The organism is Nocardiopsis sp. NPDC058631, assembly GCF_042716955.1.
Taxonomy (GTDB): domain Bacteria; phylum Actinomycetota; class Actinomycetes; order Streptosporangiales; family Streptosporangiaceae; genus Nocardiopsis.
The window spans coordinates 1-41,758 of sequence record NZ_JBHXQY010000058.1; the positions used below are offsets into that span (position 1 = coordinate 1).

General features: G+C 70.0%; 31 protein-coding genes. 16 read left to right on the forward strand and 15 right to left on the reverse strand.

Going from position 1 to position 41,758, the window contains the following annotated elements:
- Window positions 1–89: 89 nt before the first annotated feature.
- Complete coding sequence (locus tag ACFWTE_RS19100; RefSeq protein WP_378780888.1) at window positions 90–848, reverse strand: SDR family oxidoreductase; 759 nt, start codon at window positions 846–848, stop codon at window positions 90–92.
- A 324-nt stretch (window positions 849–1,172) separates the two neighbouring features.
- Here ACFWTE_RS19100 and ACFWTE_RS19105 point away from each other — a divergent pair, with 324 nt between their 5' ends.
- Together ACFWTE_RS19105 and ACFWTE_RS19110 are read left to right on the forward strand one after the other, a co-directional pair.
- Window positions 1,173–1,670, forward strand: a complete 498-nt coding sequence (locus tag ACFWTE_RS19105; protein ID WP_378780925.1) for an ATP-binding protein — start codon at window positions 1,173–1,175, stop codon at window positions 1,668–1,670.
- 312 nt (window positions 1,671–1,982) lie between these two features.
- Entirely contained in the window at window positions 1,983–2,819 is an 837-nt protein-coding gene (locus ACFWTE_RS19110) for a helix-turn-helix domain-containing protein (protein ID WP_378780889.1), read from the forward strand.
- 247 nt (window positions 2,820–3,066) lie between these two features.
- Here ACFWTE_RS19110 and ACFWTE_RS19115 read toward each other — a convergent pair whose 3' ends face one another.
- From ACFWTE_RS19115 to ACFWTE_RS19135, 5 genes are all read right to left on the reverse strand, one after another.
- The gene (locus ACFWTE_RS19115; protein WP_378780890.1) at window positions 3,067–3,300 is read right to left on the reverse strand and encodes a DUF397 domain-containing protein; all 234 of its coding nucleotides are present in this window, start codon (window positions 3,298–3,300) and stop codon (window positions 3,067–3,069) included.
- A gap of 395 nt (window positions 3,301–3,695) precedes the next feature.
- Window positions 3,696–4,727, reverse strand: coding sequence for a metal ABC transporter substrate-binding protein (locus ACFWTE_RS19120; RefSeq protein ID WP_378780892.1), 1,032 nt, complete (start codon window positions 4,725–4,727; stop codon window positions 3,696–3,698).
- An 88-nt stretch (window positions 4,728–4,815) separates the two neighbouring features.
- Window positions 4,816–5,484 (reverse strand): potassium channel family protein, encoded by a 669-nt coding sequence (locus ACFWTE_RS19125; RefSeq protein ID WP_378780893.1) that lies wholly within the window; start codon window positions 5,482–5,484, stop codon window positions 4,816–4,818.
- Between the two features lie 22 nt (window positions 5,485–5,506).
- Entirely contained in the window at window positions 5,507–6,859 is a 1,353-nt protein-coding gene (locus tag ACFWTE_RS19130) for a TrkH family potassium uptake protein (protein ID WP_378780926.1), read from the reverse strand.
- A gap of 255 nt (window positions 6,860–7,114) precedes the next feature.
- Entirely contained in the window at window positions 7,115–8,035 is a 921-nt protein-coding gene (locus ACFWTE_RS19135; RefSeq protein ID WP_378780894.1) for a cation diffusion facilitator family transporter, read from the reverse strand.
- A gap of 129 nt (window positions 8,036–8,164) precedes the next feature.
- On the opposite strand from ACFWTE_RS19135, the gene ACFWTE_RS19140 reads away from it, so the two are divergent.
- The 3 genes from ACFWTE_RS19140 to ACFWTE_RS19150 all read left to right on the forward strand — a co-directional run bounded on the left by ACFWTE_RS19140 (window position 8,165) and on the right by ACFWTE_RS19150 (window position 12,961).
- Window positions 8,165–8,494: an ArsR/SmtB family transcription factor gene (locus ACFWTE_RS19140; protein ID WP_378780895.1), complete on the forward strand. Its 330-nt coding sequence runs from the start codon at window positions 8,165–8,167 to the stop codon at window positions 8,492–8,494.
- A 589-nt stretch (window positions 8,495–9,083) separates the two neighbouring features.
- Window positions 9,084–12,314: an efflux RND transporter permease subunit gene (locus ACFWTE_RS19145; protein ID WP_378780896.1), complete on the forward strand. Its 3,231-nt coding sequence runs from the start codon at window positions 9,084–9,086 to the stop codon at window positions 12,312–12,314.
- Between the two features lie 476 nt (window positions 12,315–12,790).
- The gene (locus ACFWTE_RS19150) at window positions 12,791–12,961 is read left to right on the forward strand and encodes a hypothetical protein (protein WP_378780897.1); all 171 of its coding nucleotides are present in this window, start codon (window positions 12,791–12,793) and stop codon (window positions 12,959–12,961) included.
- Between the two features lie 78 nt (window positions 12,962–13,039).
- Here the strand turns inward: ACFWTE_RS19150 and ACFWTE_RS19155 are convergent, their stop codons facing one another.
- Window positions 13,040–13,504: an ATP-binding protein gene (locus tag ACFWTE_RS19155; RefSeq protein WP_378780898.1), complete on the reverse strand. Its 465-nt coding sequence runs from the start codon at window positions 13,502–13,504 to the stop codon at window positions 13,040–13,042.
- Window positions 13,505–14,191: 687 nt separating this feature from the next.
- Between ACFWTE_RS19155 and ACFWTE_RS19160 the strand changes: the two genes are divergently transcribed.
- The 6 genes from ACFWTE_RS19160 to ACFWTE_RS19185 all read left to right on the forward strand — a co-directional run bounded on the left by ACFWTE_RS19160 (window position 14,192) and on the right by ACFWTE_RS19185 (window position 23,733).
- Window positions 14,192–15,787: a family 2 glycosyl transferase gene (locus ACFWTE_RS19160; RefSeq protein WP_378780900.1), complete on the forward strand. Its 1,596-nt coding sequence runs from the start codon at window positions 14,192–14,194 to the stop codon at window positions 15,785–15,787.
- 585 nt (window positions 15,788–16,372) lie between these two features.
- Window positions 16,373–17,353 (forward strand): ABC transporter permease, encoded by a 981-nt coding sequence (locus ACFWTE_RS19165; protein ID WP_378780901.1) that lies wholly within the window; start codon window positions 16,373–16,375, stop codon window positions 17,351–17,353.
- Between the two features lie 109 nt (window positions 17,354–17,462).
- Window positions 17,463–18,374, forward strand: a complete 912-nt coding sequence (locus tag ACFWTE_RS19170) for an ABC transporter permease (protein WP_378780903.1) — start codon at window positions 17,463–17,465, stop codon at window positions 18,372–18,374.
- 14 nt (window positions 18,375–18,388) lie between these two features.
- On the forward strand, window positions 18,389–20,593 hold the full coding sequence (locus tag ACFWTE_RS19175; RefSeq protein ID WP_378780905.1) for a dipeptide ABC transporter ATP-binding protein: 2,205 nt from the start codon (window positions 18,389–18,391) through the stop codon (window positions 20,591–20,593).
- Window positions 20,594–20,666: 73 nt separating this feature from the next.
- A complete protein-coding gene (locus tag ACFWTE_RS19180) occupies window positions 20,667–22,376 on the forward strand; it encodes an ABC transporter family substrate-binding protein (protein ID WP_378780906.1) in 1,710 nt (569 codons plus the stop codon).
- Between the two features lie 301 nt (window positions 22,377–22,677).
- Window positions 22,678–23,733, forward strand: coding sequence for a polysaccharide lyase family 1 protein (locus ACFWTE_RS19185; RefSeq protein ID WP_378780908.1), 1,056 nt, complete (start codon window positions 22,678–22,680; stop codon window positions 23,731–23,733).
- A gap of 71 nt (window positions 23,734–23,804) precedes the next feature.
- Here the strand turns inward: ACFWTE_RS19185 and ACFWTE_RS19190 are convergent, their stop codons facing one another.
- Together ACFWTE_RS19190 and ACFWTE_RS19195 are read right to left on the reverse strand one after the other, a co-directional pair.
- Window positions 23,805–24,830, reverse strand: coding sequence for a hypothetical protein (locus ACFWTE_RS19190; RefSeq protein ID WP_378780909.1), 1,026 nt, complete (start codon window positions 24,828–24,830; stop codon window positions 23,805–23,807).
- A 1,428-nt stretch (window positions 24,831–26,258) separates the two neighbouring features.
- Entirely contained in the window at window positions 26,259–27,353 is a 1,095-nt protein-coding gene (locus ACFWTE_RS19195) for a pilus assembly protein TadG-related protein (protein WP_378780910.1), read from the reverse strand.
- A gap of 544 nt (window positions 27,354–27,897) precedes the next feature.
- Between ACFWTE_RS19195 and ACFWTE_RS19200 the strand changes: the two genes are divergently transcribed.
- Window positions 27,898–28,872: a hypothetical protein gene (locus tag ACFWTE_RS19200; RefSeq protein ID WP_378780911.1), complete on the forward strand. Its 975-nt coding sequence runs from the start codon at window positions 27,898–27,900 to the stop codon at window positions 28,870–28,872.
- Window positions 28,873–28,932: 60 nt separating this feature from the next.
- Here the strand turns inward: ACFWTE_RS19200 and ACFWTE_RS19205 are convergent, their stop codons facing one another.
- The 5 genes from ACFWTE_RS19205 to ACFWTE_RS19225 all read right to left on the reverse strand — a co-directional run bounded on the left by ACFWTE_RS19205 (window position 28,933) and on the right by ACFWTE_RS19225 (window position 34,405).
- A complete protein-coding gene (locus ACFWTE_RS19205; RefSeq protein ID WP_378780912.1) occupies window positions 28,933–31,401 on the reverse strand; it encodes a glycosyltransferase family 4 protein in 2,469 nt (822 codons plus the stop codon).
- Between the two features lie 410 nt (window positions 31,402–31,811).
- Window positions 31,812–32,315 (reverse strand): hypothetical protein, encoded by a 504-nt coding sequence (locus tag ACFWTE_RS19210; RefSeq protein ID WP_378780913.1) that lies wholly within the window; start codon window positions 32,313–32,315, stop codon window positions 31,812–31,814.
- Between the two features lie 218 nt (window positions 32,316–32,533).
- Window positions 32,534–33,058 (reverse strand): hypothetical protein, encoded by a 525-nt coding sequence (locus ACFWTE_RS19215; protein ID WP_378780914.1) that lies wholly within the window; start codon window positions 33,056–33,058, stop codon window positions 32,534–32,536.
- 13 nt (window positions 33,059–33,071) lie between these two features.
- Complete coding sequence (locus tag ACFWTE_RS19220; RefSeq protein WP_378780916.1) at window positions 33,072–34,154, reverse strand: OmpA family protein; 1,083 nt, start codon at window positions 34,152–34,154, stop codon at window positions 33,072–33,074.
- A 35-nt stretch (window positions 34,155–34,189) separates the two neighbouring features.
- On the reverse strand, window positions 34,190–34,405 hold the full coding sequence (locus ACFWTE_RS19225; RefSeq protein WP_378780917.1) for a hypothetical protein: 216 nt from the start codon (window positions 34,403–34,405) through the stop codon (window positions 34,190–34,192).
- A 476-nt stretch (window positions 34,406–34,881) separates the two neighbouring features.
- Here ACFWTE_RS19225 and ACFWTE_RS19230 point away from each other — a divergent pair, with 476 nt between their 5' ends.
- The gene (locus ACFWTE_RS19230; protein ID WP_378780919.1) at window positions 34,882–36,045 is read left to right on the forward strand and encodes a TIGR04222 domain-containing membrane protein; all 1,164 of its coding nucleotides are present in this window, start codon (window positions 34,882–34,884) and stop codon (window positions 36,043–36,045) included.
- Window positions 36,046–36,244: 199 nt separating this feature from the next.
- Here ACFWTE_RS19230 and ACFWTE_RS19235 read toward each other — a convergent pair whose 3' ends face one another.
- Entirely contained in the window at window positions 36,245–37,252 is a 1,008-nt protein-coding gene (locus ACFWTE_RS19235) for an LLM class flavin-dependent oxidoreductase (protein WP_378780920.1), read from the reverse strand.
- Between the two features lie 184 nt (window positions 37,253–37,436).
- On the opposite strand from ACFWTE_RS19235, the gene ACFWTE_RS19240 reads away from it, so the two are divergent.
- The 3 genes from ACFWTE_RS19240 (at window position 37,437) to ACFWTE_RS19250 (ending at window position 41,638) form a co-directional block, all read left to right on the forward strand.
- The gene (locus ACFWTE_RS19240; protein ID WP_378780921.1) at window positions 37,437–37,832 is read left to right on the forward strand and encodes an ArsR/SmtB family transcription factor; all 396 of its coding nucleotides are present in this window, start codon (window positions 37,437–37,439) and stop codon (window positions 37,830–37,832) included.
- Between the two features lie 399 nt (window positions 37,833–38,231).
- A complete protein-coding gene (locus ACFWTE_RS19245) occupies window positions 38,232–40,268 on the forward strand; it encodes a serine/threonine protein kinase (protein ID WP_378780923.1) in 2,037 nt (678 codons plus the stop codon).
- A gap of 443 nt (window positions 40,269–40,711) precedes the next feature.
- Window positions 40,712–41,638, forward strand: a complete 927-nt coding sequence (locus ACFWTE_RS19250) for a nitroreductase/quinone reductase family protein (RefSeq protein WP_378780924.1) — start codon at window positions 40,712–40,714, stop codon at window positions 41,636–41,638.
- The last annotated feature ends 120 nt before the right edge of the window (window positions 41,639–41,758 follow it).

A 41,758-nucleotide genomic window follows, 5' to 3' on the forward strand; every position in this document is an offset into this window, starting at 1 on the left:
GCTACTCGTCTTGCGAGAGATTGCCTGGAGGCCGCTCGCGGCGATCGGCGCAAGCGCCGAATCAACCGAAAGCATCCACGGAACACGCCCTAGTCCAGCGGCCCCCCGGCCACGTAGATGACCTGACCGGACACGAACCCGGCGTCCTCCCCGGTGAGGAACGCGACCGTGTTGGCGATGTCCTCGGGGACGCCCACCCGGCGGACCGGGATCTCGGCCTCCTTGAACGCCTTCATGTCCTCGTACTTGACGCCGATGCGCTCGGCGGTGGCCCGGGTCATGGCGGTCTCGATGAACCCGGGAGCGACGGCGTTGCAGGTCACGCCGAACTTGCCCAGCTCGATCGCGAGGGTCTTGGTGAACCCCTGCAGACCCGCCTTGGCGGCCGAGTAGTTGGCCTGGCCGCGGTTGCCCAGCGCGGAGGAGCTGGACAGGTTGACGATGCGGCCCCAGCCGTTCGCGGTCATGTGGGCCTGGGCGGCCTTGCTCACCAGGAACGAGCCCCGCAGGTGCACGTTCAGCACGGTGTCCCAGTCGTCCACCGACATCTTGAACAGGAGGTTGTCGCGCAGGACGCCCGCGTTGTTCACCAGGATGGCGGGCGGGCCGAGGCGTTCGGCGACGGTCGCGACGGCGGCGTCCACCTGCTCGGCGTCGGACACGTCGCAGCCGACGGCGAGGGCGGTGCCCCCCTCCGCGGTGATACGGTCCACGACCTCCTGGGCGTCGGCCTCCTTCAGGTCAAGGACGGCGACGGCCCGGCCTTCGCGCGCCAGGCGCTCAGCAGTGGCGGCACCGATCCCACGGGCCGCTCCGGTCACGATGGCCACACGAGGCGTTGGGGACATGTGTTACCTCCAGAATTCACGTGGTGGGCGCGACAGAATCCTATCCACATCCCTACCGGTCGGTAAGCGGGCGGGGGTCGGCGGCGGGCCTTCGGAAGGGGCCCGTGGGGGTGTCCCGGGAGGAGACGCGATCCGTCGAAGTTGGTCCCCCGGTTTCCCTGCACTTTGTCGGGGCTTGGCCTACGATTGCCACCAAGACCGAGATGCACGTGCATACGAGATGTGCAGCGGCACAGGCCTGAAGGTGTCACCCGCGGGATCGCGGAGGTTGTCGGGACGTGTCGTCGCTGCTCGCCACGGCGCGTCAGGGAGGAAGTGGAAGGCATGGAGTGTGCGGAGGCGGTGGCGGAGCCTGCCGGCGGATGGTGGCTCAAGGTCCTGACGCACGGTTCCCGGCGCTGGAACACCCCTGTCTGCGGCGACCGGCACGACGCGGTCACGTGGAGCTTCGAGCCGAGGCCGCGCGCGGTGGGCGCCGCGCGCGAGATTTCCGAGGCGCTTCTCCACGAATGGGAGATGCAGTACTTGTCCGGTGATGTCGCGGTGGTCGTTTCCGAATTGGTCACGAATGCGGTCCGCCACGGCGGGCCCCTGCCCTTGACCAGGCAGAGCGAGGGCGGTATTCAGCTCTCGCTCATGCGCAGCGGCAGCGAATTCATCTGCGCCGTCCGGGACGGCGGGGATCGGCTGCCCCGCAGAAGGGAAGTGGATCTGACCATGGAGGGCGGGCGCGGACTTGCCCTGGTCGGTGCTTTCGCGCGAGAGTGGGGCGTGATTCCCACGCCCCCCGGTGGAAAGTTCGTGTGGGCGCAATTCGTGTGATCCGGCGGAGGGGTTCCGCGCAGGCCGACCCCGCCGCCTCTGGAGGCCCCTTCGACCCGTCGGGGGCTCCGGTCGTGAGACCCGCCGCCCCCAGGGGCGGCTGACGGCGGTCTCCTCCGGGGCCGCCGGAGGGATCGGCGGCGGAGTACCCGGGCGCGGGGGGACTCCGGCCATATCGTGTACATGTAGTGTCTTGACTTCAAGGCAAAGGTGTCCCGCCACCCCGGATACCCTTGTCCGGAGAATGACAGAGAGGCGGCGAACGTGGATATCGCTCGATTGCGCAAGGGGAGCGGCCCCACCGTGCGTCGCATGCTACTCGGGCACGAGCTTCGTAAGCGTCGCGAACAGCGTGGTATCACCCGGGAGGACGCCGGGAACCGGATTCGGGCCTCCGCGTCGAAGATCAGCCGGATGGAACTCGGCCGGGTCGGTTTCAAGCTGCGCGATATCGAGGACCTCCTCAAGATGTACGGGGTCTCCGACCGTAAGACGATCAAGGAATTACTCGAAGTCGCCCGCGAATCCAACAAGCCCGGGTGGTGGAAGGAGTACGGCGACTCGCTCCACAAGTGGTTCATCCGCTATGTGGGCTTCGAGGAGGCCGCCGACCACATCCGCATCTACGAGTCCCAGTTCGTACCGGGGCTGCTCCAGACGGAGGAGTACGCGCGGGAGATCATCTCCGGCGGTGTGGAGACCGACATGGTCACCGAGCAGCGCATCGAGGCGAGACTGCGCAGACAGAAGCGCGTCGAGAACGACACCAACATGCGCATGTGGGTGATCCTCGACGAGGCCGCGGTGCGCCGCCCCATCGGGGTCATCAGCCGTGGCCCGGAGATCATGCGCCGCCAGATCGAACACCTGATCCACCTCAGCAGCGGCCACGACAACATCACGCTGCAGATCATCCCCTTCTCCGTGGGCGCGCACGCGGCAGAGGCGGGCTCCTTCACCCTGCTGCGCTACTCCGAGTTCGAGCTCGCGGACATGGTGTACCTCGAACAGCTTCACGACGGCGAGCTCATCGACCGCCGCAACGTGGTGGAGGCCTACACCAAGGCGATGACCCGGCTCAGCGTTGCCGCGGCCACCCCGGACGAGACGCTGGACATGCTCAAGGAGATCCTGGAAGACCTCAAGTAGCCGTTCGCCGTCGACCGCGGAGGGGCGGACCGATGGTGACGGGAGCAGCAGAAGGCGAGGCCCGCCGAGTCGGGCCTTTCGAGATGTTGAAGGGCCCTGTCCAAGTGGACAGGGCCCTTCTGTCCGTTCCCTCTGTCGACCCGGCTGAGGGCGTGGCATCCGGGCCGGCGAGTGCGGAGGGTGCCGCGTCGCGGAACTCCTCCAGGTGCTCCGAAGCCCCCGGCGGTGCCGCCGGCGGGGCCCGGTGCTAGCTGAGCAGGTTGTCGAAGTCGCCGTCCTTGGCGCCCAGGATCATGCAGTCGATCTCCTCCTGGGTGTAGACCAGCGCGGGGCCGGACGGGAAACGGGAGTTGCGCATGGCGATCGAGCCGTCGCTGAGGCGGGCCATCTCGACGCAGGCGCCCTGGGAATTGCTGCGCTCGGCCTTCTGCCAGGCGACGTCGGTCAGCTCGGTCGCGGTGATGCCGTTGTGTGCGGTCATGCTGTGCTCCTTCGGATCTGCGAGGGGAACGTCCGTGCTGATGCACCGCCAAATGCACGTGCATCGGCACCGACTCGGCCCAAGCATAGCGTGACCCCCGCCACTTGTCCGTGGTTTTGACTCTATGTAAGCGCGGTGTAACCCGACCGCCGAGGGTCGGTGGTCAGAGCCGCGCCGAGGGGGTGGACGGGGCGGTGGGCCGGTCGGTGGCGGCGCACGAACACGGGCCCCACCGGTCCGGCGCGTGCCGGACGGGTGGGGCCCGTGGGGGGAGTGGGGGTCGACCGGAGCGGAGATCGGAACGGGATCCGGTGCCGGAAGGCGGGGGTGGGGCGCGGAGCCGGACCGCTCCGGCCGCGCGCCGTGGTCGGGCGCCCGTGGTCGGGCGCCCGGGGTCAGGAGCAGACCAGCGCGGTGGTCAGCGCAGCCAGGTTGCCGCGCATGATCGACGGGTAGTCGTCGCCGGGAGAGTCGTCGGTGACGCCCTCCAGGGGGTCGAGCACCTCCACCTGGGCGCCGGTCTCGGCGGCGATGGTCTCGGCCGTCTCGGGCGGCATGAGCGGTTCGGTGAAGACCGTGGTGATGTCGCGCTCCCGAACGATGTCGGTGATCGCGGCGATCTGCGAGGGGGAGGGCTCGGTGTCGGGGTCGACCCCGCTGACGCCGACCTGCTCCAGGCCGTGGGCCTCGGTCAGGTACGTGAACGCGGTGTGCCCCACGACGACGTCGTGGTGCTCGCAGGAGGCCAGGCCCTCCTCGTACTCCTGGCCGATCGCCTCCAGCTCCGCCGTCACGGACTCGACGCCCTGCTCGTAGGTGTCGGCCCCCTCGGGGTCGGCCTCGCTCATACGGTCACCGAGCGCGGCGGCGGTCTCCGCCATCAGGTCCACGTCAAGCCAGAAGTGGGGGTCGTGCTCGCCGTGGTCGTGCTCCTCCTCCTCCTCCTCGGCGTGCTCCTCCTCTTCTGCGTGCTCCTCCTCCTCGTGGGCGTGCTCGTCCTCGTGGGAGTGCTCCTCGTCCCCGTGCTCGTCCTCCTCCCCGCCGGCGGGGCGCAGCTGCACCACGTCGCCCACGTCGAGGGCGCTGTCCGAGGCCTCCTGGGCGATCGCGTCGTCCACGGCGGGCTGGAGGCCCTCGACATAGAACGCGATGTCGGCCTCGCTGACCTCGCCGACCTGGCGGCCGGTGAGCTCCAGGTCGTGGGGTTCGGTGCCGGGCTCCGTGAGCTGGGTGACGGCCACCCGGTCTCCGCCGATCTCCCCGGCCAGCCACTCCAGGGGGTAGACGCCGGTGACGACGGTGAGGTCGGCGTCGGCGGGGGAGACACCCGAGTCGTCGGTCCCGCCTTCGCCGCTTCCGCAGGCGGTGATCATCATGAGTGTCGCGGCGCCGAGGGCGGCGGCCCGCACGGTTGTCCCTGTTCGCATGGGTCAATCATCGGGATAATGAAAACGGTTGTCAATTTGTCTGGTTGTGGATGATGTCTCCTGGATGCCGGAAACCTCTGTTTTCGCGCTAGACGATCTCGGAGAACCGCTCGACGTCGTCGGTCCGGCCCGCCACCACGATCACGTCGCCCTTGTTCAGGACCGTGTCCTGGGTCGCGTACGTGAACTCCGCGCCCATACGCTTGATCGAGACCACCGTGATCCCGTACTCCTGCCGCACGCCCGTCTCGCGCAGCGACCTGCCCAGTAGTTCCTTGGGGGCCTTGGTCTTGCCGAGGGAGAACCCCTCCTCCAGTTCCACGTAGTCGAGCATCTGACCCGACAGCAGGTGGGCCACCCGCTCGCCCATGTCGTGCTCGGGCAGCACCACGTGGTGGGCGCCCACCTGTTCCAGGATGCGGCCGTGCCGACGGCTCGTCGCCTTCGCCCAGATGTTCGACACCCCCATGTCCACCAGCTGCGAGGTGGCCAGGATGCTCTCCTCCAGGTGGGTGCCGATGGCCACCACCGCCCGGTTGAAGTTGCCCGCACCGACCTGGCGCAGTGCCTCCTCGTCCGTGGCGTCCGCGATCACCGTGTGGGTGAGGGCGTCGGCGTAGGTCTGCACCATGCGCGGGTTGGAGTCCACGCCGAGCACGTCCCAGTCGCGGTTGACCAGTTCGAGCGCGAGGGAGCTGCCGAACCGGCCGAGGCCGATGACCAGGACGCTCTTGTCGTTCTTGTTGCGGTGTGGCATCGATGGCTCCTGTCTGTGCGGCTCAGCCGACGATCGGCCTGGCCTCGGCGAGATCGTAGCGCCGACGGCGGTCCCGGAAGGCCAGGGCGGTCGCGACCGTGATGGGGCCGATGCGCCCGGCGACCATGAGTGCGACGAGCAGGCACTGGGCCCACGGGGGCAGGTCGGGGGTGATGCCGGTGGAGAGCCCCACCACGCCGAAGGCGGAGACCACCTCGAACACCACCGGGAGGAAGTGGAAGGAGGTCGTGTGCATGAGCAGCAGCGAACTGAAGGCGACGACCGTCGCGGACAGGAACACCAGGCTCAGGGCCTGGCGGATCACCCCGGGCGGGAGCTGGCGGTCGAAGACGTGCACCTTGTCGTGGGCCCGGATCTCCGCGAGCACCACGAGGAAGATCACGGCGAGGGTCGCGACCTTGATGCCGCCGGCCGTTCCGGCGCTGCCGTTGCCGACGAACATGAGCATGATCGTCAGCAGGAGCGTGGAGTCCTGCATGTCACCGACAGGGACGGAGTTCAGCCCCCCGCTGCGCGGCATCACGCTGTGGAAGAAGCCGTCGGTGAGCTTGTCCGTCCAGTGCATCGCACCGAGTGTCGCGGGGTTGCCCCACTCCATCGCGGTGATGAGCGGGAAGCTCCCCAGGAAGAGGATCGCCGTGGTCGTGATGGTGATCTTGGCGTGCAGGCTCCACGTGCGGGGCTCGCCGATGTTGCGGCGCAGTTCGAGCAGGATCGGGAAGCCGATACCGCCGAGGATCACGGCGAAGGCCACCGGCAGGAGGATGAACGCGTCCCCGGAGAAGCGGGTCAGGCTGTCGTCGTACAGGGAGATACCGGCGTTGTTGAACGCCGAGACCGAGTGGAACATCCCGGAGTACAGGGCCTCGCCCGGGGACATGTCGTAGCCCAGCCACATGCGCGGGGTGATGAGCACGAACGTCAGCCCCTGGAGCACCAGGAAGACGACGGCGACGCGGCGGACGACGCCGGACACGTCCCCGATCCACAGGCTCCGCGTCTCGGCCTGCACGTTGAGCTGGGACCGCAGCCGGAAGCGGTGGATCATGGCCGTTCCGAGCACGGACGCCAAGGTCATGATCCCGATGCCGCCGACCTGCATCAGGACGAGTATGACGATCTGCCCGAAGAGGTTGAGGTCGCTGCCGACCGAGATCACGCCGAGTCCGCACACGGCCAGGGCGGAGGTGGCCGAGAACAGGGCGGCCACGAAGTCCAGCCCCTCGTTGCCGGGGGTGGCGAGCGGGGTCATCAGCAGGCCGGTGCCGACCAGGTCCACGAGAAGGAAGACGAGGAGGAAGACGCGGGCGGGTTTGCGCCAGGCGAGGAGTTCACGTGAGGGACGCCATGTCAGGCGGGGGCGGAGGAAGGACTTCCGTGACCGGTGGAGGGGGGAGACCCCACGGGCCAGTGCGCCGAGCCTGCCTCCGCGGGGGCGGGGGCTTTCGTTCACCGGGTGCGCAGCCCGAGGTCGTGTGTGGTTTCCACCTGTTTTCTCCTTCTTCGACGAAGCGCGAACGATTCTGTCAAAGGTTGCGGGCTTGGGCACGTCGACTGTCCGCATCGGAGGGGAACGGAGGCTCCCCGGGGGCCCGGGGAGGGAGCCCGGTCAGGGGTGTCTGCCGCCCTCGTGGTCGGCGTGGCCCGGCGGTTCCAGCTGCAGGGTGGAGTGCTCGACGTCGAAGTGGCCGGTGAGGCAGGCGCGGAGCTCGTCCAGCATCCGCCCGCTGTCCCGGAGGTGTTCCTCGCCGACCACCACGTGCGCCGACATCACGGGCACCCCGGAGGTGATGGTCCAGGCGTGCAGGTCGTGGACGTCCAGGACGGCGGGGTGCCCCAGGAGGTGGTCGCGCACCTCTGTGAGGTCCATGCCCTCGGGGGTGGCCTCCAGCAGGATGTGCACGGCCTCGCGCAGCAGGGCCCAGGCGCGGGGGACGATGATTGCGGCGATCCCCAGGGACACGAGGGTGTCGACCCGGCCCCAGCCGGTCGACCAGACGACGACGCCGCCGACGATGACGCCGACGGAGGCCAGGGCGTCGCTCATGACCTCCAGGTAGGCGCCCTTGACGTTGAGGCTCTCCTTGGCGCCCGAGCGCAGGACGAACAGCGCTGCGATGTTGGCGACCAGACCGAACGCGGCGACGGCGACCATGCCGGGGCCCGAGACCTCGGAGGGGGACCGCAGGCGGTCGACCGCCTCCATCACGATGAACCCGCACAGCAGGAACAGCACCAGTGCGTTGACCGCGGCGGCCAGGATCTCGGCACGCTGGTAGCCGAAGGTCCGCTTGCTGGTGGCGGGCCGGGAGGCGATCCAGACGGCGGCCAGGGCGAGGGCGACGCCGAAGGAGTCGGTGACGGTGTGTCCGGCGTCGGCGAGCAGCGCCAGGCTGTCGCTGTACGCGGCGCCCACGACCTGGACCACGGCGACGGTGAGCATCATCGCGAGGACCAGCGCGAGCCGTCCGCTGTTGGCCGCGCCGGCGGTGATCCCGTGCCCGTGTCCGTGCCCGTGTCCCGCTCCCATGGGCGCCTCCTTCGTTCCTCGTCGTCACACCGTGCGCTCGGCCGGCGTGCGCGATGGCAAGAACAGTTCAGTCTTCACTGTTTATACAGTCTCGGCTGTCTATACAGCAAGCTATGTACAATGGTTTTCATGTTGACCTCCGAGCAGCGCCTGTCCGCCATCCACCGGCTCGGACGCGCGCTGTCCGATCCGACCCGGTCCCGCCTCCTCCTGGCCCTCCTCGAAGGTCCGAACTACCCGGCAGGGCTGGCCGAACAGCTCGGGCTGACCCGGCAGAACGTCTCCAACCACCTCGCCTGCCTCCGCGACTGCGGACTGGTGCGCACCCAGGCCCGCGGCCGCCAGGTCAGCTACGAGCTGGTGGACGAATCCCTGGCGCACGCGCTGGAGGACCTCCTGCGCGTCGTGTGGGGGACCGCCCAGCCGCACGAGCCCCTGGAGGGGCACCGGGTGGGTTGAGCCCCACTCCTCCAGGATGCCCCGGGCGGCCCCGCTCCCGCGGTTGTCCACAGGCCGTTTTCCGGGAGGTGCCACGGCTGGGGTCGCGTGCCCCGTTCTGGTGGACCGAAACGGGTGGCTGTGATGTCCGTTACAGGGGCAGGCCGCTTCCGGCCGGAGAAAGACCCTTCTCACCCCTGGAAACTCCGACTTACGGCGGGTGTCCCTAACTTTGGTCAGGGCTCGACCCTGACAGAAGGCTGACGCACCCCTGAAAGTCCCCTGAACCGGGCTGGATTGGCAGAACTCCCGATATAACTCGACGTATTCTGAATCGTGCGCCAGACGGATGCTCCCTCTGTGCCGCACACAGCGGACGGACAACCTGCGTCCCCCCATCACCACACGTTCGAGGACCGGTCACCAGGCCGCAGTGACGGCGTGCCCGCCCCACGGCCGCCGGAAAGCGCCGGCGACCACACCACGGCCTGCTCCCGTGGTCCGCAGCGAACTAGGAGCGAAAACCTCTCATGTCCAGATCGGCCACATGGGCCCGTGGTACGGGCCGTCCCCCAGGGACCGCCGCCCGCCGCTCGGAAGGGGCCACGGTATGAACCGCCTCGCGGTCATGTCGCTCAAGAACCGGGCGCTGGTCCTGCTCGTCACCCTGGCCGTCCTCTTCTTCGGTGTCCTCGCGGCCGCCTCGGCCAAGCGCGAGCTGTTCCCGGAGATGTCCCTGCCGATGGTGATGGTCTCCGGCACCTACCAGGGCGCCTCGCCCCAGGTCGTGGAGAACCAGGTCACCGAACCCCTCGAACAGGCCGTTCAGGGAGTGGCGGGCGCCACCACGGTCACCTCCACCTCCAGCACAGGGTCCTCCCAGGTCACGGTCGAGTTCGACTACGGCTCCGACCAGGACGACCTGGTCCGCCAGACGCAGATCGCGGTCGACCAGATCTCCGGGATGCTTCCCGAGGACGTCAGCACCAGCGTCATGTCCTTCAGCACGGACATGATGCCGGTCGTGATGCTCGCCGCGGGTGCCGAGGACGGTGACGACCAGTCCATGGTCGAACCACTGGAGACCCACCTCGTCCCCGAGATCGAGTCCCTCCCGGGCGTGCGCTCGGCGACGGTCACCGGCGCCGTCGGGTCCGACGTCGTCATCAGCCCCGACGCGGACGAGCTCTCCTCGGCCGGGCTGTCCGCCCAGGACCTCACCCAGGCACTCCAGTCCAGCGGCCTGCTCCAGCCGGGCGGCGACATCGACGCCGACGGTCGCACCCTGAGCGTGACCACCGGTGAGCAGTTCACCTCCGTCGAGCAGATCGAGGACGTCTGGGTCCAGCCCTCCGCCGCGGCCGGCGACATGTCCGCCGCAGCGCCCGGCGCGCCCCCCGCGACCCCGCCCGGTCCCGTCCAGATCTCCGAGATCGCCGACGTCGAACTCGTCCAGGACGAGGCCACCACGCTGGCCCGCGTCAACGGGGACCCGAGCATCGGCCTCATGGTCATGGCGACGCCCGACGGCAACACCGTCGAGGTGTCCGAGGGGGTCCAGGAGGTCCTCGACGACCAGGCCGACGTCCTCGGCTCGAACATCGACGTCAGCGTGGTCTTCGACCAGGCCCCCTACATCAACGAGTCGATCCTCGCGATGGTCGAGGAGGGCGGCATGGGCCTGGTGGCCGCGGTCGTCGTCATCCTCGTCTTCCTCCTGTCGATCCGCTCCACCCTGGTCACCGCGGTGTCCATCCCCGTGTCGGTCCTGATCGGGTTCCTGGGGATGCAGGCGTTCGGCTTCAGCCTCAACATGCTGACCCTCGCCGCCATCACGATCTCCATCGGGCGCGTGGTCGACGACTCCATCGTGGTGCTGGAGAACATCCGCCGGCACCTCGACTACGGCAAGGAGCGGATGGAGGCCGTCAAAACCGGTGTGCGCGAGGTCGCCACCGCCGTGGTCTCCTCCACCCTCGCCACCATCGCCGTGTTCCTTCCGCTGGCCTTCGTCGGCGGCATGGTCGGCGAACTGTTCATGCCGTTCGCGGTCACCGCCAGCCTCGCCCTGGCCGCCTCGCTGATCGTGTCCATCACCCTCATCCCGGTGCTCTGCTACTGGTTCATGAGCCCCAAGGACATCGGGGACGCCACCCAGGACCAGATCGAGCACGAGGAGAACGAGCGCGAGCGCAAGGGCGCCATCCAGCGCGCCTACCTGCCGGTCATCCGCTGGATCACCACCAAGCGCAGGACCGCGACGATCACGACCGCGGTCGCCTCGCTCGTCATCCTCGGCGGCACCGTCGTCATGGCCACCAACCTTGAGACCGACTGGATGGGCCAGTCCGAGGAGAACTCCTACTCGATCGTCCAGGAGCTTCCCCCGGGCACGTCCCTGGAGGAGGCCGACGCCGAGGCCGTCAAGGTCGAGGAAGCCCTGGCCGGGTTCGCCTGGGTGGACTCCTACCAGACCAACGTCGGCGGCAGCGGTATGGCCGCGATGATGGGCGGCGGAGGCAGCAACCAGGTCGACTACACGGTCACCGCCGACCCCGACACCGACCAGACCCGCAACCGCGACGTACTCCGCGACACCCTCGCGGACCTGGACACCGAGTACGAGCCCTCCCTCAGCAGCACCGAAGCCATGGGCGGATCCGGCATCGAGGTGCAGGTCAGCGCCGACGACCAGGAGGTCCTCACCGAGGCCACCGGTCTGGTCGAGGACGAGCTGGGCGCCATCGACGGTGCCGCCGACATCACCAACAGCATCGCTGCCGAGCAGTCCTCGCTGGAGGTCAGCGTCGACGGTGAGGAGGCCGCGGAGGTCGGTCTCACCGAGTCGGCGGTCGGCCAGCAGGTCAGTGCGGCCTTCAACGGCCAGGGCGTCGGCACCGTCACCCTCGACGACACCCGCCGTGACCTGGTGGTCCGCTTCGACGAGGCCCCGCAGACCGTGGCCGACCTGGAGGACCTGCCCCTCACCGGCGCCACCGGGACGGTTCCGCTGTCCGACGTCGCCACGGTGGAGGAGGTGCTCCAGCCGCCGGAGCTCACCCGCATCGACGGCGTCACCAGCGCCACCGTGTCGGCGAGTGTCACCGCCTCCGACCTGGGAGCCGTGAGCGCCTCCATCACCGAGGCCCTCAACGGGCTGGACCTGCCGGAGGGCGCCACGGCGACCCTGGGCGGTGTCAGCCAGGACCAGTCCGAGGGCTTCGCCTCGATGATGCTGGCGATGCTCGCGGCGGTCGTGATCTGCTACCTGATCATGGTCGCGACCTTCAAGAGCCTGCTCCAGCCGCTCATGCTGCTGATCTCGATTCCGTTCGCGGTCACCGGCTCGCTGGGCCTGCTCCTGATCACCGGCAACCCGCTGGGCATCGCCGGCATGGTCGGCATGCTGATGCTCATCGGCGTGGTCATCACCAACGCCATCGTCCTGATGGACCTGATCAACCAGAACCAGAACAACGGGATGCCGCTGAGCGAGGCGATCGTTGAGGGTGCCCGCCACCGTCTGCGGCCGATCCTCATGACGGCGATCGCCACCATCGCGGCGCTGACCCCGATGGCCCTGGGGATCACCGGCGGCGGGGCGTTCATCTCCGCGCCGCTGGCGATCGTGGTGATCGGCGGTCTGGTGACCTCGACCGTGCTGACGCTGATCCTGGTCCCGGTGCTCTACCAGCTGGTGGAGTGGTCCAAGCAGCGCCGTGCGGCACGGAGCGCACAGCGCGCCGAACGGCGCCGCGCCCGCAAGCGGGCGGCCAAGGGCGGTGCGCCCGAGGGCGACACGTCCGGGTCCGAGCGGACCGAGGAGAAGGTCGGCTCATAGCCACAGGCTCCACGGGGGCACTTCGCGCGACGCGCGAAGTGCCCCTCGCCGTTTCCGCGTCCCCGCCGTCCACGCCGTGAACCGGGTGGAACTCCGTTCCCGGCACGGGCCGCGGAAGCAGAAGTGACCATGCCCAGGCAACCCCGTCCCCTGGCCCGGTGGGTAGGGGACCCGGCCGGAGCGGTGGGCATCACCCGCCGCGGACGCCCGCGGGCGGTTCCCGACCGGGAAGACGTCTCGGAGCTCCACATGATCCGCTCACCAGGGCTCCCTCCCCGTGCACACCAGGAAAGGCGCAACGCTCGAAGAACCCGCGTCCCAGCAGGTGTCCGCAGCGACGGAAATCCGCGAACAGGCCGGAACCGGTCACTTCCGTGGTGGCGGTCGCGCTCGAACAGGCTTCCCGGCGGCCTGTAGCGCTGCGTCAGCGGAGCGGCGATTTGTGCAATCCGCGCACTACAGGCAGGCTGCGACACATGACAGAAGAGAACAAGAGCCTTGACGACCTGGTCCGTGACGAGCTGGGCGACGAACCCTCGCAGGAGGCGAAGGACTACGCGCACGAACTCTACGAGCGCTACCGGCTCCCCGACCCCACCGAGGGCGGTGGTACGCAGGGATCGGCGGAGGCCCGGACGGGGGAGTGACGGAGGCCCCCACACCCGCAGCCTCCGCTCGGTGCGGCGGCGTCCCCGGAGCGGTCCGACCGCTCACCGCACGGCCCCTTACCCCTGGGGCGCGTCCACGGGGCCGTCGCCGCAGTTCCACACCAGCTCGAACCAGACCCTGCGCCCCATCCCGTCGGCGCGGGGCTCGGTGCCCCACTTGCTCGACAGCGCCTCGACCAGGTCCAGGCCCCGGCCGTGCTCGGCCGTGTCGTAGGGGTCCCGGTGCTGGGGGTGCGGCGCCTCCTCCATGTTCCCCAGGTCCCGCACCTCCACGCGCGCCCACCCCGGGGCGAGGCGGACGCTGACCTCGAACTTGCCGGTGGCCCGGCCCGAGGCGCTGTGCGTGATGGCGTTCGTGGCGAGTTCGCTGGTCAACAGCGTTGCCGTGGTGAGTTCCGGAGAGGCGGCCAGCTGCCGGGCGACGAACCTTCTCGCGTACGCGATCTGGCTCGGCAACCCCGGGAACCGCCGCCTCGCGGGCCTGCGGACTGTGTCGGTGCTGTGCGGTATCTCGTCTTCCATGGGATTCGCCGGACTGTGTAAGGGACTGGGCAGGGGGGCCGGGGGCAGGAGTGCGTTCGGCGACGGGGGAAGGGCCCTGTGGGCGGGGCCGTGCGCGTGACGCGCGACGAGGGGGCCGAGGGGGCTCTGGGATGCTGCGGGATCACACATTGGGTCTCTCCCCGATGACGTGTGTTCGCGGCGGGCATGGCGGCGTAGCGCCGGGTCCTTGGGGCGTCCGTGCCCGCGTGGGCGGGTCACGGCGCGGAGCGGACGCACAGGGCGGAGCCCCCTGGAGCAGGGAGGGAAACAGTACTGCGCCACGACTGTGCAAGGGCGGCGGCAGGCGGTGGGGGAGAAGCCGCGGGGCTTCCCGAGGGGCGGTGGTGGGGCCTGGGGCGGGCCGTGCTGCATGCTCATGTCTGGTATCGGATGTGCCCTACGACACTGAAGGGCGTATTCGCGCTCAGCATACGCTCTGTGCCTCCCTGGAAACCCAGCCGACCTGGCCTGGTCAGGATAACCCCCACTGAGCTGCCCAAAGAGGGGGTCCCTCGCCATGGCGCACGGGATCGAGGACGGATATCGGCGGGGATTCGTGACTCGTGGGACTTGTGAGTTTGAGTAACGATTGGGTTAAGCGCCCCTGTGTTCTGGCACTTCCTGAGGTCTTGCGTACGCCATGTCCGAACCGACAAGGTATGGGGCATGTCCTCCCGCTCCCCGCTGCCCCCCGGCCTCGGTATCGAGATCGATCGCTCAGTACGCCTCGCAGACGAGGGACACCTCCTCCTCGGAGGCTGTCCGCCGCGGGCCGTGCGCCTCACACCGGGGCAGGTGAGCGCGCTGATCCGCTGGTTGAGCGGCGCGGTACCCGAAGGGGCGGCCGAGGGCCTGCTCGCCCGCGACCTGGTGCGGGCCGGGCTCGCCCACCCCCGCCCGCTGCCCCTCGCGCCGGGCCGCACCGCCGATGTGGCCGTCGTCGGTCAGGCCGGGCCCTCCGCGTTGGGGACCACCCTCGACCACCTCGCCGAGTTCCATCCGGAACTGCGGCCGGTGGTGGTCGGTGCCACCGGGGCCTGTGCCTGGGCCGCGCGCCGACGTGGCGCCCGGGTCGTTCCCGGCCCGTCAGGGGGAGCGCAGGCCCGTGCGGCCGCGCTGCGGGCCTGTTCCGCCGAGTTCGTCGCCTTGGTCGAGTCGGGAGCCCGCCCTGCGGCGGGATGGCTGGACACCGCCCTGGGGCACTTCGCCGATCCCGTGGTGGCGGCCGTGGTGCCCCGCGTGCTCACCGAGCGCCCGCGCTCCCTCGGTCACCTGCGAAGGTCGGTGGCGGCCGTCGCGGCCCACGGCGCGGGACCGGATCGCGGCGCCGACCCCGGGCCGGTCCTCCCCTGGGGCCATGGGACGCCCCACCAGGCACGTCCGGGCGCGTCCGGCGACCAGGGCGATCCGCTGCGGCCCGTCCCGGTTCTGGTCGTGCGCCGCTCCGTCGCCGACCTCGACCCCGACCTGGGCGCGGCAGCCGTACTCGACCTGTTGTGGCGCCTGGCCGGGGAGGGATGGTCGGTGCGCTATGAGCCCAGGTCCCGTGTCCGGCTGCCGCCGACCACCGACATGGGGGGATACCTGCGTGCGTGCTTCACCTCCGGTGCGGTCGCCGGGCCGCTCGCGCGCCGCCACGGGGGGCGGGCCGCCGGCCCCGAACTCTCCTGGTCCGGGGCGGCGGTCCTGGTCCTGGTGGCGTCCGGCCGCCCCGGAGCGGCTCTCCTGGCCGGCGCACTGGGCGGGGCGGTGGTCACGGCAGTGCTCTCCTGCCGGGCGCGGGCCCCTCTGTCGGAGGCGGTCTGGCTGACCGGGCTCGATCTGGCGCACACGGCCCGGGCGGGTGCGCGTTCCGTGCGCGCCGGGTGGTGGCCGGCGGCTGTCACGGCCGCGGTGGCCGGAGCGGTGGCCGGGGCCGGCGGTTCGGCGGGCTCCCCGCGTTCGGGGGGTTCGCGCAGGGCGGGCCGGATCGCGGTGGCCGCGGGGGCGGCCCTGGTCCTGCCGCACCTGGCGGCGTGGCGCCGGGGGCGGGCGGCGTCCCTCGCGGGGCCGGTGACCTGGACGGCACTGGGAGCCGCGGGCGACGCAGCCCGTTCGCTGGGCACCTGGTGGGGGATGGCGGGGGCGCTCACCGCCGCGCCCCTGATGCCGAGGCCGAGGCGCATGGCGGTGGCCGGGTCCGCGCCGTCGGGGTGTTCCCCCGAAGCGTCGGCGGTCACCGGGGTCCAGCGGGGAACCCCTGTCATCGTCAGCCGCCGTTGACCTTCACTACTCAGGGTGATTAACCCCGTATTCGGCCGATCCGCGTGCTCTGTGAGTACGGGCGCTCTTCGCACGGGCGGGCGATGGCCGGTCCCGGTTGCCGAGATCGGTGCTTTGTGTGCGTTACTAACTATTGATGTTTAATGGTGGCTTTGTGGCTCTGTGTCCAGTTTTTGGGCGGGATGGAGGGCTGTCATCGATCATTGGACTTCCCTTTGTGCAGGTCAGGGTCGATGATGGTGACTGGGAGGAGTTGTCTCGGAGCTTCGTGTGCAAAGATTGACAAATCGACTGCTTCCGGGTGGTCAAATGGGCACCGTTGTCTTTTCTTGATGCAGTGGTTACCGTCGAGTGTCTAGTGCTCCCGCAGACTCTTGACATTCCGGTCACGGAACGTGAACCGGATGGAATTGTGTTGTGGCAGTCGCCGGGAGCAACCCCCACCGGTGGCCACGGGTCCGCGAAGGCTCAACGGTGACACCCCCACCGCTCAGCGCGCTCGCGCTCCGTGACCGACGGCGCTCCCAGGCACGGCCGCGCACACGAGACGAGCGCCGGGCTCGACTGTGAGGTTCGGAGATAGTTTTGGGCAAGTTCCTGGCCAGGCGGCTGCTGAACTACGTCGTGCTGATCTTTCTCGCGACGAGTTTCGCCTACCTGCTCGCGGCCACCAACCTCTATCCGCGCGGCTACTTCGAGCAGATGCAGCCTCCGCCGACGGCCGAGGTGATCAACACCCAACTCGACACCCTCAACCTCAACGACGAGACCCCCCTGGCCGAGCGCTACGGCGTCTGGCTCAGCGGGGTGGTCCAGGGCGACTTCGGGCAGAGCATCCAGGGGAACGACGTCACCCCCCAGATCTGGTTGAAGGCCGGCGTCACCCTGCGCCTGATCACCTTCGCCACCGTCCTCGGCGCCGCCGTCGGCATCGCCGTCGGCGCCTACTCCGCCGTACGCCAGTACAGGCGCTTCGACAGGGCCTCCACCGCCGTCGCCTTCTTCGTGCTCTCGGTCCCCACCGTGGTCATCGCGATCAGCGTGCAGGTGGGCGCGACCGCCATCAACGACCTCCTCGGCTTCCGGCTGCTGATCTTCTCCGGTGAGTACTCGGCGGGCTTCCAGGGGGAGTGGTGGCAACTCCTGCTCAACCGGATCCACCACGCGCTCCTCCCCACCATCGTGCTCGCGCTCTCCCTGTTCGCGGCCTTCGCCCGCTACCAGCGCAACATGATGCTGGACGTGCTCAACGCCGACTTCGTGCGCACGGCCATGGCCAAGGGGCTCACCCGCAGGCGGGCGCTGTTCAAGCACGCCCTGCGCACCGCGCTGATCCCCACGATCACGTACTTCACCTTCACCTTCGGAATCATGGTCTCCGGCGCGACCTTCACCGAGAAGATCTACGGCTGGCACGGCATGGGCGCCTGGCTGATCGACTCGATCTCCCAGCAGGACGTCCACGTCGTCGCGGCGGTCTCCTTCTTCATGGCGGTGACGGTCATGGCCGCCTCGTTCCTCTCGGACATCCTCTACGCCTGGCTCGACCCGAGGGTGCGGGTGTGACCGTGACCCGCCCCCGCACCGCCCCCGGTGCCACCCGCGCCGGCCTCGGCGCGCCCCGCCACCCGACCGCCCCGCGCACCACCGCGGCCGCCCCGCTGGAGACCACGCCATGAGTACGACCGAAACGAGCGCGGAGCCCGCACCGGCACCGGCCGTGCCCCCGGCGCCCAACCGCCTGAGGGACATCGGGCACCAGCTCCTGGGGACGCGGCGCGTCATCATCGGGCTCGGCATGCTCGCCCTGCTGCTGGCCGTCGCCTTCATCGGACCGCTCGTGACCGGCTGGGACGTGGGGCAGCGCGACTACACCTCTCTGATCGACCCGCCCTCACCCGAGCACTGGATGGGCACCAACCGCACCGGCCAGGACGTCCTCACCCAGAGCACCGCGGGCCTGCAGAGGTCGCTGCTCATCGGACTGCTCGTCGCCCTGCTCTCGACGGCGGCCGCCGCCCTGGTCGGCTCCTTCGCCGGCTACTTCGGGGGCCTCACCGACCGCGGCCTGATGTGGGTCGCCGACCTGGCCCTGGTCCTGCCCAGCTTCGTGGTCCTGGCCATCCTGTCCAAGCACTTCGTCGGCAACGGCGGCTGGATGGTCCTCGTCATCCTGCTGGCCGCGTTCAGCTGGATGGTCACCTCCAAGATGGTCCGCGGACTGACCATCTCCCTGCGCGAACGCGAGTACATCCACGCGGCCCGGTTCATGGGCGTCCCCCCGCACAAGATCATCCTGCGGCACATCCTGCCCAACATGTCGTCCCTGCTCATCGCGGACGCCACGATCGCCGTGAGCACGGCGATCATCGGCGAGACCGCCCTGAGCTACTTCGGCCTGGGTGTGCAGGCACCGGACATCAGCCTCGGCGTGGTCATCGCCGACGGCTCCAGGTTCGCCACCACGGCGTGGTGGATGTTCCTCTTCCCCACGCTCCTGCTGGTGGTGCTGGTGCTCGCGGTGAACATGATCGGGGACGGGCTGCGCGACGCCCTCGACCCGCAGTCCAAGTCGCGCCGCTCCTAGGGGGACAGCAACACATGAGCACCGAAACGGTCGCCGCCACTGACGTCACCCGCGACGAGCGGTCCGCGGACAGCCCCGTCCTGGAGGTCACCGACCTCACCGTCACCTTCCCGGGGTTCGGCGGCAACCCCGACGTGCACGCCGTCCGCGGCGTCAGCTACGCCGTGAGGAGGGGAGAGGTGCTGGGCATCGTCGGCGAGTCCGGCTCCGGCAAGTCCGTCTCCTCCATGGCCGCCATGGGCCTGCTGCCCGAGCACGCCAAGATCACCGGCTCGGTCCTGCTGCACGGCGAGGAGATCCTCGGGCTGGACGACCGGGCCATGGCCGCCAAACGCGGCAAGGTCATCTCCATGGTCTTCCAGGACCCGCTCTCCGGCCTCACCCCGGTCTACACCGTCGGTGACCAGCTCGCCGAGGCCGTCCTGGTCCACGACCCCAAGACCCCCAAGGCCAAGGCGCGCGACCGGGCCGTCGAACTCCTCGACCTCGTCGGCATCCCCAACGCCGCGCAGCGCTACCGGTCCTTCCCCCACGAGTTCTCCGGCGGCATGCGCCAACGCGTCATGATCGCCATGGCCATGGCCAACAACCCCGACGTCATCATCTGCGACGAGCCCACCACGGCGCTCGACGTCACCATCCAGGCCCAGATCCTCGACCTGCTGCGCACCGCCCGGACCGAGACCGGCGCGGCCATCGTGATGATCACCCACGACCTGGGAGTGGTCGCCGGCTTCGTCGACCGCGTCCTGGTCATGTACGCGGGACGCCCCGTCGAGATCGGCACCGTCGACGAGATCTACTACAACAGCCGCATGCCCTACACCATGGGCCTGCTCGGTGCCGTCCCCCGCATGGACCTGGACCGCCAGGGCGCCCTCGTCCCCATCAAGGGCACCCCGCCGTCACTGTCCCACCTGCCGCCCGGCTGCCCCTTCGCGCCGCGCTGCCCCATCGCGCAGCCCGAGTGCGAGGCCGCCGAGCCCGACCTGCTCGCCATCGGCTCCCAGCCCGACACCGGCACCATCCGCCGCACCCGCGTCGAGGCCGGGTCCGTTCCCGGCAGCACCGCGGTCCACGACACCGGTGTGCAGCGGGTGGCGTGCATCCGCTCCGGTGAGATCGCCGCCAACGCCTGGACCGCCCAGGACATCTACCCCGTGCCCGAGATCCCCGAGGTCCCCGTCGCCGGTATCCCCCGCGAGGACCGGCCCGAGATGCTGAGGGTCGAGGGGCTGGTCAAACACCACGCGCTCAACAAGGGCATGGTGTTCAAACGGCGCGTCGGCACGGTCTACGCGGTGGACGGCATCGATTTCGACATCCGCGAGGGCGAGACCCTCGCGCTCGTCGGCGAGTCCGGCTGCGGCAAGTCCACCACCCTCATGCAGATCATGGACCTGGAGAAGCCCCAGAGCGGCTCCGTCACCGTCATGGACAAGGACGTGTCCGCGCTCAACAGGAGCGGGCGGTTCGCGCTGCGACGCGACATGCAGATCGTCTTCCAGGACCCCATGAGCTCCCTGGACCCCCGTATGCCGGTGTTCGACATCATCGCCGAACCCCTGCGGGCCCACGGGACGGGCACAGCCGAGGTCACCCGGCGGGTCTACGAGCTCATCGAGCTGGTCGGCCTCAACCTGGAGCACGCCACCCGCTTCCCGTCGGAGTTCTCCGGAGGCCAGCGCCAGCGCATCGGCATCGCGCGGGCCCTGGCACTGGAGCCCAAGCTGCTGGTCCTCGACGAGCCCGTGTCCGCGCTCGACGTGTCCATCCAGGCCGGCGTCGTCAACCTCCTGGAGGAACTCCAGGCCAGGTTGGGTCTGTCCTACCTGTTCGTGGCGCACGACCTGTCCGTGGTCCGGCACATCGCCGACCGCGTGGCCGTCATGTACCTGGGCCGGATCGTGGAGATCGGCGACACCCAGTCCGTCTACTCCAGTCCCGCACACCCCTACACCCAGGCGCTGCTGTCCGCCATCCCGGTCCCCGACCCGGAGAAGGAACGCGCCCGCACCCACATCGTCCTGGACGGAGACCTGCCCAGTCCCGCCAACCCGCCCTCGGGTTGCAGGTTCCGGACCAGGTGCCAGAAGTTCACCACCCTCTCCGACCCCCAACAGGAGAAGTGCGTGAACGTCGAACCACAGATCCTCGCCACCAACGGAGGAGACCAGGGCGCCGCCTGCCACTACGCGGAACGGCGCGAGGTCGTCTGATCCCCCGGCCGGCCAAGGCACGGCCAGCGCCGCCCCGCGCGCTGGCAGAACCACCCCCATAGGAGGAATCCCCATGCGAATCGGGAAGGCGCGTTACCTCGCCCCCGTCGCGGCCCTGGTGATGGTCGCCAGCGCCTGCAGCAGCGACGACGGAAACGACACGGATGCCGCGCGGGACGAGGTCGCCGCGCTGGCCGCGTCCGACCTCAACGCCGCACCGCGCGAGGACCTGCAGGAGGGCGGCACCTTCGTGTGGTCCCTCAGCGAGTACGAAGAACAGCACAACATGGTGCACGTCCAGGGCAACAAGGCAGACGTCCGCCGCGTCGTGGGCGCCCTCCTGCCGACCCCCACCCGCTTCGACGACCAGGGCGGTTTCGCCCCCAACGAGGACTACGTCCTTGAGTACGGGGTCAGCGACGACGGCCTGGAGGTCTCCTACACCCTCAACCCCGACGCGGTCTGGTCCGACGGTGAGCCCATCACCTGGGAGGACTACGAGGCCCAGGTCATCACCCGAAAAGGTGAGCGCGACGGCGAGTTCGAGGTCGGCTCCGACACCGGCTACAAGTGGATCGAGGAGGTCGAGCAGGGCGAGGACGAGTACTCCTTCACCCTCAAGTTCTCCCAGCCCTACGCCGACTGGCCCGCCCTCTTCGACATCGTGTACCCCAAGGAGTACATGGAGGACGAGGAGCTCTTCGCGGAGGGCTACGACGGTGAGATCCCCGTCACCGCAGGCCCGTTCGCGGACCCCGAGTTCGACGACGTCACCCAGCGCATCACGGTGACGAAGAACGAGGACTGGTGGGGCGATCCCGCCATGCTGGACGAGATCATCTTCGCCAACGTGGCCATCGACGGCCAGGCGACCGCGTTCAACAACGGTGAGATCGACGCCTTCTACCTGGGCTACGACGCCGCCGCGTGGGAGCTCCTGAAGGACCGCGAGGGCACCTACTTCACCCGCGCCGTCGACAACGCCTACCGGTTCATCTCGCTGAACGCCGGCAGCGAGACGCTCCAGGACAAGAACGTCCGCCAGGCCATCTCCATGGCCGTCAACCGCGACACCATGGCCGAGGTGGCCCTGGGCGCCGTGGACTGGCCCATCACCGGCGAGGTCAACCGCCTGCTCCGCTCCAGCCAGAACGGGTACCAGGACAACAGCGACCCGGTCGGCACCTACGACCCCGAGGCCGCGGGCGCGCTGCTCGACGAGGCCGGCTGGACCCTGGAGGACGGTGCCGAGTTCCGCACCAACGAGGCGGGCGACACGCTGAGCCTCGGCTGGGTCGCCTCCGAGGACATGCAGCTGGCCAAGGACGAGGGCGACATCGCCCGCGAGATGCTCGCCGAGATCGGCGTCGAGGTGGACGTCCAGAACGTCCCCGGCAACGCCCTGTTCTCGGACTACATCGTCCCCGGCAACTACGAGATGGCCAGCTACGTCCTGACCGGCTCCAACCCCTACCCCACCGACTCCGAGGGCAACTACAGCGGCCCCTACGACGAGGAGGGCGAGGACTGGGGCAACAACCACAGCTTCCACTCCACCCAGGAGATCAACGACCTCTACGAGGAGCTGGCCCAGGAGACCGACCCGGACCGCTACGCCGAGATCGCCAACCAGATCGACACCGCCATCTGGGACGAGGTCCTCACCATCCCGATGTTCGAGCGTCCCGGCCTGTACGCCATGGACGAGAACCTGCGCAACTGGGGCGCCTACGGCGTCGCCGGCAACTACGTCTACGAGGACATCGGCTGGCTCGCCGAGTAGCCTCCTGACGCATCGCCCGCGGCGCCGAACAGCCGCTGGTCCGAGCGACTGCGGCTACCAGGGCGCCGGTCCCCGCGAGGGGGTCGGCGCCCTTCGCCGTGCCCGGACCGTGCCCGGACCGTGCCGGGGCCGACGGCGCACGGGCGGCGCCGCGCACACGGGCCGCGCCAGGGCTGGAAGGCCTGCGCACAAGGAACATCCGGGCCCTGGGTTGGGACTCCGAACCCCGCTGTGGCAGGGTCGGGGGTGCAACCCCCACCCCCGCACCACCCCCCGTGTCCCGCTCGCTGGAAAGCTCTCGATGAGACCTCACCCCATCCTCGCCGCGACCGCGGCGGCGCTCCTCTGCGCCTCCCTCGCCTCCTGCGCAAGCCAGGAGGAGGACCCACGGGACGCCGCCGACCCCCCCGCCGACGCGGCCGTCGAACCTCCTACGGAGGAGGCCGACGAGTCGAGTCCCCCGCCCTCGGAGGATCCCGTCGAGGAGAACCCGTTCGGGACCCCGGTCGGCTGGGCGGGCGAGCCCCTGCAACGCGACGGCGAGGACCACCCCGGCGTCGTCGGCGGCGCGGACGGCGAGACCGTCACCGCGTCCGACACCGACGAGCTCGCCGACCACCTGTCCGACGAGGAACCCCTCACCATCGAGGTCAGCGGCAGCATCGACCTGGACGGGGCGATGGAGGTCGGCTCCGACAAGACCCTCGTGGGGGTGGGAGAGGGCGTCGAGCTCACCGGAGGCCGACTGGTCGTGGACGGCTCCAGCAACGTCATCCTGGCCAACCTGGGGCTGGAGGCGGACGGAACCGCCGTGGCGGTCCGAGGAGGAGCGCACCACGTGTGGGTGGACGGCTCCACCCTCACCGGGGGCGGGGACGACGACGCCCTGATCACCGTCACCGAAGGCGCCGACAACGTCACCCTGTCCTGGAACCACTTCCGCGACGCCGAGTCGGCGATCAGCATCGGAGGTGGTGACGACGGGCCCGGCGCCCTCCGTGTGACCGTGCACCACAACTACTTCGACGGCACCTCCGGCCGTCACCCGAGCGCCCGGTTCGCCGACCACGTGCACGTGTTCAACAACTACTACCGCGCCAACCCCGAGTACGGGGTGCGGTCCACCCATGACGCGAACGTCCTGGTGGAGGGCAACTACTTCGACGGCACCCCCCTCTCGGTCGCGCCGGAGGAGGAGGAACCGGGCAACGTCGTCACCCGCGACAACCTGCTGGTCGACTCCGCCCAACCGGACCTGCGCGGCGCCGTCCCCGACCCGCCCTACGCCTACGAGCTGGACGACACCTCCACGGTTCCCGACGTGGTGGCCGAAGGGGCAGGGTCCGACGCCCCCTAGCCAGGCAGGAACCCGGAGCGTGGGACCGGCCCTGTCCCGGTCCGCTGCAGACCCGTGCCCCGACGGAAGCCTCAGCTGAACGAGTGGTACTCGTAGGTTTCCCCGAAACCCTCAGGTGTGCGGTAGTCGAGCCTGCGCGGGTACCCCTGTTCGTCGATCCACAGCTCGAACCGGGCGTCCCGCACGAGTGTGAGGGTGTTGGCCCCGCTGTCGGTGTCGTAGCCTCCGACCTTGCCGGAGAAGGTGCCCGTGTAGAGGTACGCGCTGTGGCTGCTCCGCTGGCCCGGCCACCGCAGCTCCACCTCCTCCGACCCGACCAGGGACAGGTCGGACCCGGTGTCGAGGATTTCGTGCAGCTTGGCCGAGCCGAACCCCCGCGAACACAGGTAGCCGTCCGCCTCGGTCGGGGGGTCCAGGAGCTTCAGCCCCCGGTCCGCCGTCATCATGAGCTGTCCGTCGCCCACGTCGTAGCGGTACACGCTCTGCCCTTCCAACGTGGTGAAGAAGTGGTCGAACTCCGGCTCGGCCGTGGCGTCGTACATGACGCGGCCGCGCCCGGCCGCCACGTCCGGGTACACCGCCGCCCCGGAGGGCGTGCCGTCGAAGGTCGGCGTGCCGACGCTGCGACCGCCCTCGGAGAGGCCCCCGGAGACGGGCACGCCCCCGGGCTCCCTCCGCTCCTGTTCCGGGACCTCCGGGGCTTCCTGGCCGCCCTGGGCCTCCTGTTCCGCCGGGTCCGCCCGGTCGTCCGGGGACTGGGGCCCCTCCAGGGCGGGGGCGCCGTCGTGGACGGTGAAGGTGACGTGGAAGGCGGAGGAATCCTCCACCAGGGCGGCGGCGCCCGCGACGTAGGATTCGGCGTCCTCGGGGTCGGCCCCCGAGGTGGAAAAGCCCGTCCGGGGCGGTCGCGACTCGGGTCCGTCCGCGATCTCCAGGGGCCGGAGGGGCGAACCCACCGTGAGACGGGCCACCCCCCATCCGCTGGCGATCACGGCGAGGCAGGCCACGACCACGAGCACGGACACCAACCAGTTGGGGCGTTCTCCCCCCTCCTCGTGCGGGGTCTCGGAGCCGGAGGTGTGCGGTATCGACGGCATCGACACGGCCGGGGCCTCGTTTCTGCGAATCGGAACGCGGCCACCAGGAGATCGCGGGGGGTGGCGGCGCAGCATCGTCATCTGGCGTCGGTGAGTTGCGCGTACGGGGGGTACGACGCGGTGACGCAGTGTTCTGTTCGATGGTCGCATGCACGTAATCGCCTCCCGAGTCGGCGAACCGGAGCACCCAGTCGAGGTGGGGAGACTCCAGCACGGGCTCCAGGAAACCGAAGGTGCGGGTCTGCGACAGCCTCCGCAGCGTCTCCTCCGACGCGTGGTCCCACAGCAGCCGGACCGCGACCCGTGCCGCCCCGGTCGCGGTGAACGATCGGCTCAGGAAGAGTTCGTGCAGCTCATCGGCTTCCAGGCGGAGAACGGTCGCTTCGAGTACCTCCGATTCCAGCAGCCCTAGGAGCGCCAGGGCACAGTCCACGCGTGCCACCGGGGCGGGAACCAGGGTGCCCCGGGAGCAGCGCAGGACGGCTTCGGCCGCGGCCACAGGATCCAGCGTCCAGTGACCGTCCGGTGGGCGTTCGTGGCCGATTGTGGCCTCGTCGTTATGGTCCGACCCGGTGGCGTCCCCGCCGCCGCCGGGGGCGCCCGGACCGTCGATACCGCTCCCCCCGGCCGTCCCCCCACCGGACCGGTCGAGGGCGGGGGCGGCGACCTCCTCCGGTGGTTGCTCCCGGCCCTGCCCCAGCGCCGCGTGCACGGCGCCGCGCAGTACCCCGGGCAGCCTCTCCAGGGGACCCTGCACCGTGACCGCCACCACGATGGACACCGCGACCAACAGGGCCACGTACTCCAGCAGGGCGTTGCCTCGGTCCATGGTCCGTCGCCTCTCGCTGGCCGGGTGGTGTGGGGTTGTGGGGGCGATGGCGGAGGCTGCGCGGGCGGGCGCTCAGGCACTCAGGGCGCTCGGGGCGCCCCTGGAGGTCGCGGGCGCTGACGGGGGCCATCTCCCAGACTTCGGGCCGCATCGCGGCGCAGCGGACGCGATCGCGGGCCGGGGCACCGGGGGAGGAGCGGTCCCCCGGGTCGGCGTACTCCGGAATCTCCTGGTGGGTGACATCCGGGGCTCCGCCGGTGCCCGTGATCGGCGCGACCGGCACGTGCCACCGCGTCCGGGTGGGGTGGACGCCGGGCGGGCGGTGGGTCCGCGCCCCGCACGGGACCGGTGAGGCCACCGGTGGCGGTCGTGGTCCGGATCAGGCCCGGCACCGGGACAGGGGCGCGGAGCGGGAGGGGACGGAGCGGGAGGGGGCGGTCGGGGAGGACGTTCTCACGGACTGTCATACCTCCAGGTTGGGCCGTGCCCGGAGGAGGGACAAGAGGGAACCGGTACCTGTGGACGGCCCCGCGCGGGGCCGTGGCCCGCACGCGGCGGGCGACACCGGGCCCGGTCGGCGGAGCTCCTGCGGCCCCGTCCTACCGCATGCTCCCGTCGCCCGCCGCCAGGTGGATGTGGTCGACGTGGTCCAGCGTGTTGTTGCCGGTGTCCTGTTGGAAGCGGCGCACGCTCTCCCAGGGGCCCACCGGGTCCCGGTCCGCGTTCCAGATGTGGTGGTCGTAGATCAGGCCCTTGACCTTCAGCTCCGAGGCCCGGGGGATGATCCAGTTGATCACCGTGACGGCGGTCCGGTGCATCTCCGGGGTAGGAACAGCCCCCATGTCCGACACCATCATGTAGTCGATCGCCTCGCCGGTGTTGTGGTCGCTGCCCTCCTCCCCGCGCTGACCGCCCGCGGAGATGTAGAACCCGCCGAACTCCTCCTGGAGGATGTTGTGCACCGTGCACATCGCGGGGTGGAGGGAACCCAGCGACGAGCAGTTCACCACCGCGCCGCCTCCGAAGAACGAGTCGGGGTCGAACCTGTACCGGCCCTCCTGGTCCACCAGGTGCACGTCGACCAGGCGCTTGGCGGACTCGACGTCGGTGACCGGTCCGCCGCCGCAGTCCATGACGCCGCCGTTCACACCGCAGTCGTGGGGGACCCGGACGATCGCGATGGCCGACGCGTTGCCGACCACGGTGTTGGTCTCGTCCTCGGTCCCGTCGCACACCACGTCGTTCCAGTGGCGGGAGCCGTCCTCCTCCAGCTCTTTCTGGCAGACGGCGCCGCGCACCTCGACCCGCACGATGTTGCCGTACCGTCCGAGGCTGTTGTCGCTGGCGCGGATGTCGGTCAGGACCGCCCCGTTGGCCCGCGCGTACTCGTCGGCGCGCCCCTCGGCGACCTCCTCGTCGAACCACGGGTACGGGATGCCGCCGTCGACCATCTCCCGCGCGGCCTCGTTCTGGAGGGCCCCGACAGCGGCCAGCGCGGCGGCGTCGGCGGCCGTCTGGACCTGGGAACGCATGTCGTTGGCGGCACCGACCCGGACGAACAGCAGGGTGAGCGCCAGCAGGGCCAGGGTGAGCCCGAAGAGGAGCAGGGTGTTGGCCTGGCCGTCGTCGCGGCGGCCCAGGAGGGGCCGCCTCCGGGCGGGGCCGGTGGAGCGGAGGGTCCGTCGCAGTCCCATGTGTTTTCCGTGGGTGGGGGCCTCCCCCGTGGGGGCGGGGAGCGGGAGCGGGCGTTCGAGGGGCCGGGAGGACGTCGCGTGTGGTGAACGTGTGACCACTTCCGGACAGTCACTCTGCCCGGCGCAGCTTATCCGGGCTTGCCCGTGATCGGTAGGGGCCTGTGGACGGGACCGGGTTCCGTGTGTCGCAAGGTGAGGTTTTCGTCCTTGTTGCGGGGTCCGGATCGGCGGAGGCGTGTCCACACCTGGCCACCGGCAGGAACGCGAGTCCACACCCGACAGCCCTTCCGTTTCACGGCGCTTGGCCTGGTGAAGAAGGAAAAGCGGCCTGAGTACCACGCCGCACCATCGGGTGCACATGGGGTGGAAATCGAGCTTCCTCCGCATTCGTGCGGTGTTTCTGTCGTGTGTTCGACCAGAATCGGATCCCACACGGGAGGATGGACACCGTCCGGGAGCCGGGCGAGGGGGCACTTCGCCATCCTCGCGGCCATCCACTCAAGAACTCCATGTGCCACATACGGGGCAACTAGAAGGCGAGAACATGAGCGCCCGAAAAGCGATGACGCCCGTCGAACAGGACGAGTCCCTCCGCGGTGTGGGAGCGGACCTGCTGCGGACGGCCCCCGACGACTGGGTCAAGTTCCGGCTCGTGTACTCGGGGCTGGCCGACGTCGAGTCGGCCCACTTCGAGGTGATGTTCGAGGAGGGCCGAAGTACCGGGTGGGTACCGCCGCTGGCGGTCCTGGAGGTCCTGCGGGACGTGCGTTCCGGCATGTACGCCCAGGGGAGGGGCACCTGGTACACGGCCTACTACGAGGTCGAGCGGGCCGGAGGGCACCGGGTCCGGTACGACTACGACAACGAGCCCTACTTCGACGAGCCCCGGGACGCCGCCGACTACCTGCTCGACCTCGAGTACTTCCCCCGCGACGACGAACACGTCCCCGACTGGCTCATGGAGAAACTGGAGGGGGAGAGGGTGCCCGACACGTCGGAGAGCGCCTCCCCCTGGAGCGTGTTCCGCAGCGCGCGCGTCACACGCGAGACCCGGATCGCCCCCGGGGACATGTCCCCCGAGGAGATGATGGACACCGTCCAGGAGATCGGCGACCGCACGATCGAGTCCGTGTGGGGCGAGTGGAGCGAGATCGTCGTCGACTACAAGGGGCTCGTCGGCCTGTCCTCGTCGAGGGTGAGCGTGCGCAGGCCGGAGGGCGGGACGCAGTGGGACCTCCTCCTGCCCGAGGTGGGCCGTCTCCTCGGCCGCCTGAGGACCGGCATGTACCAGCCGGGCAAGGGCACGTGGTTCACCGCCCGCCTCACGATCCAGGAGTCCCGGGAGATCGGGGTCCACTTCGACCACCAGAACCTGCCGGAGTTCGACGTGGACCCCGATCCCCGCAGCTTCCACCAGGACATGCAGTACTTTCCCCGCAGCGCCGACCACCTCCCGGACTGGCTCCTGGACCGCCTGAGCGCCGCTCAGAGCCTGCTCCGCGCGGACGGGCAGCAGTAACCCCGGCGGCGGCACCGGGAGGACGGCCGCGAGAGGGCCGCGGCGCGGCGTCGGCCGGCGTCAGCGGAGACGGCGGTCGACCGCACCCCACAGGTGCACATCGGCGACGGTGACCTTGAGGTCGCCCGACTCCAACGGCATCACGGTCACCGAACGGAGGTACGGCCCGTGGCTCCAGCGACGGGCCGTGTGCCCGGGGACGGCCTTGGCCCCCACCCGGCCCATCGCACCCGCCGGTCCCACCAGGAGCCGCAGCTCCCAGGTGGCACGCACCACGGACCCACCGCCGTACTCGGTACGGCGGAGCAGCGGCAGGGTGCCCACGAGGCGAAAACCCCCGCCCCCGGCCCGGGGTGCGCCCCGGGCCGGGCGGGGTCCGCGCCGAGGGGCCCCGGCGCGCAGCGGGAATCGCAGGCCCGCGTCGGTACCGCCCACCACCTCCACGGCGTACTCCGCACCCTCCGGCAGCGGGGACTCCAACCGCACCTCGAACCGCAACAGCTGCCCGTGGCGCCCGGTCGGACGCACCCGGGCCTCGCCGACCTCCAGAGCCGGCGCCAACGGGGACGTCACCAGCCCCAGACGGTCGTTGACCGTGTAGTACGGCCGCACCCGGGAACCGGCCCCGTGGGCGAGCTGCACCCGCTGCGCCGGGTACTCGATGATCTTCTTGTAGCCGACCACCCCGGGTAGGTGCCGCCCCAGGGTGCACTCGGCACCGTCGGACAGGACCAGGCGCATCTCCCACTTCTCCGGCTCCCCGTGCCGCCCGTGCACCACCGCCTCGGGATCGATCACCGCGGTGAAGAGGCCGTCCTCCGCCACCGGCGCGGAGAACTCCCGCAGGGCCCGCGGCGCCTCCCGCAGCCGCACGGCCAGCCGGGCGAGCGCGTCCGGCCGCGTCCGACCCAGGACGCGTCCCTGCACGGTGATCAGCCCGTCGGCGACCTCCACGTGCTCCACCTCCGCGTGGTGAGCGGACCGGCGCACGTGCAGGACCAGGCGGCCCTTCCCGGAACGGGCGGGCACCACCAGGGCGAGTCGTCGAACGCTGTCGGCCGCCAACGGGTACCCGTACTGGTGGATCACGACGTCCTGCACAGGGGTCACCCGGTCGCCGTCGACCCGGGACACCTCCCACGTACGCGCGGCGAGCTGGTCCCGCTCGGCGTCCACCACCACGTCGCCCTTCCCGTCCGGGGACAGGGCGATCCGCTGCCCCGGGCACACCAGGACGACCTGGTCGGGAGGGTTCGTGAAGGACAGAACCGCCAAGCCGTCGTCACCGGCACGCACCCGGCACGCGGCGGGCGGCTCCGGCCGGGGAGCGGGTACCAGGGGCACCGACGCGGGCAGCGTCCGGCCGGCCAGCTCGGCGAACAGCTCCTCGTGCAGGCGCACCACGTTGGACGGGTCGAACCGCTCGGAGTCCAGGAGGGCGGCCGACGACATCCGGCGGCGGAGCCCGTCGTCGGACATCAGTTCGGCCAACCCCCCGGCGATGCCCGGGGCCGAGCGGTTGGGCACCAGTAGCCCGTCCTCGCGGTCGCGGATGATGGACGCCGGGCCGTGCGGGCAGTCGGTGCTCACCACGGGCAGCCCCGACCGCATGGCCTCGACGATGGTCATCCCGAACGGCTCCTCACTGGAGGTGGCCGCGGCGAACGCCCCCTGGGCCCAGGCCTCCTCCACGCGCGGGTGCGGGCCCATCAGCCACACCCGGTCCTGGAGCCCCAGCGAACGCACCAGCCGAACCAGGGCGGCACGCTTGTTGCCGCGCCCGTAAATACGGAGCGTCCACTCGGGGAACTCGTCGCTGACCATGGAGAACGCCTGAACGAGCAGGTCGTGCCGTTTGCTCGGCGCGAGCCGCCCGGCGGCCACGATCGTCCGGGTGTTGTGTCCGTTGGTGGTGAACGGCGGAGCGGGAACCGAGTTCGGAATGGACAGCAGCCGCACCCCCGGCATCGGCATCCGCGCCGCGTACGTGCGCGCGTCCGCCTCGGTCACCGTCACGAACGCGTCCAGGTGGGGGTACTCGGCCTCCAGCACCCGGCGCAGCGGTTCGGAGTGCTGGTCGTAGGTCAGGTGCTCCTGTCCCACCTTCACCACCCGGCTGGGCGCGGCACGGGCGATCACCACGTTCAGGCCGGGCCGGGTCCCCACGACCACGTCGGCGTCGGTGGTCGCCAGGTACTCCTCCAACCGATCGTCCGTGAGCCGGCTGTGCGTGGATCCGCGGGAGTCCTCCGCGGGAAAGAGCAGAGGTGGCAGCCCGGCCCGGTCCGACCCCTCGTACAGCGGGCGGCCCTCCTCCCCGGTGCCGCTGCCCCGCCTCTCCTGGCGCACGTCGACAAGGGGACGCAGACGCACCTGGGCGGGCACGGGCAGGGCAGGTTCGGCGCGGTGCCGGAACACCGAGACGATCTCGACCTCGTGCCGTGCCGACAGGGCCGCCGCCTGGTTGGCGACGGTTCGGACGGTGCCACCGATGCCGTACATGTCATTGATCAGATAGGCGATCTTCACTGGCCCCCCGTGTTCTCGGCGCTGCTCCGCGCTGTGCCACGCGGGGCGGCGCCGGCACCCGTCGTCCACGCCGGTCCGAACCCCCGACAGGGGAAGGCGTGGGGAATGAACGCTCAGGCTATGGGGCTTTTGTGGCAGAAAAGTGCTTTATGTCGGATTGCTGTCTGAAGGTTTGCCGGTCGATGTGAGGGCTTTGCACTCAACTCAGTCGAGGGCGAGAAGGGGGGAACGCACGAGGACCCCTCCCCGCGGAGCGGAGGGGGCAGCAGGCCGGAACCCGGGGAGCACGTGGCCGACGGGTGCCGGCCGGATCGGCCCCACACGCGGTCCACGCAGCGGGTCCCACGTCGGGGAACCTCCCAGGACAGGGAAGGGTTGCACAGCCCCGGCGGCGGGCCAGGGAACACCGGTCAGTAGGTGTTCGAACCCTCCCACGAGGCGAAGGCGGCACACGGCGAACCGTACGCGTCACCGATGTAGGCCAACCCCCAGGAGATCTGCGTCGACGGGCTCTCCATGTAACCGTTGGGCATGGAGCCGTGCCTCGCCGGATTGAAACCGGCGATACCGTTGGCGCCGGTCTCGGTGTTGACAACCGTGTGGTCCCAGTTGGAGATGGTGCCCCACAGGCTGCTCAGGCAGTTCCACTCGTTGTTGGACCACCCCGCGTCCGCGGCCATGCCCATCGCGAGGCTCTGGTTCTCCGTGGCGGTCGGATCGTCACCGTCCCACTCGTACTGTTCGGGTTCCTCCGGCCGGTCGGCTTCGACCCAGGTCTCGTCGCCGCAGCCGGGTCCCTCGACCAGACAGACCATCTGACGGACCCCGCTGTTGAAGGTCTGGCTCAGTTCGAGCTGGTAGACCGCGACCATGATCGCCGCCGCCAGGACGGTGACAGCTGCGAGCTCGACCATCGCCGCGCCCTGGTCCCCCACGGATCTTCGAGCGGGGATGCCGAGTCGGCGGGACACGCGCCCGGACCAGGACCGGACACGGGGCGGCCCTTGGCTCTCGCCTGAGCGACCGGTCGGTCCGCTGGGGGAGGGCCGCCGACTGCCTCCGGGGATGGGGCGGTGAGGGGTGGGCAACGCCGTCTCCTACGGGTGTCCAAGGAAAGGAAGGGGGCAGGGGCTCAAGAGATCGGAACATCCTCGATCGGATCGAAGTTCGGAATTTCGATGGTTATCGAGTCGATGTCACTTGGTACTGAGAACATGGACCAGTAGGCAACCTTGTCACCGCTGTTCAGATTCTGTACGAGATCGTTGGAAATACTGCCGGAGCAAAGGCAGGCCCCCTCGCCGTCCATGACCGGGTGATATCTGGTGTCCGCATCAGAGTCAAGAGCAGTAATGCCCGCAAAGTTCTGTCCGGAGTAGGAATAAGAGCGGTCGCGTAACCACAACATGGAAACTTGTTCGTCTCCAGAGTTCTCGATGCTCCACGTCACAGAAATAAGCTTCTGGGATTCATCACGCTCCACTCGATGGACCTCTGAGGTGAGTGACCTTGACTCATCTGAAGTTCCGGAACTTGTGCCCAGTGATTCGAGATCAGATGATTGTGGGGAGGCAAGAGCACTCGCGCCAGAAGGAAGCACCATCGAAGTGAGTGCAAGGATGGCCATGAGGCTGAAGGTTTGAGAGACATTCTTCACGAGTTCTCCTCGCTTACTTCGCGAACGTGACGCTGACTCGGCGGTTGCGTTCACGTCCTTCTTCGGTGTCATTACTGGCGATAGGGTCACTGGACCCGTGCCCCTCGACCTCGAAGGATACTCCATTTCTGGCGGTCAGGTCGGAGAGAACTTCCTCTACGGCTTCGGCGCGCTCTTGGGAAAGTGGAAGGTTGATGCTGTCTGTTCCGGTGTTGTCAGCGTAGCCATCAATCATGACGTCCTCGGAAGTCGCATCATCGATTTCGGTGGCCACTTGTTCGAGAATTGCTTCGGCTTCAGTGCTGAGGTTTGCGCTATTTGTTTCGAACAGTACGTCGGAGGAGAGGATGATGCTGACTTCATCACCGCTCTCGGTCCTGCCTGTTTGATCCCCGAGGTCATCCGAAATGGTTACGAGATCAATTACCCTCGGTTCGGAAAGGCCTGTATTCTCGACAGTTTCGGAAGATTCACTGATGGGGATGTCAAGTATGGGTGGGGTTAAAGGGGTAGTGAGGGTCATGGAATCTACTTCGGCCGGTGGGGCTGGGTAGATGATCCACATGTCGACGGTTTCCCCGCCGCCGATGTTTGCTTCGGTGGAGGAGCAAAAGCAGGAGCCATTGCTCTGCTCATAGTTGAGGTGTCTCTTGTTGTTTTCTGCGTCTAGAAGTGTGACACCACTCGCGACTTGTGGTTCATCGGGTACGCCCAGGCCGCTATAGAGAAGAAAATCTGATCCAGACGTATTTGTGACTCCCATCCGGAGTCTCAGTCTTCCTTCTCCAACGTTCTCCAGTGCAAAGACATCGATACGAAAGTCCTGTCCGATGCTTGTCGCCGAGGTGATGCTACTGGCTATAGTGCTCCGCTCATCGGTGTCTCCTGGGGAAGGTGTTTGGCCTGGGAGGCTGGTGTTGAGATCTCCTTCGTTGGGCGCGGTGTTGTCTGACCCGACAACGCATCCTGTGACCAGGAGAAGGGGAACTGCCAGTATCGCGCCTGACCTGAAGGGGTTCGCTGTGCCTCGTTCTTGAGAAGCTGGGGATAAGATGGTCAAGATTGACCCATTTTCTCTGCTGATGCTTTTTCTCATTGCTCGTGGTCTGGGGAGATTGCCGCTAGACCCTTTTATTCAGTCGGTCCTTGGAGGACTGAAGTGATGGCCGCCCCAATTCCATCGCTGATCCGCCCGGGAAGACCAAGCGCGAAAACCGCGACCGCGATGGCCGCGACGAGGATGAGGATGGCGGCGTACTCGACGATCCCGGCGCCCTTGTCGTCCCTCTTGGGGGGTGCTACCAGCCAGGTGCTGAGCGCCACCCAGAACCTGTTCAGGCTGTTCATGGATCTGACTCCTTGGGGAGAGGGCTGAGGGTGCCGCCTTGCTGCGGCTCTGCGCTGGTGAACCAGGGGTGGGGGTCCACCGGAGGTGGGCGTGCGGGTTCTGCGTGTCCCCGCGAAACCACTATCCGACACGGGCTCGGGTGTCGCCCCGCGCCCTGGCCGGATGTGGCCATCTTTCTTCAGGATTCCCTCTGGGGCACGGGGCCACACACTGTCCACAGGGCTCGATGCCGGCCCAGGTGGATGCCGTTGTACGGAGATTCGGTGGTTCACGTCCGCGCTGCCAGAGAGGTCACGATGAGTGCTCGTCGGGTGACCATGATCGCACGCGGTCCGTGGGCATGTCATGGCCGGGTGTGTCATGCCAGACCACCTCGTGTGCGCCGGAACCGCGTGGTGTTGGATTGGTGCCCTGTCCCGACCGGGACGGCTGGTGAGGACCGTGAACCTGACACGGGCGCGGAAAGGCGGCGGGATTGGACGGCAGCTTGGTTCTCCCCCTGGTGGTGGGGTTGGTTGCGGGTCTCGTGGTCGGGGTCGTCCCGCTTCTCCGGGTCGTGCGCGGCCATCTCGTGCTCCGGGCAGCGATCGGTGAAAGCTCCCGGCCGGGCACCGTCCCCGATCCGGACGAGTTGAGCCCGAACACGCTGGCCTTCCTCGTCGGGGGGCCGGTACGGGTGGGGGAGACGGCGATCGTTGACGCGTTCCTGAGCGAGCGCATCCGCAGCCAGGCCGCCAAAGGCTTCTTCACCCTCGTCGGCCCCAACAAGCCCTACGCGCATGAGAAGGACCCCGTACGGCGCGTCCTGGTGAAGGCGTTCAAGAAGCGTGTCGGGGTCAGTGCCCGGGAACTGGTGCGCCGGGTGGTGACGGGCCGCGGCATCAAGCAGCTCCGGCAGGAGCTGGCCCAGGCGCGTCTGATCGTGGACTCCCGGGAGGTCCGCGCGGTTCTGGAGACCCGGAAGAGGCTTCCGAGGACGATCCGGGGCGGGCAGATCCTCTCCCTGCTGGTCGCCGGGGCCGGCGCGGGCGTGCTCTTCCTGGTGGAGCCGGTCGGTGCCGCTGTGGTAGCCCTCGCCGGGGGCCTCGCCGCCTCGGCCCTCCTGCTGGTCGCGAACGCTGTCCTGGGGGCGACCGGCGGCCCGGCCGTCCTACCCACCACCGCGGCGGGCGACGAGGTCGTCGAGCGGGCCAGGGAGCGCTACGGGGTCGCGCCCGTCGGGTCCGGGGGCAGGATGCCGCGGGACGAGGCGGTCCGGCACACGGCGGTCACCGGTTTCCGTGCGCTGCGTGGCAGGGCCGGCGCCCGTCGTTCCACCGGGCCCGTGTCCGCCGACGAGTCACCCGCCCTCACCGCGGTGAACGCCGGGGCGGGCGGCCACGGTGACGCGGGTGGAGGTGAGGGGCTGGTGGACCCCGACGCCCTGTGCGAGTTGGCCGACCTCTGCCAGGGCGGCTCGTCGAACGACAGCGGCCCGGGCAGCGGTGGCGGTTCGGGCGACGGCTGGAACGGCGGTTTCGGCGACACCGGAGACAGCGGCTCCGGTGGCGGCTGGGGTGGCTGGGGCGGTGGGGGAGACTCCGGCGGTGATTCCGGCGGCGGAGGGGGAGACGGCGGCGGTGGAGGCGGGGGCGACTGAGCCGCTTCCCGACTGCCCGCCTCCCGACCGACCTGGTCGGCCGCGGGCCGAAGCCCCCGTGGTGCAGGGCGCAGGAACGAACGCCGGGCGGGGCTCTCGTAGAGCCCCGCCCGGCGTGCCTTCACCGGGAAGGCGGCGCCACTGCCTGCCCGCAGATCGGCGCCGCCACCCTTGACCGGTTCCCGGCTCGGGATGTGGGTCAGCCCTGTTCCGGACGTCGGAGTTCGGCAACCCCCGCCAGCAGCTCGAACGAGCGCAGGCGAGCCGCCTGGTCGTAGATCATCGACGACACCATCAGCTCGTCCACACCCGTGTCAGCGACGAACAGTTCGAGCTTCTCGCGGACGGTTTCGGGGGAGCCCACGAACGAGTAACGAAGCATGTGGTCCAGTCGTTCCTTCTCCCCGGGACGCCATGCGGTGTCGAGGCTCTCGACCGGCGGGCGGAGCCGTCCGCGGGCGCCGCGCAGGGTTCCCAGGAACGCCTGCTGCATGGTCGTGAACAGCTGGCGGGCCTCCTCGTCGGTGTCGGCGACGAAGGCGTTCACCCCGGCCATGACGTAGGGCTCCTCCAGCTGGGCGGAGGGGCGAAAGCCTGCCCGGTAGGCCTTGAGGGCCTCGTACAGGGCGTCGGGCGCGAAGTGCGAGGCGAACGCGTACGGCAGGCCGAGCTGCGCGCCGAGCTGGGCGCCGAAGAGGCTCGACCCGAGGATCCACAGCGGGACCCGCAGGCCTTCGCCGGGGATGGCGCGGACCGGCTGATCGGGTTCGGCGGGCTCGAAGAACGCCTGGAGTTCCTGTACGTCGCTGGGGAACGTCGAGGAGGCGCTGTGGTCGCGGCGCAGCGCCGCCATGGTGCGCGGGTCGGTGCCGGGCGCGCGGCCCAGGCCGAGGTCGACCCTGCCCGGGTAGAGGGACTCCAGGGTGCCGAACTGCTCGGCGATGACGAGCGGCGAGTGGTTGGGGAGCATGATGCCGCCCGCGCCGACCCGGATGCTGGACGTGCCCTCGGCGATGAACCCCAGGGAGACGGACGTGGCGGCGCTGGCGATGGCCTGCATGTTGTGGTGCTCGGACAGCCAGAAGCGCTTGTAGCCGAAGCGTTCCGCGTGCTGGGCGAGTTCCCGGGCGGAACGGAGTGCCTGGCCGGGGGTGGACCCCTCGGCGATGCTGGCGTGGTCGAGCACGGACAGCGCGATGGTGGACATGGTTGCCCTCTTCCCCTGCTGCGTAGCGGTTCCTGCGGCAGGGCCGGGGCGGGAGGGTCGGTGTCCCCAGCCTGTCTGCGCGTTCGATGTTCGACGAACATCGAATTACGAAGGTACACTCGCGACTGTCCATGAGCCAAATCCCGTCTGGTCGTCGGCCAGGCTCCGTACGAGGAGGACCGCCTTGGCTCCCAGGGAGCAGGAGCACCCCGCCCTCAACGACGTGGAACTGGTGACGGTGCTCTCCGCGCTGGCCGAGCCGACCCGTCTGCGGATCGTGCGGATGCTCGCCGCGATGGAGGGTGAGCAGGCGTGGAAGGACATCGACCTGCCCATCGCCCAGTCGACGCTGAGCCACCACCTGAAGATCCTGCGCAACGCCGGTCTGGTGCAGAACCGCACCGCGGGGACGCGGTGCTTCATCTCCCTGCGCGGCGACGAGCTGGAGGGGCGGTTCCCGGGGCTGCTGGAGTCGGTGCTGGCGTGCCGGGACGCCGCCGTCATCAGGGCGGCGAAGGAGCCGGGGCCCCAACAGGACCACGGCGACACTGTTGGCTCACCGGTCCCAACGGCCACATGAGAGCAGGTCAGCGCCCAGTCACGGCCGGACGGTAGCCGTGGCTGGGCGCTGCGCTTCACACAGTAGGCGACGGTCGTGGTCCGTGTCAGAGGTTGCGCCCGGCTGCGTCGGAGGCCGTCGGAGGGGTCCCCCTCCGGCCGGGGCCGGGCGGGCCCGCTGCCGGGGACGACGCCGTTCCCCACCCCGCAGCCCGCCTGATCGGCGCTCCGCGGCGATCAGGCCCTCAGCCGCCGCGGTCCGTGCCCGGTCGCCGTGAGGACGCAGGGCCGTGGACGGAACCGAACCCCGAGCGCACCTGGGAATGTACGCTCTGTATGCAGTAGATTCACGTACCCATGGGTCCTGGCGGGGCGATTCGGACGCCGCGTCGGCGGCCCAGGAGAGTGGAAAGCGCCCCCCATGGCATCCAGCCCGCCTACCCCGCTTCCACCGCACGTCCACCCCCTGGTCGGCGACGACCCGGCGGAGGTCGGCGGTCACCGGCTGATCGGCCGCCTCGGTGACGACGACGTGGGCACCGTCCATGCCGCCGTGTCGCCGGGCGGGGATCCCGTCGCGCTCAAGGTCGCCCACGCCCGGTGGGCCGAGGCCGCGGGAGCGGACCGCGAGGTCGCCCTGCTCCGCGGAGGACGGGGCGTGTGCCTGGTCGGGGCCGAGGACGGCGGGAGCCTCCACGGGCGCCCCTGGTCGGCGACCCCCTACGTCCCCGGCCCCGACCTCGCCCGCCATGTGCACGGGACCGGGCCGCTGGCCGGGGCCGTGCTCCTGGTCCTCGCGGCGGGAACCGCCGAGGCCCTCGCCTCGGTGCACGCGGCGGGCGTCCCCCACGGGGACGTCAGGCCCGGCAACGTCATCGTCACCCCCGGCGGCCCCCGGCTGGTCGACCACGGGATCGCACGCCTGCTGGACGACGGCGACGCACCCACGACCGCGGGCGGACCCGGTTGGCTGGCCCCGGAGCGCTACGCCGGGGAGCGGCCGGGCCCCGCCTCGGACGTGTTCTCGTGGGCGTGCCTGGTGGCGTTCGCCGCCACCGGTCGGCCGCCCTTCGGCCAGGGCGCTCTCCTCCCCGAGATGGCCCGCCGCGCCCGCGAGGAGCCGGTCGACCTGTCCGCGGTCCCCGGAGAGCTGCGGGACCTCCTGGGCCGCGCCCTGTCGCCGGACCCCGCACGGCGGCCCCCGGCGGAGGAGGCATACCTGGAGTGCCTGCTGCTGGCGGGGGTCGAGGACGACGCCACCCGAGAGGTGTGGGCCGACCGGCTGCGCGGCCTCGTCCACGCCCACTGGCCGCACGTCGGCACCGGTCGGCACAGCCCCGAGGAGTGGCTCGCCGCGGGCAGGGCACTCTCCGGACAGGGGCCCGAGGCGACACGCGGGCGGACACGCCGGCGCCGCGGCGGGGCCGGGGAGGACCCGGGCGGCTTGGGCCCCGGCGGCACGGGTCCGGGCACCGGCGCGCGCCGCGGCCGAGGTCGGCGGCCGGGCCGGATCATCGCCCTCGCCGCCGCCGCGAGCGTGTTCGCCGCGGTGGCGCTCGGCGGCGGATACCTGCTCATGGAGGCCTTGGCGGAGGACACCGGCACCACCGCGGCGGAGGACGCGGAGGGACCCGGCCCGGAGCCGCAGGAGGAGCCCCCGCCGCTCTCCGGCGCGGACCTGGTGTCGGCCTCGCTCGACACGTTCCTCGCCGCGGAGGCCTTCGAGCTCACCGTGCTCACACACGCGGGGAACGGCGAGGGCTACGGTCAACCCCCTCCCACGGACACCGCCGCCGTTCCGACCCTGTTCGACCGGGTGCTCCACCGGTCCGGGCCGCCGGACGCGCTCCGCTGGAGCAGCACCGTCAGCGGGGCCCGCACCAGCGACCTGATGATGGTGGACGGGGACCTGCTGCGCGGTGAGGGCACCGCCTGGGGCGGCGCCGCCACCTGGTACGAGGCCGGGCCGGACCACCCGGCGAAAGCTGCGGTGTTCAGCCCGGAGGAGGTCGTCGGGCCGCTGGTCCGCGCGGTCGAGAGCGGGACCGTCACCGGAGAGGCCGACACGGTCTTCAGAGCACCCGGGCCCGCGGAGGACGCCTACGGCCATCTCGCGGGCGGTGTGCCCGAGGAGGTGCCTGCGGTCCGCGTGGAGGGCGATTTCCGGACCTCGGACGCGGACGCGCGGGAGGCGACCCGGTTCGTGCTCGTGGCCACGGAGGACGGCGTCCCGCTGTCCTTCGCCACCGAAGGGGCCTCGGACGGCGGCCGCTTCCTCAACGGGCGCCCCGTCTCCCAGGAGGCACCGCCGTCGTTCCTCGCCCCCGCCGTCCCGGTGGAGCGGTGGTACACGCAGTACACGTTCGTGGAGCTGAACGGGGAACCGGACCTGCAAGTCCCCGACCCGGCCGACGTCCGGCCCCCGGAGCCCGAGGCCCCCTCCCCGGTCTCCTACTGAACGGCGCCCCCAGGGCCGGGCCGACCGGGAAGCCCCACCCCTACGGCTGTCCCACCCCTTCCGGTGGACCCGGCCCCGCCCCTTCGGGTAGGCTCACCGCCGTGTCGCGTGCCCCGACCATGAGCAGTGGGCCGGTCGGCGGGCATGGAGGCACCTGGATTCTTCGAGGAGAGCACCGTGAGCGTACCCGCCATGCATCGCGCCTAGGAGTCCGTGCGGCGTCGGCCTGAGCCACGCCCGGACGCGTTGATCGACCTCCCCGAGATCCCCGACACCCGGCCCTGCCCGGGGCCCCTGTCACCCTCACCCGCCCTCCCGCGCGCCCGTGCGCCGAGGCGGTCCGTCGGCGTGCTCCGCCGTGCGCCCCGCCCGTGTGCACCGCCGTCGGTCTGGCGCGGGTTATCCCGGGGAAGGTCGCCCACCCGACACCCCTGAGGAGACCTGTGACAGATCCGTACGTACCGACCGCACCGCACGTCAGTGACTTCAACATCCCGGTCGTGGAGGAGTTCCGCGCCAACGGCGGCCGTGTCGGCGGCATGTTCGAGGGCGGCGACCTACTGCTCCTGACCACCACGGGCGCCAGGTCCGGGCACGAGCACACCACCCCGCTCGGGTTCGTCCGAGTGGAGGGGAAACTGCTGGTCATCGGTTCGGCCGGCGGCTCCGACCGCCACCCTGCCTGGTACCACAACGTCCTCGCCCACCCCGTGGTCACCGTGGAGCTGGGCGCCGAGGAGTTCGCGGCCGTGGCCGTGCCGGCCGAGGGCGCGGAACGGGACCGGCTGTTCGCCGAGATCGTGCGCCTGGTCCCCGGCTACGGCGACTACCAGGCCGGGACCGCCAGGGTTCTGCCGGTGGTGGCGCTGGAGCGCACCGCTGACGCCGCTCCCTCCGAGGCCGCCAACTTCGCGGAGAAGCTCGTCGAGATCCACACCTGGCTGCGCGCCCAGCTCCGCGACGTCCGCGTGGAGGCCGACGCCTTCCTCGCGGAACGCGCGGCCCGGCAGGAGGGGGCGGGGGAGCCGAAGCCCGGGCTCAACCTCCAGCTGCGGCAGTACTGCCTGGCGTTCTGCGAGTCCCTGCACTACCACCACACGAGTGAGGAGACGATGTTCCCCGGCCTCGGGGAGGCGAACCCGCACCTGGAGGAGACACTGCGGAGGCTGTCCGAGGAGCACCGCACCGTGGACCGGATCCGCGGTGAGCTGGAGGCGCTGCTCGGTGATCTCCCCACCGCCGACCCGGAGGTGTTCCGCCGCCAACTGGCCCGGATGACGGAGGAGCTGGAGGCGCACCTGGACTACGAGGAGTCCGCGCTGTTCCCGGTCCTGACCGCGATTCCGTTCCCTCCGAGCAGGCCCGCCTGACCGCTGTTCGTCACCGCCGGCGGTGTGGCGCCCGCGGTTGAGCGGCGGGGGCCCGCTTCCACCGTCGCGGGGCGCCCCCTCACCCCCCCGGACGGGTCCCTCCCCGACCACGGGGAGGGC

Bases quoted from the DNA above. Each gene is read 5' to 3' on its own strand.
- ACFWTE_RS19100 (WP_378780888.1), bottom strand. From the start codon at position 848: ATGTCCCCAACGCCTCGTGTGGCCATCGTGACCGGAGCGGCCCGTGGG.
- ACFWTE_RS19105 (WP_378780925.1), top strand. From the start codon at position 1,173: ATGGAGTGTGCGGAGGCGGTGGCGGAGCCTGCCGGCGGATGGTGGCTC.
- ACFWTE_RS19110 (WP_378780889.1), top strand. From the start codon at position 1,983: ATGCTACTCGGGCACGAGCTTCGTAAGCGTCGCGAACAGCGTGGTATC.
- ACFWTE_RS19115 (WP_378780890.1), bottom strand. From the start codon at position 3,300: ATGACCGCACACAACGGCATCACCGCGACCGAGCTGACCGACGTCGCC.
- ACFWTE_RS19120 (WP_378780892.1), bottom strand. From the start codon at position 4,727: ATGCGAACAGGGACAACCGTGCGGGCCGCCGCCCTCGGCGCCGCGACA.
- ACFWTE_RS19125 (WP_378780893.1), bottom strand. From the start codon at position 5,484: ATGCCACACCGCAACAAGAACGACAAGAGCGTCCTGGTCATCGGCCTC.
- ACFWTE_RS19135 (WP_378780894.1), bottom strand. From the start codon at position 8,035: ATGGGAGCGGGACACGGGCACGGACACGGGCACGGGATCACCGCCGGC.
- ACFWTE_RS19140 (WP_378780895.1), top strand. From the start codon at position 8,165: ATGTTGACCTCCGAGCAGCGCCTGTCCGCCATCCACCGGCTCGGACGC.
- ACFWTE_RS19145 (WP_378780896.1), top strand. From the start codon at position 9,084: ATGAACCGCCTCGCGGTCATGTCGCTCAAGAACCGGGCGCTGGTCCTG.
- ACFWTE_RS19150 (WP_378780897.1), top strand. From the start codon at position 12,791: ATGACAGAAGAGAACAAGAGCCTTGACGACCTGGTCCGTGACGAGCTG.
- ACFWTE_RS19155 (WP_378780898.1), bottom strand. From the start codon at position 13,504: ATGGAAGACGAGATACCGCACAGCACCGACACAGTCCGCAGGCCCGCG.
- ACFWTE_RS19160 (WP_378780900.1), top strand. From the start codon at position 14,192: ATGTCCTCCCGCTCCCCGCTGCCCCCCGGCCTCGGTATCGAGATCGAT.
- ACFWTE_RS19170 (WP_378780903.1), top strand. From the start codon at position 17,463: ATGAGTACGACCGAAACGAGCGCGGAGCCCGCACCGGCACCGGCCGTG.
- ACFWTE_RS19175 (WP_378780905.1), top strand. From the start codon at position 18,389: ATGAGCACCGAAACGGTCGCCGCCACTGACGTCACCCGCGACGAGCGG.
- ACFWTE_RS19180 (WP_378780906.1), top strand. From the start codon at position 20,667: ATGCGAATCGGGAAGGCGCGTTACCTCGCCCCCGTCGCGGCCCTGGTG.
- ACFWTE_RS19185 (WP_378780908.1), top strand. From the start codon at position 22,678: ATGAGACCTCACCCCATCCTCGCCGCGACCGCGGCGGCGCTCCTCTGC.
- ACFWTE_RS19190 (WP_378780909.1), bottom strand. From the start codon at position 24,830: ATGCCGTCGATACCGCACACCTCCGGCTCCGAGACCCCGCACGAGGAG.
- ACFWTE_RS19195 (WP_378780910.1), bottom strand. From the start codon at position 27,353: ATGGGACTGCGACGGACCCTCCGCTCCACCGGCCCCGCCCGGAGGCGG.
- ACFWTE_RS19200 (WP_378780911.1), top strand. From the start codon at position 27,898: ATGAGCGCCCGAAAAGCGATGACGCCCGTCGAACAGGACGAGTCCCTC.
- ACFWTE_RS19210 (WP_378780913.1), bottom strand. From the start codon at position 32,315: ATGGTCGAGCTCGCAGCTGTCACCGTCCTGGCGGCGGCGATCATGGTC.
- ACFWTE_RS19220 (WP_378780916.1), bottom strand. From the start codon at position 34,154: ATGAGAAAAAGCATCAGCAGAGAAAATGGGTCAATCTTGACCATCTTA.
- ACFWTE_RS19225 (WP_378780917.1), bottom strand. From the start codon at position 34,405: ATGAACAGCCTGAACAGGTTCTGGGTGGCGCTCAGCACCTGGCTGGTA.
- ACFWTE_RS19235 (WP_378780920.1), bottom strand. From the start codon at position 37,252: ATGTCCACCATCGCGCTGTCCGTGCTCGACCACGCCAGCATCGCCGAG.
- ACFWTE_RS19245 (WP_378780923.1), top strand. From the start codon at position 38,232: ATGGCATCCAGCCCGCCTACCCCGCTTCCACCGCACGTCCACCCCCTG.